The following is a 55,059-nucleotide window of genomic DNA, read 5'->3' on the forward strand; positions in this document are numbered from 1 at the left end:
GGCGCGCGGGCTGTCACCTCAGGTGGCCGGGCGCTTCGGTCAGTCGACCCCTGCGCATGCTGTCGGTGCACTCCTCGCTCGGCGGACAGGTTGCCTGGCGGCAAGCGTACCGAGCGCGGGCACGTAATGCCCGTCCAGGAACGGCCGGATCAGGCGCTGCGGGCCAGCCAGCCCACCGGCCGGTCGACGATCCGGCGGACCACCGAGCCGGCTCCGCCGACCGCTGCGGACTGCGCCCCGAGCACGGCCGGGCGTACCTCGACCGGTGCCCAGGCGGCGGTCAGCACCCGCCGGGAGATCTCCGCCACCACAGGCGGCCGCAGCCAGGGGGCGAGCGGGGCGTATCCGCCGCCGAGCACCACCGTGTCCAGGTCCAGCAGGTTCACCACGCCCGCCACGGCGACCCCGAGGGCGGCGCCGGCGTCGGCCAGGGCGGTCAGCGTGGCCGGGTCACCGGCGTCGGCCAGGTCGGCGAGCCGGGTGGCGGCGGTGTCGGCGGGCAGTTCCGCGCCGGGCAGCCCGGCGGCGGCCAGGATCGCCTCCTGGCCCGCGTACCGCTCCAGACAGCCCTGGCCGCCGCAGCGGCACGGCCGCCCCTGCGGCTGGACCGGGAAGTGACCGATCTCTCCGCTCCAGCCGCGCGCGCCCCGGTAGAGCGAGCCGTCCAGCACGATCCCGGCGCCGATGCCGATCTCGCCGGTGATGTGCAGGAAGCTGCGGGGGCCGGCCGGTCGCGCGTACAGCTCGCCGAGCGCCGCCAGGTTGGCCTCGTTGTCGACCACGAGCGGTGGCACCCCGTCGACCGGCTCGGCCAGCGAATGCCCGGCCAGCAGCGCCGGCACGTCCACGTCCCGCCAGCCGAGGTTCGGCGCGAGCCGGACCAGGCCGCCGTCGCCGACCAGGCCGGGCACGGCGAGCGCCGCGCCGGCCAGGGTCAGTCCGTCGCGTACGGCGGCGGCGCGCGCCTCGGCGGCCAGCGCGGCGAGCCGGGCGAGCGCGTCGGCGGGGGAGACCGGGCGCAGGTCGGCGCGGCGGACCAGGTGGTGCCGGACCGTGCCGGTCAGGTCGACGACGCAGGCCGCCAGGTAGTCGACGTTCACCTCCAGGCCGAGCCCGGCCGGGCGTCGGAGGCGAGCACCAGCCCCCGGGCCGGCCGGCCCGCACCGGTACGCGGCTCCGGCTCCGCCTCGGCGACCAGCCGGCCGGCGATCAGGTCGTCGACCACGGCGGAGACGGTGGCCCGGGTCAGGCCGGTGTCGGCGGCGATCCCGGCCCGCGAGGGTGGCCGGTCGGCGGCGGCGATCCGCCGGAGCACCACTGCGAGGTTCAACTCGCGCAGGCTGCCCTGCCGGACCGCCCCGGCCGTGCTGGCGCTTGTCACCTCTTGACACTGCCACATCGCCGCCATTTAATTCAACCGCTGAACAAATCGCGGACGACACCACCACTGGAGGTCTGCCATGGCACCCCGTCCCACCCCCGCGGACAAGTTCTCCTTCGGCCTCTGGACGGTGGGCTGGCCGGCCCGTGACCCGTTCGGCGACGCGACCCGTCCCGAGCTGGACGCCGTCGAGGCCGTGCACCGGCTCGCCGAGCTGGGCGCGTACGGCATCACCTTCCACGACGACGACCTGGTCCCGTTCGGCGCGGACGCCGCCACCCGCGACGCCCGGCTCAGCCGCTTCCGCAAGGCGCTCGACGAGACCGGCCTGGTCGTGCCGATGGTCACCACCAACCTGTTCAACCACCCGGTGTTCAAGGACGGCGGCTTCACCAGCAACGACCGCGACGTGCGGCGGTACGCGCTGCGCAAGGTGCTGCGCAACATCGACCTGGCCGCCGAGATGGGCGCGAAGACGTTCGTCATGTGGGGCGGCCGGGAGGGCGCCGAGTACGACGTCGCGAAGGACGTCCAGGCCGCGCTGGACCGCTACCGCGAAGCGGTCGACCTGCTCTGCGAGTACGTCGTCGACAACGGCTACGACCTGCGCTTCGCGCTGGAGCCGAAGCCGAACGAGCCCCGGGGCGACATCCTGCTGCCCACCGTCGGCCACGCGCTCGGCTTCATCTCCACCCTGGCCCGCCCGGAGATGGTCGGGCTGAACCCGGAGGTCGGGCACGAGCAGATGGCCGGGCTGAACTTCGCCCACGGCATCGCCCAGGCGCTCTGGCAGGGCAAGCTGTTCCACATCGACCTCAACGGCCAGCGCGGCATCAAGTACGACCAGGACCTGGTCTTCGGCCACGGCGACCTGCTCAACGCGTTCGCCCTGGTCGACCTGCTGGAGCACGGCGGCCCGAACGGCGGCCCGGCCTATGACGGCCCGCGCCACTTCGACTACAAGCCGTCCCGCACCGAGGACATCGCCGGCGTGTGGGCCTCCGCCGAGGCGAACATGCGCACGTACCTGCTGCTCAAGGAGCGGGCCGCGGCGTTCCGCGCCGACCCGGAGGTGGTCGAGGCGCTCGCCGCCGCCCGCGTGGCCGAGCTGGCCACGCCGACGCTGAACCCGGGTGAGGGCTACCGCGAGCTGCTCGCCGACCGCACCGCGTTCGAGGAGTTCGACCCGGAGGCCGCCGGGGCGAAGGGCTTCGGCTTCGTCCGGCTCAACCAGCTCGCCGTCGAGCACGTGCTCGGCGCGCGCTGAGGCGGGCCGCCATGCCGCTCGTCGCGGGGGTCGACTCGTCGACCCAGTCTGCAAGGTGGTGGTCCGGGACGCGGAGACCGGCGCGCTGGTCCGGCAGGGCCGCGCGCCGCACCCGCCCGGCACCGAGGTCGACCCGTACGCCTGGTGGGAGGCCCTGCGGCGGCGGTGGTCGAGGCCGGCGGCCTGGCCGACGTGGCAGCCGTCTCGGTCGGCGGCCAGCAGCACGGCATGGTCTGCCTGGACGCCTCCGGTGAGGTGGTCCGGCCGGCGCTGCTGTGGAACGACACCCGGTCCGCCGATGCGGCCCGGGACCTGGTCGAGGAGGCCGGCGGCGGGGAGACCGGCCGCCGGTTCTGGGCCGACGCGACCGGCGCGGTGCCGGTGGCCAGCTTCACCGCCACGAAGCTGCGGTGGCTGGCCCGGCACGAGCCGGACAACGCCGACCGGGTGGCCGCCGTGTGCCTGCCGCACGACTGGCTCACCTGGCGGCTCGCCGGCGCGCCCGGCCTGGACGCGCTGCGCACCGACCGGGGCGACGCCAGCGGCACCGGCTACTGGTCGCCGCGCACCGGCGAATACCGGCTGGACCTGCTGGAGCGGGCCTTCGGGCGGCGCGTGACGGTGCCGGTCGTGCTCGGCCCGGCCGAGGCGGCCGGGCACCTCGACCCGGCGGTGCTCGACGGCGACCCGGGCGCGGCGGGGCGGATCCTCCTCGGGCCGGGCACCGGGGACAACGCCGCCGCGGCGCTCGGTGTCGGCGCCGGTCCGGGCGACGTGGTCGTCTCGATCGGCACCTCCGGCACCGTCTTCGCGGTCGCGGACAACCCGGCCGCCGACCCGAGCGGCGCGGTGGCCGGGTTCGCCGACGCCACCGGCCGGTTCCTGCCGCTGGTGTGCACGCTCAACGCGGCCCGGGTGCTCGACGCCACCGCGACCCTGCTCGGCGTCGACCTCGACACGCTCGGTGAGCTGGCCCTGTCCGCGCCGCCCGGCGCCGACGGGCTGGTCCTGGTGCCGTACCTGGAGGGGGAGCGGACACCGGATCGACCGCACGCCACCGGCGAGCTGAAGGGCCTGACACTGCGCACCTCGACCCCGGCGCACCTGGCCCGGGCCGCGGTCGAGGGGATGCTCTGCGGGCTGGCCGACGGTCTCGACGCGCTGCTCGCCCAGGGCGCCCGCGCCGACCGGATCATCCTGGTCGGGGGCGGCGCCCGGTCCGCCGCGGTACGGCGGATCGCGCCGCAGGTCTTCGGCCGCCCGGTGGTGGTGCCGCCGCCCGGCGAGTACGTGGCCGACGGCGCGGCCCGGCAGGCCGCCTGGGTCGCGCTGGGTGGCGACACCCCGCCCACCTGGTCGGTCGGCGACACCGAGGAGTACACCGGCGAGGCGGTCCCCGCCATCCGCGAGCGCTACGCCCACGCCCGGGGGTAAGGAAGGGCCCCTTCTTAACGCCTGCGGTAGAGGAGGGGCCCCTTCTTAACACGCGCGTCGGCCGGGGGCGGTGTCCCGGAACCCGCCCGCACCTGATTGGCTGCCCTGCATGACGGGCACGAAGGTCTCCCGGCGCGGGAACGCGGCACACCGGTTCTACAGCGTCGTCGTCTTCGTGGTGCTCGCCTCGCTGGACAACGTGGCGATCGGCCTGGTGCCTCCGCTGTACGGGCCGATCTCCACCGCCCTCGACGTACCCCAGCGGATGCTCGGCCTGGTCACCGCCGTCAGCTTCCTGGTCAGCGCGGTGGCGGCGGTGGGCTGGGCGTACGTCGGGGACCGCACCAACCGCAAGCCGCTGCTCATGGTCGGCACGCTGCTCTGGGCCGCCGGCACCGCCGGCAGCGCGCTCGCCGGGGGGTACGCGACGTTCCTGGCCGCGCAGTTCGTCGGCGCGGTCGGGCTCGGCGCGGTGGGCTCGGTCGGCTTCTCCGTGGTCACCGACCTGATCTCGCCGCGCCGCCGCGGCCTGGTGATGAGCTTCTGGGGGCTGTCCCAGGGCGTCGGCACGCTGGCCGGGACGCTGCTCGGCGGCGTGCTCGGGGCGACCGACTGGCGGCGGCCGTTCCTGCTGCTCACCGGCGTGGGTCTGGCCGCCACGGTGGCGTACCTGTTCACCTACGACATCCGGCGCGGGCAGAGCGAACCGGAGCTGGCCGGGGCGATCGACGCCGGGAACGAGTACGACTACCGGATCAGCCGCGCCGACCTGCCCCGGATCCTGGCCCGCCGGACCAACCGCTGGCTGATCCTGCAGGGGCTGACCGCCCAGGCCGCGTTCGGCTCGCTGGTCTGGCTGCCGGTGCTGTTCAGCCAGCGGGCCGAGGCGCAGGGCTACTCGCCGGCGACGGCCGTGGTGGTGGGCAGCGTCTTCGCCACCCTGTTCCAGCTCGGCGGGGTGTTCTCGATCGTGGGCGGCCTGGTCGGCGACGCGCTGCAACGGCGTACGCCCAGCGGCCGGGCCACCGTCGCGGCCGTCGGCATCCTCGCGGCGCTGCCGTTCTACCTGGTCCTGTTCTTCGTGCCGATCCGCATCGACGTGCCCGACGGCGCCGGGGCGGGCGCGGTGGTGACGGCGGTGCTGTCCAGCGTGCTGACCGAGCCGACGGTGGGGCTGAGCCTGCTCACCGCCGTGGTGGCGCTGGCGCTGACGTCGGCGAACTCGCCGAACTGGTTCGCGCTGATCGCCGACGTCAACCCGCCCGAGCACCGGGGCACCGTCTACAGCCTGGGCAACCTCGTCAACGGCGTCGGGCGGGCGGCCGGCAACGGGCTGGTCGGGGTGGTGTTCGCCGCGCTGCGTACGGCCTTCCCGCCGCCGTTGAACTACGCGGTCGGGCTGGCCGCGTTCCAGCTCTTCTTCATCCCGACCGGGATCATGTACTGGCTGGCCGCGCGTACGTCGCCGCGGGACATAGCGCAGGTGCACGACCTGCTGCACGCCCGCGCCGACCGCCTGGAAGGAAGGGCCCCTTCTTAACGGTGAGTGTTAATAAGGGGCCCTTCCTATACCGGAGGTGTTAACAAGGGGCCCTTCCTTACACCACCCGGAACCAGACGGTGACGTCCGTCGGGACCGTGGCGTCGTCCAGCGGCGCGCTCGACACCAGCACCTGCGCGCCGGCCGGCAGCGGCGCCGGGTCGGCGCCGAAGTTCGTCAGCACGGTGAGGTCGCCGTTGGTGAACGTGAGCACCTCGTCGCCGGAGGACAGGAACCGCAGCGGGCCCCGGGCCAGCGCGTGCTCGCGGCGCAGCCGCAGCGCGGTCCGGTACAGCTCGTACGTCGACCCGGGCACGCCGCGCTGCCGGTCCAGCGCGTACTCGGCCCAGGTCGACGGCTGGGGCAGCCAGCTCGCGTCGGTCGGCCCGAAGCCGTACGACGGGGCGTCGGCCTCCCACGGGATCGGCACCCGGCAGCCGTCCCGGCCGCGCTCGGTGTGCCCGCTGCGCGCCCAGGTCGGGTCCTGGCGGGCCTCGTCGGGCAGCGTGGTGTGCTCCGGCAGCCCCAGTTCCTCGCCCTGGTAGAGGTAGGCGGAGCCGGGCAGCGCGAGCATCAGCAGGCTGGCTGCCCGGGCCCGGCGCAGACCCAGCGCGGCGTCCGGCTGCGGGTCGTCCACGCCGACGCCGTTGGCCCGGCCACCGGCGGTGCCCAGCCCCAGCCGGGAGGCGTGCCGGACCACGTCGTGGTTGGACAGGACCCAGGTGGTGGGCGCGCCGACGGAGTCGGTGGCCTCCAGCGAGCGGGTGATCACCGCGTACTGGGCCGGCGCGGTCCAGGCGGCCAGCAGGTACTCGAAGTTGAACGCCTGGTGCATCTCGTCCGGGCGCACGTACCGGGCCAGCCGCTCGGCCGGCTCCACCCACGCCTCGGCGACCAGGATCCGCTCACCGGGGTACGAGTCGAGGACCCGCCGCCACTCCCGGTAGATCTCGTGCACGCCGTCCTGGTCCCACATCGGCGGGCGCGGCTTGTCCACCTCGCTGCCGGAGAGGATCTCCTGCGGCTCCTGCCAATCGGCCAGGTCGGCCTGCTTGATCAGGCCGTGCGCCACGTCCACCCGGAAGCCGTCCACGCCCCGGTCCAGCCAGAAACGCAGCACGTCGAGGAACTCCGCGCGCACCTCCGGGTTGTCCCAGTTGAGGTCGGGCTGACCGGAGTCGAACAGGTGCAGGTACCACTGTCCGTCCGGCAGCCGCGTCCAGGCGGGGCCGCCGAAGACGCTCACCCAGTCGTTCGGCGGCTCGGCGCCGTCCGGGCCCTTGCCGTCGCGGAAGACGTAACGCTGCCGCTCCGGGCTGCCCGGGGCGGCCGCCACCGCCTCGGTGAACCAGCGGTGCGCGGACGAGGTGTGGTTGGGCACCAGGTCGACGATCACCCGTAGCCCGCGCGCCTTCGCCTCGGCGATCAGCTTGTCGGCGTCGGCGAGCGTGCCGAACAGCGGGTCGACGTCGCGGTAATCGGCCACGTCGTACCCGGCGTCGGCCTGCGGGGACGGATAGAACGGGGACAGCCAGAGCGCGTCGACTCCCAGCTCGGCGAGGTGGTCGAGCCGGGAGGTGATGCCCGGCAGGTCGCCGATGCCGTCGCCGTCGGAGTCGGCGAACGAGCGCGGGTAGACCTGGTAGATCACCGCCTCGGTCCACCAGCCGGTGCCCGGGGCCTGCTGCGTCGCGTCGGTGTTCAGCGCCTTACTCCTGTCTGGGTGGTGCGGGGACGAGCAAGTTGGTTCAGTGTGCCCGCGGCGGCGCTGTCGATTCGCGCACCACCAGGCGAGTGGGCAGGATCACCGGGGGTGGCGTCCCGTCGTCGGTGCCGGCGCCGCGCGGCGCGGGCACCAGGCCGGGGTACGGCTCGGTGGCCCGTACGCCGAGCGGGTCGAGCAGGATGCGGGCGGCGAGCAGTCCCTGGTCGGCGGCGGGCTGGGCGATCGTGGAGAGCCCGAGCACACCGGCGAGGTCGTGGTCGTCGATGCCGATCACGCTCACGTCCTGCGGCACCCGTAGCCCGGCGTCGCGCAGCGCGGTGACCGCGCCCATCGCCATCTCGTCGCAGGCGGCGAAGATGGCCGTCGGCGGTTCGCCCCGGGCCAGCAGTTCGGCGGTGGCCCGGGTACCCCCGTCGATGGTGAATCGCGACTCGACGTCGAGGCTCGGGTCGGGCCGCAGTCCGGCGGCCCGCAACGCCTCCTGGTAGCCGCGCCGCCGGTCCAGGTGCGTGGTGAAGGCCAGTTCGTCGTCCGGGTCGCCGGAGATGTGCGCGATCCGGGTGTGGCCGAGGTCGAGCAGGTGGCGGGTGGCGGTCCGGGCGGCGGCCACGTCGTCGATCCGGACGCAGGGCCACCCGGGCACCTCGCTGCCGGAGCTGATCGTCACGCCGGGCAGGTCCAGGTTCGTCAGCGCGTGCACGTCCGCCGCGCGCAGCGGGGTGGCGACCAGGATGATCGCGTCCACGCGCTTGTGCAGGCTCGCCGTGCGCAGCACCCGCTGGCGGGTCTGCTCCCGGCCGCCGAGGTTGTAGAGCAGCAGGTCGTAGCCGCTGTCCTGGAGGAACTCCTCGACCGCCTCGACCACCGTGCCGAAGAACCACCTGGTGATCCGGGGCACCACCACCGCGACCGTGCCGGTCCGGCCGCCGGCCAGCCGGCTGGCGCTCGGGGACACCGCGTACTGGAGCTGCTCGGCGGCGGCGAGCACCCGGCGCCGGGTCGCGGCCGAGACCGTCGGCAGGCCCCGCAGCGCCCGGGAGACGGTGGCCGTGGAGACCCCGGCCAGCCGGGCGACGTCGTCAATTCTGGTCATCGTGTGGGCTCCCCGCCGTGACCCGGGCCCCGCCGCCGGCCGTGCCGGCGGCGGGGCGCGGATCAACCCTTGACGCTGCCGGCGAGCAGGCCTCGCACGAAGAAGCGCTGGAGGGACAGGAACACGATCAGCGGTACGACGATCGACACGAACGCGCCGGCCGTCAGCCGCTGCCACTCGTTGCCCCGGGTGCCGGCCAGTTCCGCGAGCCGGACCGTCAGCGGGGCGGTCTCGTCGCCGCCACCGGCGAAGATCAGCGCGACCAGCAGGTCGTTCCAGACCCAGAGGAATTGGAAGATGCCGAACGCCGCCAGCGCGGGCATGATCAGCGGCAGCACGATGGTGCGGAAGATCTTCGGGTGGGTGGCCCCGTCGACCCGGGCCGCCTCCATCAGGTCGCCGGGAAGCTGCGAGATGAAGTTGTGCAGCAGGAACACGGCGAACGGAAGCGCGAAACAGGTGTGCGCGAACCACACCTGGGCGAACTTCTGCTCGTCGACCAGGTCCCACGCGGGCAGGATCTGCACCCCGGCGATCGTGACGCCGGTGGAGAAGAACCGCAGTAGCGGCACCAGGGCCATCTGCAGCGGCACGATCTGCAGTGCGAAGATGCCGATGTAGACCCAGTCCCGCCCCTTGAAGTTCATCCATGCCAGCGCGTACGCCGCGAGCGACGCGAACGCGAGCGGGAAGAGCACCGAGGGGATGGTGATCGCCAGCGAGTTGATGAAGTAGCTGGCCAGCTGCCCGGACGAGCCGGAGCTGAACAGCACCTCCTGGTAGTTCTCCAGCGTGATCTGCGGGTCGCTGAAGAACGTCCACCACCCGGTGGTCTTGATCTCGTTCTCCGGCCGGAGCGAGGAGATGAACAGGCCGAAGGTCGGGATCGTCCAGAGCATCGCGATCACGACCGACACGAGCGTGGCGGTACGGCTGTTCAGACGCTTGCGCACCCGGGCGCCCCGGGTGGCCGGTTCGGTGGCCTGGGCGCCGACTCCGACGGTGGGCGTGGTGGTGGTCATCTCAGCCCTCCCGCTGCTTGCGCAGGTTGCGGATCTGGTAGATCACGATCGGGATCACCAGGACGAACAGGAACACCGCCAGCGCCGAGCCCTGCCCGTTCTCCTGGTAGCGGAACGCCTGGTTGTACATCTCGGTGGCGATCACGTTCGTGTCGTAGTTGCCGTTGGTGGCGGTGCGGACGATGTCGAAGACCTTGAGCGTGGCGATGGAGATCGTCACCACCACGACGATCAGCGCCGGCCGGATGCTCGGAATGGTGATCCGCCAGAACATCTGCCACGCGGTGGTGCCGTCGAGCCGGGCCGCCTCGACGATGTCGGCCGGGATGGCCTTGATCGCGGCGGAGAGCACCACCATGGCGAAACCGGCCTGGATCCACACCATGATCACGATGAGCAGGAACGTGTTCAGCGGCGAGTCCAGCAGCCACTGCTTCGGTTCTCCGCCGAGGCTCACCACGATCTGGTTGAGCAGGCCGATCTGGTCGCCCTCGCCCCGGTAGGCGTAGACGAAGCGCCAGATGATGGAGGCGCCGACGAACGAGATCGCCATCGGCAGGAAGATCAGGGACTTGGCGACCGCCTCGAACCGTGCCTTGTCCACCAGGACCGCGTAGATCAGGCCGAACGCGGTGGCCACCAGCGGCACCAGCAGCACCCAGATCAGCGTGTTGACCAGGACCCGGACGATCGAGTCCTCGGCGAACATCCAGCGGTAGTTGTCCAGTCCCACCCAGTTGCTGCTGCTGGAGTCCATGAAGGAGAGCAGCGTGGTGCGGATGGCCGGCACCACCAGTCCGACGGCGAGCAGCAGCAGCGTCGGCAACAGGAAGAAGAACGCGAACGCGCCCTCGCGCTGCTTGGGCCGGCGGGGCAGCGGCGTGCCGCTCACCGAGGCGGCGACCAGTTGCGCCTCCCGGCGCCGGGCGAAGTACGACGGCACCACGTCGAGGAGCAGGAGCAGTCCCCCCACCACCGCGACGAAGGCGATCAGCCCGTACATCAGCATGAGGAACTTCGGCTGCTCCGCCGCGAAGTCGAACTCCATCGACCCTCCTTCAAGGGTTCGGCTAGCAGAGGTGGCCCGGTCCGGGGGAACCGGACCGGGCCACCTGCTAGATCACTTCCAGCTGCCCTCGATGTCGTTCAGGACGGAGTTGGTGTCCTTGCCGTTGATCCAGGCCACCATGCCCTTCCAGAAGGTGCCGGCGCCGACCGCGGCCGGCATCAGGTCCGAGCCGTCGAAGCGGAAGACCGTCTTCTCGTCCTGGAGGATGCCCACGGAGAGCTTGTCCACCGGGTTCGGCACGTTGTTGATGTCCAGCTTCTTGTTCGCGGACACCCAGTCACCGATCTTGGCGCGGCTGTTGGCGTACTCGCCGGAGGCCAGGTAGGTCTGCACCGCCTGGACCTCGGGACGGTCGGCGAACGCGCCGACGAACTCGCCGCCGCCCAGCACCGGCTTGCCCTTGGCCGGGTCGATGGCCGGGAAGTAGAACGCGAAGACGTCGCCGTCCTCGGCCACCTTGGTGCCCTCGGGCCACTGGTTGGCGTAGAAGGACGCCTGGCGGTGCATCGCGCACTTGCCGGTGGTGATCGGCGTGCCGCCCTCCTGGAAGGCGGTGGTGGAGATGCTCTTGACGCCGCCGAAGCCGCCGTTCATGTACTTCTCGTTCTTCAGGATGGTGCCGGCCCGGTTGAGCGCGTCAGCCACCTGCGGGTCGTTGAACGGGATCTGGTGGGTGGTCCACTTGTCGTAGACCTCCGGGCCACCGGTACGCAGCAGCACGTCCTCGATCCAGTCGGTGGCCGGCCAGCCGGTGGCGTCACCGGACTCGATGCCGGCGCACCACGGCTTGGTGCCGCTGGCCGCGATCTGGTCGGAGAGCTTGATCAGGTCGTCCCACGTGGTGGGGACGGTCCAGCCCTTGTCCTTGAAGGTCTTCGGCGAGTACCACACGAAGGACTTCACGTTCGAGCCGAGCGGGGCGCCGTAGAGCTGGCCGTTGACGGTGCTGTACTTCAGCCAGTCGGGGGAGTAGTTCTGCTCGGCCATCGCCTTGGTGTCGGCGCCGACCGGCTTGAGCTTGCCCGAGTCGACGAAGCGCTTCAGCAGGCCCGGCTGCGGGATGAAGGCGAGGTCGGGGGCGTTGCCGCCGTCGACCCGGACCGGGAGCTGCGCCTCGAACTCGGCGTTGCCCTCGTGGTCGATCTCGATGCCGGTGCAGTCCTCGAACTGCTTCCAGGACTCGTTGAGGCGGTCGGCCTCGATCTCCCGGATGGAGGAGTAGATGGTCACCTTCTTGCCGTCGTGACCTTCGTACTTCTCGTATGCGGCGCATTCGGCCGATCCGGCCTTGTCGCTCTTCTTGTCATCGCCGGTGCCGCAGGCGGCGACACCGAGCGCCAGCCCCAGGACGCCGGCGACCGCGAGCGTCTGGCGCGATCTGGCAAACGCCATGCCGATCTCCTTCCTTGCCGGCGCGTGGGGGGATCGAACCCGCGCCGGTCCGATGGTCGTCCTCACATGTAAGCGCTTGCATCGTGTCGGGTCCACCCCTGGCCGGACACGGCCCGGTAACAATCCCGAAACCCTGGCCAGGGGCTTGGGTGCGCTCCCACGAATCTTCCCGGGAACGGAACTTTCTGTCAGGATGTCCGCATCACATTGAAGACTTTCAACATTGGAGGCAGTGGATGCGTAAGCGATGGCTCGCCCTCGGGGCGAGCGCGACGGTCCTGGCGGCGACCCTCGTGCCGGCCGCGCCGGCGATGGCCGCGCCGACGTTCAAGGTCCCGTTCCCCTGCAACCAGTCCTGGTCCGGTCAGACCCGGACCAACCACAGCCCGGCGAACGCCATCGACTTCAACCGCACCGACGACGCCGGCGACCCGGTCGTCGCCAGCGCGCCTGGCACCGTCGACGTGGTCACCAACCTCGGCGACACCAGCTACGGCAAGTACGTCCGGATCAACCACGGCGGCGGCCACACCACCTACTACGCCCACCTGAGCGCCTTCAACGTCTCCGTCGGGCAGACCGTCGGCTACGGCCGGGTGATCGGGTACGTCGGCACGACCGGCGGCTCCACCGGCCCGCACCTGCACTACGAGCAGCGCATCGACGGCAGCTCGGTGAAGATCAAGTTCAACGGCGTCCAGGCGCTCTACTGGGGCACCAAGACCTACACCAGCGACAACGGCTGCGGCGGGACGAACACCGGCCAGGGCACCGTGAACACGGCCGGCTCCCCGCTGACGGTCCGCTCCGGCCCCGGCACCGGCTACAGCTCGGTCGGCACGGTCGCCGACGGGGCGAAGGTGACCATCCAGTGCCAGACCAGCGGCACCAGCGTCAGCGGCACCTACGGCACCAGCTCGATCTGGGACCGGATCGGCTCCGGCCGGTTCATCTCCGACGCCTACGTCTACACCGGCTACGACGGCTACATCCCCGGCGTACCCCGCTGCTGAGCCCGGCGGGCGCGGGGGCGACCGGCCCTCGCGCCCGTACCGGTCAGGAGTTCAGCCGCCACACCGCGAAGTTCAGCGCGGACGCGAACGTCACCCACGCCCAGTACGGCAGCATCAGCAGCGTGGCCGGCCGGGAGACGCGCCGGAACAGGACCACGGTCACGCCGATCGCCAGCCACATCAGCACGATCTCGGCGAACGCCAGCCCGTACGCCCCGGCGCCGAAGAACAGCGGGGTCCAGATCGCGTTCAGCACGAGCTGCACCACCCAGGCCCAGAGCGCGGGGCCGAACCCGGCCCGGCGCCAGACCAGCCAGCCGGCGATCGCGATCAGCGCGTAGAGGACCGTCCAGACCGGGCCGAACAGCCACGACGGCGGCGCCCACGCGGGTTGCTCCAGGCTCTGGTACTCGGCGGAGGTGCCCTGCACACCCAGCCCGCCGATCGCGGCCGCGGCGAAGGTGGCGGCGCCGAAACCGAGCAGCGCCCACCACTTCCGGGCGCCGGTGGTGCGCCGGGTGACACTCTGCGACGTCTCCATGGTCGAGATGTTTCCGCTCGACCGGCCCGGCAAACGCCGGCCCGGACGCGGAAAAGCCGGAGTCACCCGGCCCGGGTGTTCCGGTCCGGCAGGACGGAACACCCGGGCCCGGCGACCCCGGCGGGTACGAGAACCGCTGTTACGTGTTGAAGATGCTGACGCCACCCGGGCCGACCAGGAGGCCGACGACGATGAGGACGATGCCCCAGAGGATCTGCCGGCGGAACAGGGCGAGAATTCCGGCGACCACCAGTACGACTGCGAGAATCCAGAGAATCAGCTCCATGTCGGCTGAATACCCGTGCGCCCGATCCCGGAAACCTCCCGGTCAGTCGAGCTGGTCACCGCCCAGGTGGAAGACGCTGTACGCCTGCTTGATCACCGGGTGCGCCACGTTGCGCACCCGCACCCCGCCCGGCGTGGTGCCGCGCTCGGTGCCGTGGTGGGCGTGCCCGTGCAGCGCCAGCGCGGTGGGCGCGGCGTCGATCGCCTGCCCGAGCTGGTAGCAGCCGAGGAACGGGTAGATCTCCAGCGGCTCGCCGGCGAGCGTGTCCGGCACGGGGGAGTAGTGGGTGAGCGCGACGAGCGCGTCGCAGTCCAGCGAGAGCAGCGCGTCGGCGAGTGCGTCGGCGCTCTCCCGGGTGGTCCGTACGAACGCCTTCATCTCCGGCTCGCCGAAGTCGCTGGCGCAGCGCCCGGCGAACCCGCCGCCGAACCCCTTGACGCCGGCCACCCCGAGCCGCCCGCCCGGCGTGTCCACCACGACGCCGGTGCCCTCCAGCACCGTGATCCCGGCGTCCTCCAGCACCTTCACCACCTGCGGCACCTGGTCGCACTGGTGGTCGTGGTTGCCGAGCACGGTGATCACCGGTACGCCGAGGTCGCCGAACTCCCGGGCCACGCAGCGCGCCTCGGCCTCGGTGCCGTGCCGGGTCAGGTCACCGGCGAGCAGCAGCGCGTCGGCGGAGCCGGGCAGCTCCTCCAGCGCCGGACGGAACCGGCCCACCACGTCCTCGTCCAGATGCACGTCGCCGACGGCGGCGATCCGGATCACCATCGAACCTCCCTCACGGCAGCTCCTCGATCTGGGTGGGCGCCTGCGTGCGGATCACCCCGATGTCGCTCGTCACGTGGGTGTCCGGGAAGCGCTCGGCCACCCGGCGCAGGATCTCCTCCCGCCGGTGCGGGCTCTCCACCTCGCCGTAGAGCACCAGCCCGTTCTCCCGCCGCACCACGGTGATGCCCTGCTCGGCCACCGTCGGGTCCTCGGCCAGCATGCTCTGGATCTCCGCCTCGACGTACTCGTCGGGGGGAACGTCGCCGGACAGTCCGGTCACAGGGTCTCCCTTCCGCCGGGCGCGCCGCCGGGCAGCACGTCCAGCCGGTCGAGCAGCACCAGGAACGCCTCCGCGTACGGCGAGTGCTGCGTCTCCTTCCGTACCCGTTCCCAGTCGATCTGTTCCCGCAGCGAGCGGGCCAGCGGCAGGGCGCGGGCGAAGTCGCAGTAGTGCTGCGAGAAGCTCAACAGCTTGTGCACCATGAGCTGGCTGGCCGAGAGCACCGGCATGTGGATGGCGTCGACCGGGCGCACGATCGTGTCGGCGAACGTCTCCTCGGTCACCGGCGTCTCCACCGGCCGGTGGATCAGGTCCACCATCCGGTCCTCGTCGTAGACCTTGACCAGCCAGTCCTCCGGCGGGCGCTCGGCGGTGAAGCCGGCCTCGACGAGCGCCTCCAGCGCCCGGTCGACGTCCGCCTCGCGGAGCAGGAAGTCCACGTCGTGGTCGCTGGAGTGGCCGCCGTGCGCGTACACCGCGAAGCTGCCACCCAGCGCGAACGGGATCTCGGACTGTTTGAGCACGGCGGCGACCTTCTTCAGCGTGTGCACCAGGGTCTCGTCCCCGCGCTCGGCCATCTGCGGCTCCCTCGTCGTCATGGGCGGTGGGATCACGATGCGTACCCGGCGGACGCTCCGGTCACACCTGTTGCGGCGCGATCGGCCCGCCAGGGCAGGAAAGCGACATACAGGCCGGTGTGGGCGTCGGTCGGATAACCTCGGGAGGGTGGCCAGCTCACTGCGGACGCGGCGGGGCAGGGCCCGACTGCGTGCCGTCGCCCTGATCGGCATCGACGGCTCAGGCAAGACCACCCAGGCGCACCGGCTCGCCCAGGCCCTCACCGCCGCCGGCCACCCCGCGACGTACCACCGCAACGCCGGTGGCCGCCGCTGGCTCGGCCGCGTCGCCCAACGGATCGGCCGTCCGGACGCGCAGCGGCTCGTCGGGCGTGACGGCCTGCTCGTGGTCGAGTCGGCGCTGCGCTGGCTGGCCATCGCGCTCGCGCTGCTGAGCTGCCTGGTCACCGGCCGCACCGCGGTGATGGACCGCTGGTCGTACTGCCAGTACGCGAGCATCCGGGCGCACGGCGGGCAGCGGTGGGAGCGGCTGGTCCGGGCCGGCTACCGGGTCTTCCCGGCGCCCGCTGTCACGTTCCTGCTCACCGTCGACCCGGCCGAGGCGTACCGCCGGATCGAGCGGCGCGGCACCGACCACGAGAGCATGGCCTGGCTGACCGACGCGGACACCGCCTACCGGAGGCTGCCGGAGTACGGCGGCTTCGTGGTGGTGGACGGCAACGGCCCACCGGAGGAGGTGGCCCGCCGGATCCGGGCGCACCTGAGCGAGTGGCTGCCCGACGATCCGTCCGCCGGTCCCGGCCCGGCTCCGGGCGGCCCTCCACGTCCGGCCGGCGGGGCGGGCCGCGACGGCCCGGTGCCGGTTCAGGCCCGGCCGTAGACCGGGATGCCGGCGCCGCTCGTGGGCGCCGACTCGGGGGAGGCCAGGAACCGGATCACGCCGGCGATCTGCGCCGGAGGCACCCAGCGCCGGTGGTCGGCGTCGGGCTGGGCGGCCCGGTTGGCCGGGGTGTCGATGACGCTCGGCAGCACCGTGTTGCACCGCACCCCGCGCTGGCGGTACTCGACCGCGACCGCGTCGGCGAACGCCCGCACCGCGGCCTTGGCGGTGACGTAGCCCGAGGCGCCCGGGAACGGCGACACCGCCGCCCGCGCGGAGACGCAGACCACGGCGCCGTCACCGGTCGCCACGAGGTGCGGCAGTGCCGCCCGGGTCACCAGGTAGGTCGGGCGCAGGTTGAGCCGCAGCATCCGCTCGAACTCCTCGACCGGGGTCTCGTGCACCAGGCCGCCCGCGGCGTACCCGCCGACCAGGTTGACCACCGCGCGCAGTGGCGCGGCCGGCTCGGCGGTCGCGACCTCGACCGCCCGCGCGGCCCCCTCGGGGGTCAGCAGGTCGGCCACGACCCGGACCGGGCCGTCGTCCGTCCCGGCCTCCCGCTGGGGTACGACCACCCGCCAGCCTGCGTCGAGGAAGGCGGCGGTGACCGCGCCGCCCAGCCCACCCGTGCCTCCGGTGACCAGCACCGTGCGTTCCGTCATGGACACACACGCTAGTCAACCGTCGTGCCGACCGACCGGTGACCCGCACGGGCCGTCCGGACCGTCCGGCCGAGGCCGACCAGGCAGGCCCTGCCGCGCGACGGCGGACCGGCACGTCGGGCGGCAGGAGTGACTCGACCGGACCGGTTGAGGCGGTGGGGCTGCGACAATGGGATCCTTGGCCCGGGGGCGGGCACGGAAGACGGTAAATTTCCCGATACGCGGTGTCATGGTTGACGCTCACGCGCTCTGAAAGTAAGTTTCATCCGTGGCGAAGAGTCCGAAGATTTCTGCGAGTCACGAGCCCGGTGGACTGATCGTCCACATCAGCGGCCTGCTGCCCTCGCTGTCCCCGGCCGAACAGCGGGTGGCCCGGCTGGTCGTCGCCGATCCGGCGGACGCGGCCCGGCGCACGATCACCGACCTCGCCACCGCCGCCGAGACGTCCGAGGCGACAGTGATCCGCTTCTGCCGCTCGGTCGGCATGGACGGCTACCCCCAGTTGCGCATCCGCCTCGCCGCCGAGGCCGCCCGCCGGGTCGAGCCGCCGGACGCGCGGGTGGTCGGTGGCGACATCCCGCCGGGCGCGGACCTGGCCCAGATCATCGCCACCATCGCCTTCAACGACGCCCGAGCCGTCGAGGAGACCGCCGAGCAGCTCGACCCGGCCGTCTGCGAACAGGTGGTCGAGGCGATCGGCGCGGCCGGCCGGATCGACGTCTACGGCGCGGGCGCCAGCGGCTTCGTCGCCTCCGACTTCCAGCAGAAGCTGCACCGCATCGGCCGCATCGCGTTCTACTTCCCGGACGTGCACACCGCGCTCACCTCCGCCGCCCTGCTCGGGCGCGGCGACGTCGCGGTCGGCATCTCGCACACCGGCACCACGTCCGACGTCATCGAGGTGCTGGAGCAGGCGCGGGCCCGGGGAGCCACCACCGTGGCGCTCACCAACTTCCCGCGCTCGCCGATCACCGAGGTCGCCGACCACGTGCTCACCACAGCCGCCCGGGAGACGACCTACCGCTCCGGCGCGACGGCCAGCCGGCTGGCCCAGCTCACAGTCGTCGACTGCCTCTTCGTCGGGGTGGCCGCGCGCAGCCGGGCCCGGACCAAGAAGGCGCTCGAAGCCACGGCCGAGGCGGTCCAGTCGCACCGGGTCGGTCCCGGGCGGAGGCGGGGATGACGGCGGGCCGGGCGGAGCGCGACGGCGTGGCGGCGATCCGGCCGGTGGTGCGTGTCGGCGCGCCGACCGAGCGGCGCAACCCGCACAGCTTCGACCTCGACCTGATGTCCACCCGGGACGTGCTCACCGTGATCAACGAGGCGGACCGGCGGGTGCCGGCCGCCGTCGCCGCGGTGCTGGACGAGATCGCCGAGACCGTCGACCTCGCGGTGGCCGCGCTGCGCGACGGACACCGCGTGCACTACTTCGGCGCCGGCACCTCCGGCCGCCTGGGCGTGCTGGACGCGGCCGAGCTGGCCCCCACGTTCAACTCGCCCCGGCACTGGTTCTGCTCGCACCTCGCCGGTGGCCCGGACGCCATGTGGCGTGCGGTCGAGGACGCCGAGGACGACGAGCGCGGCGGCGCCGCCGAGGCCGCCGAGTGCGTGCGCCCGGGCGACCTGGTGGTCGGCCTGGCGGCCAGCGGACGCACCCCGTACGTCCTCGGGGCGCTCGCCGCGTCCCGGGAGCGGGGGGCCGCTACGGTGCTGCTCTGCGCGAATCCGGAGGCCCCGGCCGCCGCGTCGGTGGACGTCTTCATCGGCGTGGACACCGGGCCGGAGGTGGTCACCGGGTCGACCCGGATGAAGGCCGGCACCGCGCAGAAGCTGGTGCTCAACACGTTCTCCACGGCTGTCATGGTGCGTCTGGGCCGTGTCTACTCGAACCTGATGATCGACATGGTGGCCACCAACGCCAAACTGCGCGGTCGCATGATCTCGATCCTCGTGGAGGCCACCGGTTGCGCCGAGGAGGTCTGCCGGGTCGCGCTGCGGGAGGCCGACGGCGACCTCAAGACCGCGCTCGTCGCGCTGGTCTCCGGCGCGGAGGTGCCGGCCGCCCGGGCCGCGCTGGCCCGCTCCGCCCACCAGGTACGCGGCGCGCTCGCCCTGCTCGCCTCCTGACCGCCCCCGCTCACCCCTTCTCCCGGCGATCCACCCGCCCGGCGCATCCGTCCGGCGGGTGCGACACGTATCACGTGCGGGAGGGGGACGTTCCCGCCCGTACGGATTGTTCAACGAGGCGGAGGGTAATCCTGAGCGTGGCTGAACCGACCGGTCCACGAGCGCGTATCTCGCAGTGACCAGGATCGCAACGACCCGGTGACGCGGCTCGCTGTGTTCATGGAACAGGCAATGGTGCCATTCCATGGGCGAATAGCGATTCAGCAGCTCCGGCGGGCTCCAAAAGCCGTGTCCGGAAGCCGTCCGAACCGGGCCGGTAACAGGAAACATGGACCGGGCTCTCAGCTAGTACTCAGGCATTCGTGACAGTTTCGACTCACGACATGGAATCCCCGAAGCGTCACATCTGTTGTGTAGGTGTCAGCACCTACGGGCACAGCGGAGGTTACGGGGAGGGCTGATGAACGTGGGGATGGCAAGGAACCGGGCAACCGGCGCGAGCGAGGGGACCGTGGCAATCGTGGACAAGAACATCGGCATGCGTACCGACGAGGTCGCCGAGGAGCGGGACCTGGTCGGCGTCTACCTGCACGAGATCTCCCGGACGCCGCTGCTCGACGCCGCCCGGGAGGTCGACCTCTCCAAGGCGATCGAGGCGGGCCTCTACGCCGAGCACCTGCTCGACGAAGACCGGATCCCCGAGGGCGTCGACCGGGAGGACCTGGAGCGGCTGGTCGTCGAGGGTGAGCGCGCGAAGGACCTGTTCATCCGCGCGAACCTGCGACTGGTCGTGTCCATCGCCCGGCGCTACGTGCGCTCCGGGATGCCCATGCTGGACCTGATCCAGGAGGGCAACACCGGCCTGGTCCGGGCGGTCGAGAAGTTCGACTACGAGCGGGGTTTCAAGTTCTCCACCTACGCGACCTGGTGGATCCGCCAGGCCATCAGCCGGGCGATCGCCCAGCAGGAGCGGACCGTACGGCTGCCCGTGCACCTGGTGGAGGACGTCAACCGGATGCGCAACGTGGCCCGGCAGCTCACCCGTGAGCTGGGCAGCGACCCGGAGCCGGAGCAGATCGCGACCGCCCTCGGCGTGACCGTCGAGCGGGTCAACGAGCTGGTCCGCTGGTCGCAGGACACCGTCTCGCTGGACACCCCGGTGGGCGACGACGGCGACACCAACCTCGGTGACCTGGTCGCCGACAGCGACGCGCCGTCGCCCGAGGAGATCGTGCTCACCGGCCTGGAGCGGCAGCGGATCGAGGGTCTGCTCAACCACCTCGACGACCGGTCCGCCGGCATCATGCGGGCCCGGTACGGCCTGGAGGACGGTCGCGAGCACTCGCTGACCGAGGTCGCGTCGCGGTTCTCGCTCTCCCGGGAGCGGATCCGCCAGCTGGAGATCCAGGCCCTCGGCCGGCTGCGTGAGCTGGCTCGCGCGGAGGGGCTGCAGGCGGCCTGACCTGGTAGTAATTGAGACAACGAACGGCCGGCGTCCGACAGGGGGACGCCGGCCGTTCGCCGTCCGCGTCGATCAGACCCGGCCGTAGCCGGCGATCGACATGATGTTCATACCGCGTTTGCTGACGTTGCGTCCGGCGCTGGGCGCGTCGATGATCTGGCCGTTGCCGACGTAGAGCGCGACGTGCCCGAGCCCGGAGTAGAACACCAGGTCACCCGGTTGCAGCTGGCTGCGGCTGATCCGCGTGGTGGCGTTCCACTGCCGTGCCGCGCTGTGCGGCAGCGACTTTCCGGCGGCCCGCCACGCGGCGAGCGTCAGACCGGAGCAGTCGTAGCTGCCCGGGCCGTCCTGGGCATAGCCGTAGGGCTTGCCGACCGCGCCGTAGGCGTACCGCACGGCCTTGCCGGCGTCGCCGGAGACGGCCGGGGGCTTGCCCGCCGAGCCGGCGTTGCCGGGCGCCTCGGTGGCCCGCCCGTACGCCCTGCGCCGCATCTCGTAGAGGTCGGCCAGGTCTCCCTCGATCCGCGTCTTCGCGGACTTGAGCTGCTTGGCCTGCGCCGCCTCCCGGGCGAGCGTGGCGTCCAGCCGGGTCTTCTGGTCGATGAGCCGCTGCTGGTCGGCGGTGAAGCTGGAGAGGGTGCGCTGGCGCTGGCGGGTGAGCTGGTCCAGTGTGCCCAGCCGCTCCGGCAGCGTGGCCTGGCCACCCGGGTCCAGCAGGGCCGCCGCGGTACGCATGCCGCCGGTCTTGTACGCCGTCGCCGCCAGCACGCCCACCTCGGCGCGGCTGCGCTCGGCCTGTTCCTGCAGCGGCCCGATCCGGGCCTCCAACGTGGCCGCCGTGGCCTTGTTGGCCTTGATGTCCTCGTTGAGCTTGTTGTAGGACTCGACGATTCGCTCCAGCTCAGTCGAGGACTTCTCGATCTGCTTCGTCAGCTCTGCGGGTGTGGGCTCGGCCCGGGCCACCTGCGCCGGGGCGAGCAGCGCGGCCGAGAGGCCGGCCACCGCGAGCGAGCGGAGCAGCATCCGTAAGGACGACAAGAGCGGAAAGCTCCTCTCCCACCGGCCGCCGGGCGCGTTCGCGACCCGGCGACACCGGCCCGGGGCCATCCGGGTGGATGGCTGTCGACCGGGCCGACCTGCACAACCTAACCCGTGATCGGAGTGGTCGGGAGTTCAAGCAGGGGCGAAAGTTGGCAAAGTGGCGGAAAGTGACGATGGTGCAGCATGGTGTGGCTCGCCCGATTGGTCGTTCTGGGCGGATGTCGTCAGCCACCGCCACGCAAAGTCATGACAAAGACTGAAATCGCTTCCTCTTTCCGGCGGGCCACCCGGGGCAGAACCGGCGGCCGATCGCCGAAAACCCGAGGTCAGGTGGCGGGCCCGCAACACAATGAAGCCCGGAACCGGGATTCCCGCACGGGATCCGCGTCCCCGGGAGGCCGCCGTGCAGACCGAACGCTCCGCCACCCAGCCGCCCCGACCCACCTCGCCCAAACTGCTCTACGCCCGGCCCGGCATCGTCGTCACCGCCGAGCGCTTCACCGTCGGCCGCAACAGCTGGCCGGTGGCCGAGATCACCCAGGTGCGGACCGATCGCGGCCCGCACGACCGGCTCGCGATCCGCGCCGTCGCCGTGTCCGCCGCGATGATCGCCGCGGTCGGGCTGCTGCTCGGCTTCACCGGCGGCCTGCACCGGCTCACCGCCGAGGCGTACCTCCTGCTCGGCGCGGTCGGGCTGGTGCCGCTGCTGCTCGTGCTGATCGGCGACCGCTGGCGGCCCCCGGCGCACGAGCTGTGGGGCCGGGTGCGGGGCACCGAGGTGCTGCTGTTCAGCAGCGACGACGAACGACAGTTCGGTCAGGTCAGCCGGGCGCTGCGCCGCGCCCGCGAGGCGGCGCGCATGGGCGGCTGGGCCGACCCGCCGGCGGCCGAGCCGTGGCGACCGGCGCGGTGAGCGGCGCTCAGCCCGCGACCGGCTCCGGGGTACGCGGCTGCTGCTCGGCAGCCACCCACTGGCTCACCCGCCGCTCGGCGTAGAACGAGACGAACGGCACGGTCCCGGCGAGCATCACCAGCAGCATCCGCTTCAGCGGCCAGTTCGCCCGGCGGGACAGGTCGAACGTGAGCGCCAGATAGAGCATGTACAGCCAGCCGTGCGCCACGCCGACCACGCCCACCACGCTCGGGTTGTCGAAGCCGTACTTCAGCGGCATGCCGATCAGGACCAGCACCACGAGCGCCACGCCCACGATCCAGGCGATCACGCGGTACCGGGTAAGGGCTCCGCCCACCGTCGTCCGTCCTTCCGCACCGGCCTCAGCCGGGATAGTCGCCGGGCCGGGCGCCCGGATTGGCGTTCAACCAGGATAGATAGCGGTTGTACGCGGCCAGCTCGGCGTCGTCCGCCCCGTCGGCCGGGGCGGACGGCGTCCGCACGACGCGCACCGGGCGGCGTACCGCCGGGGTGGTGACGACCGGCTCGGCGCCGGCAGCCGCCGACGGCGCCGGATCGGCCGTCGGCTGCGCGTCGCCCGGCGGCGTCGCCCGCAGCGTCTGGCGGACCTCCCGCCACCAGACGAAGATCACGAAACCGGCGAACACCGGCCACTCGATCGCGTAACCGAAGCTGATCGCGTTGCCCCCGGCGGCGCGGGTGACCTGCCACCAGCCCATCCCGAGGCAACCCGCCACCAGCACGACCATGGCCACGTGGCGGACGATCCACGCCGGTGTCCAGAGCCGTTCCATGCCCACGAGAGTACCGGGACTCCCCGGGCGTCTCCGACACGGCGTCGTAGTCCGGGCGGTGGTTTGGTGGCACGCCCGCTGGGCATCCGAACAGGTGCCAACCCGAACGAGACGAGGGGGCGACGATGACCGAATCGGTACGCCGGGACGCGAGCCCGGAACAGCGGGTCGCGGAGTGGGACGGCGATCACGCCCGCACCGTCGACGGCGAGCAGCTCGGGGTGGACCCGGTGGAGCTGGGCGACGAGGACCTGGTCCGGGAGATGCAGAGCCTGCACCGCACCCGGCTGGACACGCTGCGCCACGCCACCGACTCGGCGCTCGCCAACCACCTGCGGCGCACCGCCGAACTGGAGACGGAGTACCTGGCCCGGCACCCCGGCCGGGAGGTCGACCCGAGCCGCTTGCGGGACGCCTGATGGGCAGCCACGCCGAGCGCGGCATGTCCGCGCCCCCGGAGGTGGTGTTCAACACCGCCACTGATCCGGACCGCTCCTCGGCCTGGCTGCCCGAGCGGCTGCGCAACTCCGGCACCTGCCAGGTCGAGGTCGTCGACGCCGACGACATGCGCGCCCGGTGGAGCGCCGCGGACTGGTCCGCCGAGATCGACGTGGAACCGGCCGACGCGGGCGGCGCCCGGGTCCGGCTCGACCTGGCCGGCCCGGACCACGACCTGGCCGACGAGATCCTGGCCAACCTCGACCGCGAGGTGGCCGACAACCTGACCGCCGGCTGAGCCCGGCCGCACGACGAGCACGAGGAGGCCGGCTTGACCGGGAGTGGCCTGAAGCAGAAGGTGGCGCGCCTGCGCCAGGCGTACGCGCCGCACGAGCACCGGCCGCTGGAGGGCTACCTGAAGGCGATGGGCACGTACGCGGGCGTGACCGCCGCGCTCGTCGGCCTGGTCCGGGCGACCGGACGGCCGGTGCCCGAGCGGCCCACGCCGGCGGACGTGGTGCTGCTCTCGATCGCCACGCACAAGCTCAGCCGGCTGCTGTCCAAGGACGCGATCACCAGCCCGCTGCGGGCGCCGTTCACCCGCTACGACCACCCGATCGGCAGCGGCGAGGTGATGGAGCAGGTCCGCGACGAGGGCAGCCCCACCCGGCACGCGCTCGGCGAGCTGGTCAGCTGCCCGTTCTGCCTGGCGGTCTGGGTCGCCACCGGGCTCACCGGCGGGCTGGTGCTGGCGCCCCGGCTGACCCGGCTGGTCGCCACCGCGCTGACCGCGGTGGCCGCCTCCGACTTCCTCCAGATGGGGTACGCGGTCGCCCAGCAGGCGGCCGAGGGCGGTCACCACGAGGCGTGAGGGATGCGGACACGAAAAGGGGGCCGGCGCACGCCGGCCCCCTTTTCGCGCGTCTCCCACGGTCAGGTGGGGGTGGTGCCGTGGTCCTCGCCGGCCCAGCCGCGCGACGCCTCCGGCTCCCGCTCCTCCTCGTCCTCCCCGGTGACGATGTCCCGGTCCACAGCGGTGCGCTCGTGCTCGTTGGCGAAGTCCGGCTCCGGCAGCGTGTCGACGCCCTCCGGGGGCTGGCCGAGCGCCGCCAGGTGCTCGTGCTCGGGGTTGCGGTCGGTCATGTCGCGTCCTCTCGTCTTCCGGGGGCTCAGGCGACCGTGCCGCCCAGCAGATCGGCCGCCTCGTCCGCCGCGTACTCGCCCTGGGGGAGCGCGGCGATCCGGGTGAGCAGCTCCGCGGGGAGTTCGGCGGCCACCGCCCGGCGGTAGATGTCCGCCTGGGTGATCCGCTCCTGGCCGTGGTAGATGTCGTCGAGCAGGTCGTCGAGCGGCCGCGTGTCGGGCTGCTCGGTCACGGGCGCGTCATCGGTCACGCCGACCACCTACCCGGCGCCGAACCGGTCAAACTCGCCCCAACCCCGCTCAGGCCGGGGCCGGCAGCGTGGCCCGGCGGGCCCGGACGGCCTGGGCCAGGTGCTCCAGGACCTCGGCCGTGGTGTCCCACCCGATGCAGGCGTCGGTGACCGACTGGCCGTACGCCAGCTCCCGGGTCGGGTCCAGGTCCTGCCGACCGGGCACCAGGAAGCTCTCCAGCATGATGCCGACGATCCCGCGCTGACCGGCGGCGAGCTGGGCGGCCACGTCGGCGGCGACCAGCGGCTGGTTGCGGTGGTCCTTGCCGCTGTTGGCGTGGCTGGCGTCGACCACCACCCGCTCCGGCAGGCCCGCGGCGCGCAGCAGCTCCAGCGCCCCGGCCACCGACTCCGCGTCGTAGTTCGGCCGGCCGCCCCCGCCGCGCAGCACCAGGTGCCCGTCCGCGTTGCCCCGGGTGTGCATGATCGCCGGGGTGCCGGAGACGTCGATGCCGGGGAAGACGTGCGGCACCCCGGCCGCCCGGATCGCGTCCACGGCGGTGGCGATGCTGCCGTCGGGGCGGTTCTTCATGCCGATCGGCATGGACAGCCCGGAGGCGAGCTGCCGGTGCACCTGGCTCTCCACCGTCCGCGCGCCGATCGCGCCCCAGGCCACCGTGTCCGCGATGTACTGCGGGGTGATCGGGTCGAGGAACTCGCAGCCCACCGGCAGGCCCAGCCGCAGCACGTCGAGCAGGAGCGCCCGCGCGGTACGCAGACCGGTGTTCACGTCGCCGGACCCGTCCAGCGCCGGGTCGTTGATCAGGCCCTTCCAGCCCACCGTCGAGCGCGGCTTCTCGAAGTAGACGCGCATCACCACGAGCAGGTCGTCGGCGACCCGGGCGGCGGCCTCGCGCAGTCGGCCCGCGTACTCCAGGGCGGCGGCCGGGTCGTGCACGGAGCAGGGGCCGACGACGACGAGCAGCCGGTCGTCGTCGCGGTCCAGCACCCGGCCGACGGCACGGCGGCCCGCCACGACGGCCTCGGCCAGCGGCGTCTCGAGCGGCAGGTGGTGGTGCAGCAGGGCCGGGGTGGTCAGCGGCACCACACGGTCGATGCGCTGGTCGATGACCCGATGGGCGTCCTGGGACGTGGTCACGGTGGGGATTCCTTCCGCCGACCGTGCCCCCGTGCCGGGTCCGGGGGATCGAGCCGGCTGCTCGCATACGAAAGGGCAGGGAAAAGAATCCCTGCCCGGCCGGCTCGAAGAGGTAAGTGACGTCAGCTCATGGTCGAGTCACCGGCTCCTCCAGCCGGCTGCCTAAACCATCGATACGACCGCGTCACATCGGCCAGCGTACCCGACGCGCGCCGGAAAGCCCGCTGTCGTTCCGAAGTGCGGAACACGGGGTATGTGATCGCCATGACCACCAGCCATGACCCCAGTGACCAGGAACGGATCGAGTCCCGGGCGCATCTGCTGCCGGAGGAGGCGGCGGCGGGCAGCGACGACGCGGAGGCGCAGGCCGACGCGATCCTCACCGAGTCCGACATCCGCGAGGCGGACCAGAACGCCGCCCCCGACACGGTGCTGGAGCACCGCACCTCCGAGCAGACCGTCACCCCCGTCGAGCCGCCCGACTGAGCGTCGCGCCCCGGGCCCGGCGGGAACCCCGGTAACTGTCGTCCCGCAACCGGGCCAGCGGGCCGGCCAGGCGCAACCCCGGCGGCACGTTGCCGGTCGGATCGAAGGCGAGCGCGGCGTCCTCGGCGGCGCCGCGCTCGCCTTCGAGGCGTACCTCGCCGAACGGCCGCCACCGGCCTGCCGCCGAGGCCACCGCCAGCACCAGCCGGGGCTCGTCGGCGGCCACCGCCGCGCCCGCCTCGGCCAGGCCGCGACCCAGGTCGGGTGACTCCGGGTCGGCCAGCACGGCCAGGAACAGCCGTCGCCCGCCGGCCCGGAACGGCATGATCGACGTGTACGTCCCGGTGAAGCGCCGCCGGGGCAGCGGCAGGTTCCGCAGCACCGGCGCTGCGCCGCTGGAACTGAACAGCAGGTCCACCGGCGGCTCCGGGTCGCGGCGCAGCCGTACCGCCACACCCAGCACGTCCGGCCAGGCGCCCGGCGTCGGCACGCCCTTGGAGAGGCGGATCGTGGCCGGCCACCGGCCCGGCAGGTCGAGCAGCGGCACCCCGGTCGGCGGTCCCGGCGTACCCCAGATCCGGACCTCGCCGCCGAACGTGCGCCCCGCCGGGTGCAGCAGGCGGGCGTGCCGGAGCCGGGCCAGCGCGGCGGCGGCGCGCTCGACGGCGGACGGTGAGGTGGTGGCCATGCCCGCACGGGTACCCCGGCGCGCACCGACGATGCTCCGGCGCGCGTGTCACCTTTCCGCCTCCGGGATCGGATAGCGTCGTCTCATGCCCGACAGCGGTTTCCCCTGGCCGATCGAGACGACCCGACTGGACAACGGCCTGCGTGTGGTGGTGAGCGAGGACCGCACCGCCCCGGCCGTGGCGGTCAACCTCTGGTACGACGTGGGCTCCCGCCACGAGCCGGCCGGACAGACCGGCTTCGCGCACCTCTTCGAGCACCTCATGTTCGAGGGTTCGGTGAACGTGGCGAAGACCGAGCACATGAAGCTGATCCAGGGCGCGGGCGGCTCGCTCAACGCGACCACCAACCCGGACCGCACCAACTACTTCGAGACGGTCCCGGCCGAGCACCTGGAGCTGGCGCTCTGGCTGGAGGCCGACCGGATGGGCGGGCTGGTGCCGGCGCTGACCCAGGAGACGCTGGACAACCAGCGCGACGTGGTGAAGAACGAACGGCGGCAGCGCTACGAGAACGTGCCGTACGGCGACGCCTGGCTGCGCCTGCTGCCGCTGCTCTACCCGCCGGGGCACCCGTACCACCACGCGACGATCGGGTCGATGGCCGACCTGAACGCCGCCGACCTGGCCACCTTCCAGGAGTTCCACAGCACCTACTACGCGCCGAACAACGCCGTCCTCACCGTGGTCGGCGACACCACCGCCGCCGAGGTGTTCGGGCTCGCCGACAAGTACTTCGGCGGGCTCGCCGCGCGCGCCGACATCCCGGCCGCGCCGGACGGCCGTACCGTGCCGGCCACCGGCCGCCCGGCGGTGGAGACGGTCACCGCCGACGTGCCCGCCCCCCGCGTCTACGTCGCGCACCGCACCCACCCGTTCGGCACCCCGGGGTACGACGTGACCACGGTGCTGGCCACCGTGCTCGGCAGCGGCCGGGGCAGCCGCCTCTACCAGCGCCTGGCCGACGGCGAGCGGATCGCCCAGCCGGACCTCGTCGGCGCGTACGGGGTGGACCTGGCGCACGCGCCCGCCCCGCTGATCGCCACCGCCACGGCCCGCCCCGGGGTGAGCGCCGAGCGGCTGCGCGACGGGCTGGCCGAGGTGGTCGACGAGCTGGCCACGGTGCCGGTGACCGCCGCCGAGCTGGACCGCGCCAAGGCGCTGCTGAGCACCATGTGGTGGCGGCAGATGTCCACTGTCGACGGGCGGGCCGACACGCTCGGCCGGTACGCCACCCAGTTCGGCGACCCGGCCCGCGCGGCCGACCGGCTGCCGGCCTGGCTCGCGGTGACCGCCGAGCAGATCGCCGAGCAGGCCGCCGAGCTGCTCGGCGCCGCCGACCGGGTGATCCTGACCTACCTGCCCGAGGAGAAGTGATGTCGCTGATCGCCACCCGTCCCGGCCCCGGCGCCGCCCGCGCCTACCGGTTCCCGCAGGTGGTCCGGCGGACAGCGGCCGGCGGCCAGGTGGTCGCCGCGCACCTGCCCGGGCAGAACCTCGCCGTCGCGTTGCTGCTTCTCGACGGCGGCGCGGGCCGGGAGCCGGTCGGCAAGGAAGGGCTCGGCGCGGTGCTGGCCAAGGCGCTGGAGGAGGGCACCGCGCAGCGGGACGCCACCGCGTACGCGCTGGCCATCGAGGCGCTCGGCACCGAGCTGTCGACCGGGCTGGACTGGGACTCGTTCCAGGTGAGCGTGCAGGTGCCGGTGGACCGGCTGACCGCCGCCGTGGAGCTGCTCGCCGAGGCGGTCCGTACGCCCCGGCTCGACCCGGCCGACGTGCGCCGGGTCCGCGACGACGAGGCGACGGCGCTGCGGATGGACTGGGCCAACCCGGGCCCGCGCGCCGACGCGGTGCTGCGGGCCGAGCTGTTCGGCGCGCAGCACCGGTGGGGCCGCCCGCTCTACGGCGACCCGGACAGCGTGGCCGCGCTGGAGGTGGACGACGTCACCGTCTTCCACTCCGAGTGGTTCATCCGCCCCGGCACCCTGATCGTCGCCGGTGACCTGGAGCGGATCGACCTGGACGCGCTCGCCGCGACGGCGTTCGCCGGCGCCGGCGGCGGCCCGATGGAACGCGGCGGCCCGATCGACGTGCCGCTGACCGGGCAGCGCCGGATCATTCTGGTGGACCGGCCCGGCTCGGTGCAGTCCACGCTGCGGCTGGGCCACCCGTCCCCGCACCGCGCCCACCCGGACCACGTGCCGATGACGCTCGCCGGCACCGTGCTCGGCGGCGCGTTCACGTCCCGGCTCAACCACCTGATCCGCGAGGTGCGCGGCTACACGTACGGGATCCGGGGCGACTTCGCCTCGTCCCGGCGGTTCGGGCGGTTCGCGGTCAGCTCCGGCGTGCAGACCGCGGTGACCGCCCCGGCGCTCGTCGAGTCGGTGGGCGAGATCTCGCGTACCCAGCTGACCGGGGTCACCGAGGACGAGCTGGAGGTGGCGCGCTCCTGGCGGGCCGGCCAGCTCTCGGTCGAGCTGCAGAGCCCGCGCGCGATCGCCGCGGCCCTGACCACGCTGGTCGTGCACGACCTGCCGGACGACTACCACGCGCGGCTGCGGGAGCAACTGCTCGCGGCGACCGTCGAGGACGTTTCCGCCGCCGCGGCGACCTACCTGCACCCCGAGTCGCTGACCATGGTGATCGAGGGGGACGCGGCGGTCATCCGGGACGAGCTGGTCGCCAGCGGTCTCGGCGAGGTGCTCGACCACACGTGACCGGACGGGGCGGCGGGCCTGTGATTCCCGTCGCCCCGCATCCGCGCGGTGGGAAACGTTTCCCACCCGCACCGCCCGGCTGGGTAGCCTCGCGGACATGAGGATCGGCATTGTGGGAGCCACCGGTCAGGTCGGTGGCGTCATGCGGCAGGTGCTGGCGGAGCGCGAGTTCCCGGCGGAGCAGGTGCGCCTGTTCGCCTCGGCCCGGTCGGCCGGGCGCACGCTGCCCTGGCGCGACGGCGAGGTCACCGTCGAGGACGCGGCCACCGCGGACTACCGCGGCCTGGACACCGTGCTCTTCTCGGCGGGCAAGGCCACCGCGAAGGAGCTGGCTCCCCGGGTCGCCGAGGCCGGCGCCGTGGTGATCGACAACTCCTCGGCGTTCCGGATGGACCCGCAGGTGCCGCTGGTGGTCGCCGAGGTCAACCCGCACGCGATCGCCGACCGCCCGAAGGGCATCGTGGCGAACCCCAACTGCACCACGATGGCCGCCATGCCGGTGCTGCGTCCACTGCACGACGAGGCCGGGCTGGTCAGCCTCGTCGTCGCCACCTACCAGGCGGTCTCCGGCGCCGGCCTGGCCGGCGTGGCGGAACTGGACGAGCAGGTCCGCAAGGTGGCCGGGGACGCCGCCGGGCTGGCCTTCGACGGCGGTGCGGTGGAGTTCCCGGCGCCGCGCTCGTTCGCCCGCCCGATCGCCTTCAACGTGCTCCCGCTCGCCGGCTCGATCGTCGACGACGGCTCGTTCGAGACCGACGAGGAGCAGAAGCTGCGCAACGAGAGCCGCAAGATCCTGGAGATCCCCGGGCTGAAGGTCTCCGGCACGTGTGTGCGCGTCCCGGTCTTCACCGGCCACTCGTTGCAGATCAACGCCCGGTTCGCCCGCCCGATCGACCCGGCCCGGGCCCGTGAGCTGCTCGACGGCGCGCCCGGCGTGGCGCTGCGCGACGTGCCCACGCCGCTGGAGGCGGCCGGCCAGGACCCGACGTACGTCGGCCGGATCCGGGCCGACGAGACCGTCGAGCACGGGCTCGCGCTGTTCTGCGCCAACGACAACCTGCGCAAGGGCGCGGCGCTGAACGCCGTGCAGCTCGCCGAACTGGTCGCCGCCGAGCGCTGACCCTGCGGGCGTCCGTGCCGGGCCACCCGGCACGGACATCCGCTCAGCGGGTATGCCCGCCGGGTCGCCGGCCGCCCCGCGCGCCGGCAGGGCGGAGGTGCCGATGACGGCCGAAGGGGACACCGAGGCCGCCGGGATGCGTTCGGACACGGGCCGGGCGATCGGGTTCAGCGACGCGGTCTTCGCCATCGTCATCACGCTGCTGGTCCTCGACCTGCGGGTGCCCGAGACGGCGCCGGGCGGAATGCTGCGCGCGCTGCTCGACCAGTGGCCGGTCTACCTCGCCTACGTCACGTCCTACCTGTACGTGGCGGTCAACTGGCTGAACCACAAGGGGACGTTCCACCGGGTCCGCTGCGCCGACCGGGGACTGCACTGGGCCAACCTCGGCGTGCTGTTCAGCGTGGCGCTGCTGCCGTTCGTCACCGCGCTCGTCTCCCGCGCCGTGGAGGAGGGCGACGTCTTCGACGAGCGGGTCGCGGTGTCCGCGTACGGGCTGGTCGGCGTGATCCTGTCGATCACGTGGCTGTGGCTCTACCACTACCTGAGCCGGCACCCGGAACTGCTGGAGCCGCACGTCCCCGCCCGTTTCTTCGAGGCCGAACGCGTCCGGGCGCTGCTCGGCGTCCTCGCGTACGCGATCGCCGGTCTGGTGGCCGTGTTCCTGAGCGTGCCGGTGGCGCTCGTGGTGCTCCTGCTGCTGCCGATCTTCTACGGGCTGTCCAGCAACGGCTTCTACGACCTGCGCCGGCGCCTGCGCCACCGGCGGTGACGCCCCGCGTTACCCCGCCTCGGGCGGCGGGTAGACCGCCGTGCCGACACCGAGAGGGGAGCACCATGACAACGGTCGGAGAGTTCATGACGACCCGGTTGGTGACGATGGACGGCAACGACACGCTCACCGCCGCGGCGCAGGAGATGCGCGACAGCGCCATCGGCGACGTGGTGGTGACCGACGGCGACAACGTGGTCGGTATCGTCACGGACCGGGATATCACGGTGCGGGGCGTGGCCGAGGACATGGATCCCACCTCCACCCGGCTCAACCAGATCACCAGCAAGGACGTGGTGACGGTGAGCCAGTACGACGACGCGGTGGCCGCCGCCGACCTGATGCGCACGTACGCGGTCCGCCGGCTCCCGGTGGTCGAGGACGGCCGGCTGATCGGCCTCATCTCCATGGGTGACCTGGCGGTCGAGCGGGAACCCCAGTCGGTGCTCGCGGACATCAGCGCCGACGACCCCAACAACTGACCTGACCGACGCGGTGACGCCGGCTCCCGGTTCGGGGGCCGGCGTTCCGCGTCACGCAGGCGACGCGGCGGTCACCCGGATCGGGCGAGGTTGACCGCGGAACGGGTGGGGACACCGCATCCCGGACGGAAGACCGCGGAACGCGGGAGGAGTCGCCCGGATGGTGGACATGGCCACAAGATTCTTCGAGGACCTGGACCGGCGGGGGTTCGAGCCCCTGTTGGTCAAGACATCCGGAACGCTGCGCTTCGACCTGCACGAGGGCCCGCACACCACGCACTGGCTGCTGGAGATAGAACGGGGCAACCTGCGGGTCCGGCAGGAGGACGGCGAGGCGGACACCGTGGTCGGCACCGAGCCGCGCCTCTTCGCCGAGCTGGTCGGCGGTGAGGAGAACGCCATCGCGGCGCTGCTGCGGGGCGACATGACTGTCGTCGGCGACCTCCGGCTGGTGTTGCAGGTCGAGCGGGTCTTCCCCGGTCCGCCGGACTCCCGGGGACCACGTCACACGTTCGGTGGGAGGGGCGCCTGATGCCCGGGCAGAACACCGTCCGCATCCTGGACGGCAACACGTTCGTGGTCAGCGAGGACAGCGGCGACATCGAGGCCACCCCGAACGAGCCGACGGGTCTTTTCTCGCTCGACACGCGCTACCTGTCGAAGTGGGTGCTCACCGTCAACGGCGAGCGGCTCAACGTCCTGTCCTACGACGACCTGCAGTACTACGAGGCCCGGTTCTTCCTGGTGCCCGGCATGGCCACGCACTACATCGACGCGAAGCTGTCGGTGATCCGGGAACGGGCGGTGGGCGGCAGCTTCCGGGAGACGCTGACCATCCTCAACCACGACGAGAAGGCGGTCGACCTGGAGGTCCGGATGGACGCCGGGTCCGACTTCGCCGACCTCTTCCAGATCAAGGACGAGATCCTGAACAAGAAGGGCGAGCTGTACGCCGAGGCCGAGTCGGACCGGCTGCGCCTGGGCTACCGGCGGGGCAACTTCCGGCGCGAGACCGTCGTCTCCGCCAACCAGCCGGCCCGCTACGACCAGCGCGGCTTCGCCTGGAGCCTGCGGCTGGAACCCAACGAGCAGTGGGACGCCGTCATCGACGTGCAGACGTTCGCCATCGGTCCCGGCGGCCGGGACCTGCGGATCGGGCTGCGCGCCCACGGCGTCGAGCGGCTCGCGCTCCAGCACGACCTGGAGGAGTGGATCAGCCGGGCCCCGAAACTGAACAGCGAGCACGAAGATCTCGCCGCGACCTACCGGCGGAGCCTGGTCGACCTCGCTGCGCTGCGCTTCTCGCCGCTGTCGCTCGGCGGGCAGACGCTGCCCGCGGCCGGCCTGCCCTGGTTCATGACCATGTTCGGCCGGGACAGCATCCTCACCTGCCTGCAGGTGCTGCCGTTCGCGCCGGAGATGTCGAAGACCACGCTGCGGATCCTCGCCGCGCTGCAGGGCACCCGGTTCGACGACTTCCGGGACGAGGACCCGGGCCGGATCCTGCACGAGATGCGCTACGGCGAGACCGCCGCGTTCGAGGAGCAGCCGCACTCGCCGTACTACGGCTCGGTGGACGCCACCCCGCTGTTCGTGGTGCTGCTCGACGAGTACGAGCGGTGGACCGGCGACGGGGCGCTGGTCAAGGAGCTGGAACTGGAGTGCCGGGCCGCGCTGAGGTGGATCGACAAGTACGCCGACCTGATCGGCAACGGCTACATCTGGTACGAGCGGCGCAACACCGACACCGGCCTGGAGAACCAGTGCTGGAAGGACTCGTGGGACTCCATCTCGTACGCCGACGGCACGCTGCCGCCGTTTCCCCGGGCCACCTGTGAGGTGCAGGGCTACGCGTACGACGCGAAGATGCGCGCGGCCCGGCTGGCCCGGGTGTTCTGGGGCGACCACACGTACGCCGACCAGCTCGAACGCGAGGCCGCGGAGCTGAAGCGGCGCTTCAACCAGGACTGGTGGGTCGCCGACCGCGGCTTCTACGCGCTCGCGCTGGACCCGGACGGGCGCCAGTGCGACGTGCTCAGCTCCAACATCGGCCACCTGCTGTGGAGCGGGATCGTGGACGAGGAACGGGCGTCGAGTGTCGCCGAGCACCTGGTGGGGCCCCGGCTCTGGTCCGGCTGGGGGGTGCGGACGCTGGCCGAGGGCGAGGTCCGTTACAACCCGATCGGCTACCACAACGGCACGATCTGGCCGTTCGACAACTCGTTCGTCGCCTGGGGCCTGCGCCGGTACGGCTTCAACGAGGAGGCGGCCACCGTGGCCAACGGCATCCTCGACGCGGCCGCCTACTTCGACGGCCGACTGCCCGAGGCATTCGGCGGCTACCAGCGGGAGCTGACGAAGTTCCCGGTGGAGTACCCGACCGCGTGCAGTCCGCAGGCGTGGTCCACCGGCGCGCCGCTGCTGCTGATCCGCACCATGCTGGGCCTGGAGCCGCACGAGGGGCACCTGGCGGTGGACCCGCGCCTGCCGATGGGCATGGGACGCATCGAGGTGCTGGACATCCCGGGCCGCTGGGGCCGGGTGGACGCGTTCGCCCGGGGCCGGCTCGACCTCGACGAACTGGCCGAATGAGTCAGTGCCCGGGCGGACGCGCGGTGTGCGCCTCGTCCGGCGGCAGCAGGCAGAACTCGTTGCCCTCCGGGTCGGCCAGCACGGTCCAGCGCGGCAGCTCGCGTACCACTGTCGCGCCCGCCTCCAGCACGGCGGCCCGCTCCTCGGCGTCGCCGACCAGGTCGAGGTGGATCCGGCCGGGCGCGGGCAGCTCGGCGGCGGGGCTGATCCACAGGTCCGGCCGCCGGCCGTGCGGGTCGCGCAGCAGCACCGCCTCGGCCGGGGCGAGCGTGCCCTCGGCGAGCTTCACCCGGTCCTCCTCGACCACCGGCAGCCCGGTGACCGCGCTCCAGAACGGCGCGAGCAGGTACGGGTCGCGGCAGTGGATGACGATCGCGGCGAGGTCGGGCATGCCTCGAACCTAGTCGCCCGCGACGGCGGGCAGGACGTTGTCCAGGAACGCGGCGGCGGTCGCGAGCAGGTCGGGCCGGGCCAGGTCGAGCGCGTGACCCCCGCCTGTGAGCCACAGATGCACCGGGTGACCGGCGGCGAGCAGCCGAGCGGTCAGCTCGACCGGCTGGGCGGCCGGCACCGCCTCGTCGTCGCGGCCCTGGACCAGCAGCACCGGCACGCCGGAGCCCAGGTGGGTGGCCACTGTCGCGTCGGCGGTGGCCGGGTCGCCCGCGGCCGGCGGGTGGCCCAGCAGGTCGGTCCACGGGTCGTCGCCGGGGGCACGCCGTCGCCGCTGCTCCGGGTCGAGCGGGTCGACCGGCGCCCAGTACGCGAGCACGCCCGCCACATCGCCGGGCCGGTCCACCCCGCGCAGGGCGAGCTGGAGGGCCAGCATCCCGCCCGCTGAGTCGCCGCCCACCAGCAGCGGCAGGCCGTCCGCCCCGCTCCACGCGGCGCGCGCGGCTTCGCGTACGTCATCGAGCTGGGCCGGCCAGCGGGCCTGGTGGGAGAACCGGTAGGTGGCCTCGACCACGCGCAGCCCGAGGGACGCGAGCGCTCTGCCGTCCTCCTCGGCGCGGGCACGCCAGCCTCCGCCGTGGATCCAGAGCAGCACCGCGCGTTCGGTCACGGCACCATCGTCGCCGCACCCGCCCCCGGTGCGCGAGCCCGGTCTGCCGAGGGCAGATCGCCCCTACGGTCGCGTAACCTACTCGGGGTAAAGTAGCGGGATGTCGGAACTCGTGTACCCGCCCGTGATCACCGCCGCGAAGACGATGTTCCGGCTCCTCGACCTGCGCCTCGACGTGTCCGGCAGCGAGCACGTGCCGCCCACCGGCGGCGCCGTGCTCGCGTCCAACCACGTGAGCTACCTCGACTTCATCTTCTGCGGCTACGGCGCGCACCCGGCCAAGCGGCTGGTCCGCTTCATGGCCAAGGACAGCGTCTTCCGGCACCGCGTCTCCGGGCCGCTCATGCGCGGCATGAAGCACATCCCGGTCAACCGCGCCGCCGGCGCCGGCTCGTACGCCGCCGCGGTGAGCGCGCTGCGCCGCGGCGAGGTGGTCGGCGTCTTCCCGGAGGCGACGATCAGCCGCTCCTTCGTCGTCAAGGACCTGAAGAACGGCGCGGCCCGGATGTCGCAGGAGGCCGGCGTGCCGCTGCTGCCGGTCGCGCTCTGGGGCACCCAGCGCCTGTGGACCAAGGGCCGCCCGCGTACGCTCACCCGCCGGCACACGCCGATCACCATCATCGTCGGCGATCCGATGGACCCGGCCGCCTACCCGGACGCCACAGTCATGACCGCCGACCTGCGTACCCGGCTGTCGGCGCTCGTCGACCGGGCCCAGCGGGAGTACCCGGACCAGCCGTCCGGCCCGGACGACACCTGGTGGCAGCCGGCCCACCTGGGCGGCAGCGCGCCCACCCCGGAGGAGGCCGTCGAGCTGGACCGCTCCGAGCGCCGCACCCGCAGCGCCTCCTGACCCCCGCGGTCCGCAGCTCGGCTCGGCTCGGCTCGGCTCGGCTCGGCTCGGTAGATCTTGGTACGAAAAGGCCCCCATGAGGGCCCTTTCGTACCAAGATCTACACAGATCTCATGACGTAGTACGTTCGTCTCATCTGGTGGTGTGCCCTCCAGGAGTGCGGTGCGCGCCCGGCCGAACTGAGCGAGTGGAGTCTCACGCAACGCCCCTCCGTTGCCGAGATCTTCGGCCGCCCACCACGCACATACGAGGAAAGGGCCGCCGAGAACGCTCACCTGTTCCGCCGACTGAGGACAGCCGCACCGCGCAAGGATGCACCTCCATGCCGCAGAGGATGCGCGCTCGGGGGAGGGTCAGCAGGCGGAACCGGGCTGGTCGCGGGCCGGGACGTCGGACAGCGCCCACGGCGACGCCTCGGCCACCGGCGGACGGTAGTAGTCGTCGCGGGACAGGAACTCCACCGGCAGCGAGCCCGGCAGCGTCACCGTGCCGAGCATCGGGCCGGGGGAGGCGGCAACCCGGGTGGCGAGCACGTCCCGCTCCGGCGGTGAGAGGTCGACCAGATCGGGGTTGGCCAGGCGGTATCCGGCCACCGCGCGGCGGACCTGCCGGGCCAGCCCGGCGACCGGCCCGACCGGGCCGGTCAGTGCCAGCGCCGGCTGCCGGATGGTGCGCAGCGCGTCGCAGACCACGCGCAGCTCGGCTGTGCCGTCGCCGTGATCGACCAGTTCCAGCCGGGACGGCCACTGCCAGCGGATCTGACCGCTGACCAGGCGGGACAGCCGGACCGGGCGCCGGTGCCGGGCACCCGTCCGGCTGTCCCGCCCGGGGACCACTGACAACTCGGAACCGCTGCAGACGTACGCCAGCCGGCGGTCGGTCACGGTGATCGTCGCCGGCGCGGGCAGCGCCCAGCAGCGGACGTCCTCGGTGGGGCCCAGCAGGTGACCGGCGACCCGCAGCAACTGATGCCCGAGTATGCGCTCACCCGGCTCGGGCACCAGCGCGTAACGCCGGTCCAGCACGGGACGGGTGGGGTCGGCGTCGGCGTCGAACCGATGCGGTCCGACGAAGAAGGGTGCGGCGTCCTCCGGCACGGTACGACCTCCCGGTGACGGTTGGCGGTATCAGGGAGCCTGCCGGATTCGTAGGGTGATTGTCATGACACCTGTTAGGGGGTCGGCCGGTCGGCCGACGCCTGCGACCGGTAGATGCCGATATCTTCCGGTCGGACGAGTCCGTCCTCGATCGCGCGGGCGAGCAGGGCCGCCTTCGTGGCAGCCGGACGCCCCGCTCGGGTGTACTTGATCCGCGCTCGGTCGACGTACTGCTTCACTGTGTGCTCGCTGATCTGCATCCGGCGCGCCACCGACGCCTTCGACATCGACTGGAACCACAACAGCAGCGCCTCGCGCTCCTTGTCCGACAGGGCCGGACGATCCGGCCGGGCGTCGCCGACCATCGCGCCGGCCAGCGCGGGCGGCACGTACGGCCGGTCCTGCGCCGCCGCCAGCACGGTGCCCACACAGTGCTCGCGTCCCTCGTGCTTGGCCAGGAACGCCACCGCGCCCGCGTCCAGAGCGGCCAGCATGGTCGGCGGGTCGCTGTGCTCGGAGTAGACCACCACCCGGCGCCCGGCCGCGCTCAGCTCGGCCAGCTTGTCCAGCACCATCCGGCCGTGCAGGCGCAGGTCGAGCAGCACCACCTCGGCGTCGGGCGCAGCCCGTAGCACCTCGTCCGGGTCGTCGCCGGTGGCCACCACCCGCAACCGCGGCTCGCCGGCCAGCCAGGCCCGCACCCCGTCGATCACCACCGGATGGTCGTCCACGATCGCCACCCCGATCGGCCACCCGGCGTTCACGTCCGCCGCCAGCGGGTCTGCGTCCATCTGATCTCCCCGTCCCGCTCGTGCAGGTGTTCCACCGGTCCGCCCCCACCGGTCGTCGTCTCGTCCGGGCCGTCGTGGTCCGGTGTCACCAGGCTGACCACCACCTCGTCCGGTCCCGCGACCACTGTCAGCCGCGCCCAGCCCTCGGCCGCGGCGAGCCCTGCCGTGAGCGGGTCGGCCAGCCCGCGCCGGATCTCCACCGGCAGCTCCGGCGGCGTGCCGACCGCCACCAGGTCGATCGGCAGCCCGTTGCGTTCGGCCAGGTCGGCCGCCGCGCGCAGCTCGTGCAGCAGCGCGTCGGGCACGTCGTCGGACTCGGCGATGAGCCGGCGCAGCCGGGCCGCGGCCAGCACCGCCCGCCGCCGCACCGCCGGGTCGGCCGGGTCGGCGTCGCCCGCCGCCAGCTCGGCCAGCACCTCCTCGGCGGTGCCGCTGACCAGAGCGAGCCGTTCCTGGCGCTCGGTGCGGGCCCGCTCGGCCGCCTCCCGCTCCGCCGCCACGGCCAGCGCCGCCGCCGCGGTGGCGGCCCGGGCCCGGGCCTGCGCGGTGAGCGCCGCCGCGCCGACGAAGACCGCCACCGGCAGGGTGGAGGTGCCGTAAACGTACATCGTGGCCCGGCTCAGATCGGCCGACGCGGTCGCGCCGTACAGCACCACCGCGGTCACCGCGATCGCGCCGTGCGCGGCGAGCATGACCAGCAGCCAGCGCACCGGCCGCCGCCAGAGCGCCAGCAGGAAGAACCACGCCAGGCCGCCCCACACCCAGTTGGCGGTGCTGAACAGGAAGCGCTCGCCGGCGCCCGCGACGACCGCCGCGTCGACCACCAGCAGCGCCGCGGCCAGGCTCCGGGCCGGGGGCAGTTCGCCGCGCAGCAGTAGTACGCCGGCCCAGATCCCGATCAGCGCGGTCACCAGCCAGCCCACCGCCACCACGGCGGGGAAGGCCATTCCCGGTCCCGCCCGCAACACGGCCGGCAGCGCGATCGCCAGGTGCCAGGCCGCCGCGATGACGATGGCGGCGATCCGCGCGCCCCCGTCGGAGGCGTCGGCCACCGCGTGCGCCTCCGGCGGTGCGGTGGCCGGTCCGGGGCGCGTCGCCACCCGCGGCCGGGGAAGGGGACGCAGCACGGAGTCGGCGGTCACCGCCGCACCCGACTCAGTCGGCATCGGACCACTCCAGCCGAATCCGGGTGCCCGCGCCAGGGGCGGAGGTCACCAGCGCGCGTCCACCCACAGTGGTCATCCGCCCGTGGATCGACTCGCGCAGCCCGTACCGGTGGGCCGGGACCGTGGCGGGGTCGAAGCCCGGACCGTCGTCGACCACCTCGACCACGACGGCGCCGCCCTCGCGGGCCAGACGCAGCGACGCGGTCGCGCCGGGTGCGTGCCGCGCCACGTTCGCGAGCGCGGGGCGGCGTTGTCGGCGAGCGCCGTGCGACCTCCGCCGGCAGCCGGCAGGGCGCGAGCGTCGCGGTCACCGCCGGCCCGGGCGTTCCGGCGAGCCCTGGCGCAGCCGTTCGTCCAGGTCGGCCTCGCCGGCCGCGGTCGCGGACCGCGCCCCGCCAGGGCGGTCAGGGTACGCAGATCGTGCGCGCACCGCTCGCGCAACGTCGCCGAGTCGGGTACCGCGCCGAGGCCGACCATGGTGAGCGTGCCCAGCACGGTGTCGTGCAGGTCGCGGTTCTGCCGCCGTTCGTCCTCGCGGGCGGCGCGCGCGACCACCGCCTCGTGGGACAGCCGCTGGTAGTCGGCGAACGCGGCGTCGGCGCGGGCGATCCGGCGGCGCATCACCGCTGTCATCACCGCCGCGCTTCCGGTCTGCACCAGCAGCGTCCCGGCGTGCGCCCGCGCCTCGACCGGGTTGCCGGCCAGCGTGGTGCCGGTGACGTACGCGGCGGTGACCAGCAGCCCGGCCGGCACCGACCAGCGGGCCGGCGCGGTGGCCTGCGTGTTGATCACCGTCGAGCTGGCCAGCACCGCGATCCAGCTCGCCTCGCCCGGCAGCACCTCCGGCGCGACCAGCCACGGGACGGCGAGCGCGGCGGCGGTGGTGAGCGCGACGTCGCCGGCCACCAGTGGCCCGTCGATGCCGTGCCGGAACGCCCGCCAGGCGTACCAGACCGACCAGACGGTGAGGACGACGACAGCGGGGATCAGCAGCGCCACCCGCACCGGCGGTGTCCGCACCGACAGCGCGACCACCGCGCCGACCAGACCGCAGGTGAGTCGCAGAAGCGCGGGAAGCGTCGTGAAGATCAGCGTGAACGCCTCAGCCGCCGGCCGGGCCTGGGTGGACCCGGGCAGAGACGTGGCGGCAGCGACCGGCATCGGGGGGATGTCCTTCCGGCAGCGACCCGGCCGGGTCCGCGCGGCATAGATTGACGCCGGAGAATAACACGGTTTGTGGGTACTGGTCACCCTTGGTGCTTGACGAGTTTCGCTCCGGCGTAAAGCAGCTGAGGCTCAGCGCCCCGCCGAGAAGCGGAGCCGCGGCCTCCGGTTTACGGTTGCCGGCGTCTCCTACCCTGCGGGGTATGGCATACCAGCCGGCCATGGTGCCGCCGAAGAAGTCCAAGCGAACCCTGTTCATCGTGCTCGGCGTGGTGCTGGCGATCTGTTGCTCCGGCGGTGTGCTCGGCGGCTTCTTCCTCTTCCGGGTCGTGCAGGAAGCCACCGGCCCGGCGCGCTCCACAGCGCAGACCTACGCCGAGGCGATCGTCGACCGCGACTACCCCGCCGCGTACCGGCAGCTCTGCACCCGCGTACGCGACCGGGTCAGCGAGGCGGACTTCACCCGGCAGCAGTCCTCCCAGCCGGAGTTCACCGGCTACGAGATCACCGGGCTCAACGTGTCGAACAACAACGGCCGGGTGAGCGGGTCGACGACCATCCGGTTCACCCCGGCGGTCGGGACCAACGTGACGCAGTCGTTCCCCATGGTCAAGGAGGACGGGGAGTGGCGGATCTGCGAGTGAGCCGGTCGCGTGCCGCCGCGTGACACCTGATCCACTTGTCGCATGGCCCCATCTCCCGCCGCACCGATTCCGCCGGCCGTCGAGGACCGGCTCGCCCGTGAACGCAACGTCTGGCTCTGCACGCTGCGCCGGGACGGCTCACCGCACATGACGCCGGTGTGGTTCGTGTACGCCGACGGCGTCTGGTGGATCGGCTGCGAGGGCCGCAGCGTCAAGGCCCGCAACGTGGCGGCCGACCCCCGCGTCTCGCTCGCCCTGGAGGACGGCGTCCACCCGGTCGTCGCGGAGGGCGTCGCCCGCCTGCACCGTGCCGGCTTCCCGCCCGCGATCGTGGCGGCGTTCGCCGAGAAGTACGGCGGCTGGGACATCCGGCAGCCGGTCACACCGGACAGTGAACGGGTGCTGCTGGAGGTGCCCGTCCGGCGGTGGCTGCTCGCCGGCCGGGCACGCTAGTCCCCGGAGAATCCCCAGAAGTAGATCTCGCTCGGGACGCCCGCCTCGTCGTGCAGCACGGCGTACCGGCCGAACCAGCGCTGCTCGGCCAGCGGCGCGAGCGCCTCGACGTGCGCGCGGGTCGGCCTGGCGACGCCCACACGTGCGAGCGCCTCGGCCTCGGTCACCCGCTGGAACGTCCCGAAGCCGGGCTCCTCGCCGTCGGTCAGCACCCGCGACATGTCCAGGATGGAGTGGGTGCCGGACTCCTGTACCCGCTCGTCCGCCCACAGCTCCTCCTCGCTGCGGGGACGGTCCGGGAAGTCGGCGGCGGACGCACCGAACTCGCCCGGCGCCGCCCACCAGTAGTCGCCGGTCTCGAAGACCTGCCGGCGCAGTTCGTCAAGCGCGGCCTGGGCATCCGGCTGGTACGCCACGAAGTAGGTCCATCCCGATGCGCCCACGCTGCCTCCCGGTGATCCCGCTCGTCGACCGCCGTCGTGCGGCGGCGCACGCGATCATGCCCGACACCACCGACGAAACCGGCGGGTCGACGCGACCAGGATTCCTGTGCCACTCTCCGCCATGCGTCTGTCGTCGGGCCTGCGCGGGCGATCGCGCCTACGGGTGCGAATCGGTGATCGCGATGACCTCGTCGAGGCGGTCCAGGGCCGCCCGGAGATCGTCGACCTTGGCCTGGATGCGCTCGCGCTCGGCGCGCAGCATGGCCCGCTGCCCGGGGTCGGTGTGCCCGGAGTCCCAGCACGGCAGGAGTTCGGCGATCCGGCTGCTGGTCAGGCCCGCCGCGTACATCTGCTGGATGAACCGGACCAGCGTGACCGTGTCCGGCCGGTAGAGGCGCTGGCCGGACGGGCTGCGCCTGGGGACGAGAAGGCCCTGCTCCTCGTAGTAGCGCACGGCCCGCACCGAGACACCGGCGCCGCGCGCCACCTCACCGATGCGGATCAGCGGCTCGGTCACGGTGACCCCTCTCACCCCGGTCTCGGCGATCAACACTTGCCTCTGACGTCAACGTCAGGTTTTAGCGTACCGGGCATGGACATCAACGACTCGGTAGCCCTCGTCACCGGCGCCAACCGCGGCCTGGGCCGCGCCTTCGCCCAGCGCCTGCTCGAACGCGGCGCCCGCAAGGTCTACGCGACCGCCCGCCGGCCGGAGACCGTCGACCTGCCCGGCGTCGAGGCGCTGCCGCTCGACATCACCAGCCCCGCATCCGTACGGGCCGTCGCCGCTGCCGCCCCGGACGTCACGCTGCTCGTCAACAACGCCGGCATCCAGACCGGAACCGACCTGGTGACCGGTTCGCTGGAGGCGGTACGGCACGAGGTGGAGACCAACGTGCTCGGCCACCTGACGATGATCCGCGCGTTCGCGCCGGCCCTCGCCCGCAACGGCGGAGGCGCGATCGTGAACGTGCTCTCCGCCATGTCGTGGTTCGGGACCAGGGGCGCCGGCGCGTACCACCTGACCAAGGCCGCCGCCTGGGCCATGACCAACGGCGTACGCCTGGAACTCGCCGAGCAGGGCACGCTCGTGACGGCGGTGCACCTCGGCCTGGCCGACACCGACATGTCAGCAGGCTGGCCCGTCGACAAGATCGCGCCGTCCGATCTGGCCGACGCGGCGCTCGACGGCGTCGAGGCGGGCGCCGCCGAGGTTCTCGCCGACCAGTGGAGCCGGGACGTCAAGTCCCGGCTGACGCTGACGCCGGAGGAGTTCAACGCCGCGATGGACCGCGCCCTGGCGGCGCTGGCGGCCTGACCGGGCCTGGCGGTACGTGCCGGTCGTGGCCGCGTTCGCTGAGGCGCCACATCGCCGACCGGTTGCAGCGCGTTGACGGTGACCCGGAGGGTGGCGTGGCGCTTCCGATCACCCTGATGCAGGATGCAGCGGGTGACCTCGATCTATCGAACCGCTGCGGGCCGCGACAGGATCCGCCGGTGGTGCGAGGAACAGTTGACTGCATGGTGGTCGCCGCCGACCTTCCAGGCCAGCCAGGGCTGAGCTCCGACGAAGCGGGCACCGCCGGTGGCCGGCTCACGTGGTACGGCTCGTGGCTGGGAGAGGTCATCGAGAAGACCACCGCCGGGCCGGTCGTGGTGCTCGGGCATTCGTTCGGCGGCGCTGTCACGCTCGCCGCGGATCATCCGCGGATTCGGGGAAAGGTCGCCGTGTCTCCAGGCGGGTTGTGCCGGCTCCGGATCACACCCCGTGTCCTGCTGGCGTTCCTGGCCTGGCTGGTGCGGCCACGAGCTGATTCGAGCCGTCGACTGCTACGTGTCCTGTCTGCTCCCGGCCGAGAGCCCCGCGCCGAACTGGTGGAATGGATGACGCTGGTCGCCCGGCACGCCCGTCCGGTGAGTTCCGACGACCTCGTACCGGCGGCCGCTCACACGATGCCGGTCGTGGTCGCGAGCGGACACCACGACGTGTTCCTGCCCCCGGAACGACTGCGCGCAGGAGCACGACAGCGGATCCATGTGGACGCCGACATCGTTCCCGGCGCCGGCCATCTCGTCACCGACGAGCGCCCCGACCTGATCGCCGCGCTGGTTGCCCGGCTGGAGGATCAGTGGCGCTGAACAAGCGGGGCAGTCGGCCCATCGTCGTCGACGGCAACCGCTACTGCTGGCTCGTCCGCCGGAAGCCGACGTACAGCCAGGGTCTGACCTGGTCACCGTTGAGCTTCGCCGTTGAGCGCGCGGATCTGGCTGGGTGCGCCACTCTCGTCGTCCGACTCGCGTCACCGCGACCGGACAACTGGATGAGCGCCGTGGCCTCTCCGGTGCTCCACTTCGCTGGTCGCGAGTGCCATCCGGCAGGGGCTTGAGCGGGGCTGGCAGCCCGAGCGCCCCGGCTCCCCGTTCATGCTGGACCTCGGCGCTGACGAGCAGGGCTAGGGCCGGCTCGACGCTGGCGTCGCACCGTGCGAAGGCCGGAAACGCGGTTCTCCGATTGGCGTTTCGCTCCGTAGGATCTCCGGCGATCAAGGGGGATGAACGGTGGGCGATTTCCAGCAGTTCGTGGCGGATGTGACTTCACGTCTGTCCACCATGTCCAAAGGTGAGTTGTACGTCGTCGGCGACGGCCTCGACCGGGACTCACTCTGGCTCACCTTCCTCGAATCCTTCCCCGCCGGCACCAATCCGCGGTTCCGTGAGCGATCCGAGTACGACTGCTCGACCTGCCGCGGCTTCATCAAGCACTTCGGCAACGTCGTCGAGATCCACGACGGGCGGGTCCGTACCGTCTGGTCCGGGGTTTCGGCACTCGACCCGGTCTTCTCCGTGGTCGCCGCCGCTCTGGACGAGTTCGTGCTTTCGCTGCCGTTGTCCACCGTCTTCCGGTCTACTCAGGCGCAGTACGGCACGAAGACCACCCGATCGCTGCGCGACGGCCAGGTCGAGGTGTGGCACCACCTGCACGGCCGGGTGGAGAAGCGGCATCGTGTCGAAGACGTCGGCGCGGCACAGAGCGACTTCGACGCCGCGGTGCAGGTCTTCCAGCGGGGCCTGGCCGAGCTGACCCCGCACGCTCTGGACACCGTCGTCGACCTCATCGACGACAACGCCCTCTACCGCGGCACGGAGCATCGTCGGGCGGTGACCGAGTTCCGGTCGCTGCAGAACCGGTGGACGAAGGCGACCGACGGACGGGCCTTCGTCTTCGCCAACGCCATGAACCCGGCGGCACGCTTGCGCAACACGGTGATCGGCACCCTCGTCCAGGCTCTCTCCGCGGGCGTCGACCTGGAGCAGGCGGTCCGGTCGTTCGAGACGAAGGTGGCGCCGCAGAACTACCAGCGCCCCACGGCGCTGATCACCCCGGCCATGGTCAAGGCTGCCATGAAGACCATCGACGAGTTGGGCATCGAGGAGTCGTTGCAGCGACGGTTCGCCCGGCTGTCCGACGTGTCGGTCAACAACGTGCTGTGGGTCGACAACGACACCCAGCCGCAGATGAAGGACGGCATCGAAGGGCTGCTCATGCAGGCGGCCACCACGACGTCGACAGGTGCGCGCCTTCGTGACGCGAAGCCGGAGGAGGTCCCCGTGGTCTCCTTCATGAAGGACATCCTGCCCGGAGCCAGCTCCATCGACCTGTGGGTCGCCAACACCCACGAGCCGCACTTCGTCAGTCTCACGACCGGCCGGCACCCGGCTGCTCCGCGGTTGTTCAGGTGGGACAACGACTTCGGCTGGTCGTACGGCGGCAACGTCGCCGACTCGATCCGGGAGAAGGTCAAGCGGGCCGGCGGCAACGTCACCGGCAAGCTGCGGGTGAGCCTGTCCTGGTTCAACCACGACGACCTCGACCTGCACGTGTTCGAACCAAACGGCGACCACATCTGGTACCAGGAGAAGCGCGACAAGCTGGACGTCGACATGAACGCCAGCGGGCCGCTCTCCCGCGAGCCGGTGGAGAACGTCACCTGGACCGACCACGTCCCCGACGGTGAGTACCGGATCGAGGTGAACCAGTACCGCAAGCGGGACAGCGCCCAGTTCGGCTTCGTGATCGAGACCGAGAGCAACGGGAAGATCGAGCATTACCGCCACGAGCGCGCGGTCGGCCACAAGGAGACCGTCGAGGTGGGGCGGATGACGGTTGCCGGCGGCGTGATCACCGCCTTCCGGCCGGGTAAGGACGTGCAGCGGGGCAGTGCGGGCAAGGAGTTGTGGGGGATCACCACAGAACAGTTCGTACCGGTGTCCACCGTCATGTACTCGCCGAACTACTTCGACGACAACGAGGTCGGCAACCGGCACTACTTCTTCATCCTGAAGGGGTGCGTGAACGACCAGCCGACGCGCGGGATCTACAACGAGTTCCTCCGCGCCGACCTGCAACCGCACCGCAAGGTGTTCGAGGTTCTCGGCGACCGCACCAAGTGCGAACCGTCTCCGGATCAGCTTTCCGGCCTCGGCTTCAGCTCCACGGTCCGCAACTCCGTGGTCGCCAAGGTGACCATGACCGGCGGCCGGCGCCGCCTCGTCAGCATCCAGTTCTGATTCCCTGCCCAGAAATCGGAGAGAGGTCACCGTGACCATTTTTGAGAAGGCCACCCGGGAGAAGTTCCGCTATCCGTCGGCGAAGGGACTGCTGACCACGGAGCAGCTGTGGGAGCTTCCGCTGACCGCCAAGTCCGGCTTCAGCCTCGACGACGTGGCCAAGGCGGTCAACGCTGAACTGAAGGCCGTCGACACCGAGTCGTTCGTGGCCACCGAGGCCAATCCGGCCAAGGCGACCCTGGAGACCAAGTTGGAGGTCGTCAAGCACGTCATCGCCGTTCGCCTCGCCGAGGACCAGGCGGCGAAGGCGGCGGCGGCCAAGAAGCTGGAGAAGGAGAAGCTGCTGGCGGTCCTGGGCCGCAAGCAGGACGCGGTCCTGGAGAACCTGACCGAGGCGGAGCTGCTGGCCCGGATCAACAACCTGTAGACCGCTGACGATCTGGCCTGCGGTGGGGATGGTGCGCCCGGCAGGATTCGAACCTGCGGCCTTGGGATTAGAAGTGGCCTCTATGGGTGCGACTGAGGTATCTACAGAGCGCTTTGGCTGCATCTGATGCGGCTTTGGTCGACTGAATGAACTCTGGTTGCCTGCATTTCGCACCACGCGCAGCCCCACGCTCAGTCCCACTAGGTTGCGTCAGGCGGCCTCCGGATGACTACCCGCTGTAGCGCCGAGCGCCCGACTTCGGGAGCTGGTACCGGTAGCGCGTTGGCTTCAAGGAGGCCTCGGCGGGCGTCCACGACTCCCACACCCGCACGCGGCCACCGGATGTCTCGACGGTGCCGTCCGGCAACCGTCGCCAGTCGATGAGGTCTACGACGACGAGATGGGTATCGGCCGCTGCGGCATGCTCAACTTCGTTGAATGTGAGCTCTACGGCGTCAGCATCGCCGGACGATCCCTTGACCTCGACGTGAAGCTCGCGCTGCCCAGCAGTGGCATGCACGTCGTACGACTTGGTGCCACCAACATCCTTCACGTCGTAGCCCTGGGCGCTGTAGTGCCTCAGCACCCAGTCGACGGCGTGGCGCTCGATGGCCAATCGAACCACCTCGTCACGCAGGTACCCGGCACCCCGTCGCTCCCGGGCTGCGACGGCGAGCTCGGATGGCGCCGGGCGCTGCCTCGGGACTTGACGGCGCTCTGCCCGAGGGATCTGCCTAAGGTCCGGGACCGCCGCAACCACCGCGGCCGGCAGCTTCACCAAGTAGCCCTGTGCTGCTCGCACCGGACGCTTGTCGGAGAAGGCGAACGGGAAGTAGAGGCTTCCCCGGTGGTGTGCCTTCAGCTTCTCCTTGACCTTTCGGAGCTTACCCTCCACGCCTCGAAAGGCATCTTGAGTGACCGGACGCGCCAGCGCGGTATAGCCGGTCAGGGCGTACCGCCACGAGGGCTCGGGGCCTGCAAGTGGGCGGCCTCTGCCGTAGCTGCCTTGAGATGCCCAGACGATCTCGTCTTCCTCCGGCCCTTCGGCAGCTGTCGAATACCCGACGATTCCGGGGGCGCCGAGGAGCGACTTGTGCCAATGAAGGATCAGATCTCCCGGCTGAACAGCGGTGACCAGAGCGTAGGACCAGTACTCGCGTCCGGCGTCGTCAACCTGCGGGGCATGAAGGTCGGCACCGAGGTCACTGCGGTCAGTGATCTCCATCCAAAAGCGCTCGGCCGGATCCTCACGCCACCACTCGTTGATCCCCATAGGACGTGTCTACCGGATCAGCCACGGAGGTGCGAACCTCGACGACTCACCGACGCGAGCGGTGTGGTCGGGCTGCGTCGTAGCGAACGTTTATTCTCATCGACGGTGCTCGCACCGCCCTCGGTTGATGTGTCGATGGTCTTTCGCCAACACGGCTACAGCCATCGACACATTGAAGGAGGGAGGTGATGTGACATGGAGGATGGAGACTCGGCCGAGCGTAAAGACTCGACCGACACCCCGCCCGCCGCTGCCGGTGCCAGCCGGCAGCGAACGGTTCGGGTGACTGTCTCAATCCTGCAAGGGCTCGCTTCGGCGGCGGCGATCGTGAACTCCGCGATCGACATCGTCGGCAAGCTGACCTAACGGATCAAGCCGCACCACGCGCTGCCCCCGACCCCGGGTCTCCACTCGGACGGGGGCAGTCGTGTTTTCGGATCAGGTCTCGTCAACCTCATCCATGTTGCTACCGACGAGGTTACACCGAACCGGGAAAATGTAGGCCCATAGGTTGCGCATTTCCGGGGAGCGGGTCAACCGGCGGGTACCTCCGTTACCCCCAAGTGATCAACCATGCGCGGGCGCGGCAAGCGCGACATCTCTTAGGGCTTGGAGCGGGGGAGGCGGCTCAGGCTCAGCGGGCCGGACTACGCGGCCAGTCGCGGTGGTCGGCGTTCCTTGCGGGAGCGGCTGAACCATCTCCGCATCTCCGCATCTCCGCAAACATGGCTGTGAGCTGGGCGAATGCTTGCGGAGATGCGGAGTGCTGTTGACCGGTCATCTCCGCAATCGGGGTTCATCTCCGCAGAGAGGTTGCGGAGATGCGGAGATCGATGGCTCCTGATGGTCTGATCTCCGCAGGGTGTTTTCCCTGGTGGTGGAGGGTGGGTGCGGCGTTGCGGAGATGCGGAGATGGTTCAGCGGGTTTCAGTCCTTGTGGCGTTCGACCCAGAACATGGCCCGGTCGCCGCGCTCGTTGCGGCCTGCCCGGATGACGTGATCGCCGCGCCAGCGTCCGGCCTGTCCGGTGAGGAGTCGGCCGAGTTGCAGCGGGTTGGGTAGGCGGCCGGCGGCGGTGGTGATGAACTGGCCGTCCCACGGGTCGTGGGCGTCGCTGCCGAGGTGCAGGGGTTCGGCGTCGCGGCGGAGGTCGGCGGCGGTCATAGGTCGACCGGCGTGGCGCTCATGCCAGGTGGTGAGGAACGCGCGCCAGCGCGTCTCGTCTTCATCGATCTCCCGTACTTCGGCGGCGTTGGTGAGGAACCCGTCGATGCCATGGTGTGCGAGGAATCCGCCGAGGGCTTGCGCCCAGGGGGTGAACTGCCGCATCGACAGGCCCTTGACCTTCGGCGCTCCCTGCCGCGTCCAGTCGAGCACCAGCACCAGGAGGTGCCACAGGACGGTGAGTTGATTGGCGGGGACGGTGATCCATTGGTCGAGGTGCGGGATGCCGAATCCGGTTTGGTCGCGCAGTTCGGGGCGGGGCATGTCCGGGTCGAGGTGCACGCGCACGGTGCGGCTCGCCATGTCGCCGCCGACTTGCAGGTTGTTGCCGGTGGCCATCCACAGCCGGTCGTTGACGGTGGCGATGTTGCGCGACGCGCCCAACTGTCGGTCGGACCACACGCCGTTGGTGACGAGTTGGGCGAGCACGGCGGAGTCGATGACGGTGCCCTCGGCGAGGTTGTCCCAGATGACCACGCCGACCTGCTCGGCGAACACGGCAGTGATGGACTTGCGCAGTTCCTCGTCGGCGTAGGCCCAGTTCATGACCCGCTGCCCGTAGAGCATCCCCGGCCCGGCGGTGAGGATCGTCTTGCCGGATGAGGGCATGGTCGCGTCGATCAGCGCGAACGGGGTCAGGGAGCGGGTGAAGTGCCGCAGGATCGGCGTGGCCAGCAGCGCCACGTAGACAACGCCGGGCCGCAGGATCGTGGTCCGCTCAGCCCCGAACGCGACGGCTGCCGCAGCCTCGCAGCCGGCCTTCTGGTAGGCGTAGCGGGTCGGCCCGTCCTCCATGTCGGTGCCGTAGTCCGGTCCGGCGTCCGGCGGGCAGTAGAGCAGCTCGGATTGCTCGCTCAGCGGCTTGACCGGCCAGCCCTGGTACACGCTGAGCGTCGACATGAAGACGTAGCGGCCAACGACAGGCGCAAGCATGCGGGCGACGTCGAGGGTGTTCCTCGGCACGTAGCCCGACGTGTCAACCACCGCGTCCCAGTTGCCGAAAGCGGCGAGAGCGGCGATATCCCGCGGGCGGGTTCGATCCCCCTGGATTGGCCGGACAGCCTCCAAGGGGGTGCTCGATGTCCCCCGGTTGAAGGTGGTCACCTCCCATCCAGCATCGAGGGCGGCCCTTACGATCGCGTGGCCTACGAACCAGGTTCCGCCGAGCACCAGTAAGCGCATGCACCAATCATGCCGAGCAGGGACAGCTGGGCGACCGGAGGGTGGTGCCCCGGTCCCTCTGGTTCAGGGGCTAGACCTTGACACGCTGGCCTGCGGGAATGGTCTTTGCCTCAGGTACAACGGTCTCCAATTCGGGAGTCACCAGAAACAGGCGTCGCTTTGACCTAGAAAGCAGCTTCTCGCGACGCTCACGCAGAGCGATGCCGAGCACCTTGTCGACGGGCGTGAGGGAAAACGCCTGCGCGATGTCAGCATGACGGTTCATGAACTCGACGAGTTCGGCGGGGCTAATCTCTGCTGCTTGGAGAATGCCCTCCACTGTGATGGCGAAGCGCCTCATGTCATCCGGCAATGAGGAGTCGGCGAAGCTCTCCCTTGCGGCCTCAATAATCCTGTTACGCGCATCGAATAGCTCGTAGTTGGGTTCGTCCCCAATGTTCGCGACTGAGCTCACATTGGCAAGCACGTCGTCTACAATTTCGAGAAGACCGCGCAGTCGGCCATCCAAGCGGTGTTCTCGCCAGGAAAAGCGCTGGCCTTTATAGATCACGTCGTGCGTGGACTCCTGCAGAGCGTGCTGCACGTACGTGGTGAACTGCACTTCAATCTTCAGTTGAGTAAGGTTAGGGTGCCTTGCCAGATAGTCGTTTGGTAGGCGGCATATCAAGTGCGGCTGCTGGTATCTGAAGTCTGTAGGCTTGCCGGCTTCGACGTTCTTCGCCTCGATCGGTGGGAAGACCCTCTCTGCTGTTGTCATGGCATTTTGAGCTTCCGCCGTGTGCAGGAATACCCCGCGAGCGGCAATAAGGTCTTCCACGTCGAAGATGCTCGCTGCTTCACCTTTCTGCAGTTTTGCGTAGAGTGATTCAGCTTCTTTTCGGCGAACCTGAATGACCACTGGCCTAAACTCTGCCAGTTCGGCATGCAGCCGCGAACGCACATATTCGACGCCCTGTTCGAGGTCCGGAATGATGGCCTCGTAGGCGGTCTTGAAGGAGCCGGGTAAAAGCATCGCGCTACTCGCCTAGGAGGATGGTCCGAAGTATGTTGGCCCGGATGTCTCTATTCGACTTCTTGTTCGACCCTTGAACGGCGGCTAGGAGGTAATGGCGCGCTCGGTCAGTAGTCTGGCCGTCGATCTCGTAGGCGAAATCCTCAAGACCTTGTTTAGCCAGACCTACGTTCACGGTGCTGCCGGACCTGACCAGGTCGCTGACCGCGACCCACAGTGAATAGAAGTCTGCAAGATTGCTAAACCGAGTAGCCTTAAGTGGGAATTGATCATCGATTTCGCGGAGTATATCCTGCGTTGCTACGAAGTTCTCGTCTGCTCGCTTCTCGTCTGCAATCTCCGAGTCGTTCGCCGCATAGTGGTAGTCAAGGTAGTCCTTGCCGTCTTGACTGCCCTTCATTGAAACGACGTATAGCTCGGAAACGTACTCGACATCGAGCATTCGGCGGATGCGTGCCGGGGTTGCGATTCCGATTTGCGCCCAGAAAGGATGTTCTGCGAGCCCTTCTACCTTTCGGAGGAACTCTCCTCCGTATCGGGCGTGGCGAAGCTCTTGCTTATTCAGCCTAGCTACATTCCGATTAAGTCGGTCAAATGCTTCATTGAGTTCCGTCGGAGATGCCTTGGAGATGTTCTCCACGGCGAATACATACTCCAGTAGTGCGATCTTTGTATCATCCGGAAGTTCCGAGAAGTATAGGCTGTCGAGTCCCAGATCCGATAAGGTATCGGGTGCTTGGAACTTGTCCTCCACGAATTCGAAGAGCGCAGTCAGGCGCTGCTTTCCGTCAATCACTCGATACAGGGTAGGTGCATCCGCTGAGACGTCCACCTGCAAAAAGATGGTGGGTGCGGGGTAGTTTCGAATAAGTGAGTCGATAAAAAACTGCTTGTACTCAATATTCCAGACGCTGCGCCGCTGGTATGGCGGGTCTAGATCAAGGCGGCGCGCCGAATTGAGGTCGAGAAACCAACTCGCCGACTGGGTGTTCGGCGAGCGGCGGAAGCCTGTCTGGTGCTTCACTGAGCAGCTACCCTTCGTAAAGCAAGTCCGGAACCACAGAGTATCGTCACTTGGGCCTCACTGGTTGCACCAGATGTGAGCGGGTTTCTTCAAGTGCTGTCGAGCGACCGAGGGCTGAGGTCGGCTGGACGAACACTGCTCGAAGCGTGCGGATTCACCACGGCGTCCCGGGTGAGAGTCGCCCTGGCCTCTATCCAGCTGCTCCTGTGACGGTTGCACGGGTGCCTCGGATAACGCTAACCAAGCCCTCTGCGGCCAGCAGGGCAACTGCGCGGTGAGCGGTGCCGACCGAGACGTTATGCATCGCGGCCATCTCGGCAACTGAGGGGAGACGGTCGTGGGGTTGCAGCCGACCAGTGGCGATCTGCTTGCGTAGCTCTGCTGCGATCACCTGGTACGGGCTGTTGGCGACGATGCGGTGTGCCGGTGCGACGGGGCGCGGCGGTATTCGAGCGGCCAGCGTTCCGGCGGCCCGCTGGTCAGACTCCGACAGCCAGGCGGCGTACACCCTGAGCGTCGTCGTGCCGCCGCCGCCGTGACCAAGGCGTCCAGCAACCGTCCGCACGTCGACACCCGCGTTAATCAGCTCGGTAGCTGAGTAGTGGCGCAGCGCGTGGATGTGGCTGTCGATACCCAGCCGACGGGCGAGCCGGCCGTACCTCTGGGTGATGGTGTCGGGCCGGTAACCACGGCTGTTGTCCGGTTCGGGGGAGAAGACGTAGTCGGCAGGATCGGCGTTCGCGTCGAGCTGCGTTAGGCGGCCGACGTATCGCCCGTGCAGCTCGCGCAGCACTTCGATCGTCTCCGGGTCGAGCGCTACCCGCCGCTGCTGGTGTGTCTTGGTGTCCTTCTCCTGTAGCTGGCCATGCTCGTCCAGGTAGGCGCTGCGCCGCAGCGTCAGCACACCGGCGTCCAGATCGAGATGGTGCCAGCGCAGCGCGGCCAGCTCGCCACGGCGGGCGCCGGTCGTCATGGCAAGCCAGACCAGCGCGCCCCAGTCTGGATCGCGCCACGCCTCGCTGATGATGCGGGCCGCGTCGGCGGGGCTTGGTGGCTGCGGGTCGGGGTGCGGCGGCGCGGGTGGCTCGGCTTGGCTGGCCGGGTTGACGGCGATCCAACGCCACCGGACGGCACGGCTGAGAGCACCACTGAGGATCCAGTGGATTTGCCGCACTGATGAAGCGCTGAGCGGCTTGCAGACGTGCGGCCGGCACTTCGCGGTGCAGGTGTGCTCGCCCTCCACGCGGTGCTTCACGTACGCCTTGCCGCCGCACCAGCCGCGGCAGCGGCGCAGGCTCGCGTAGAACGACTCCAACGTCTCGGCGTCGAGCCGGCCGACCGGCAGCTTGCCGAGCACCGGCCGTACGTGCTTGTTGAGTTTGTTGACGTAGCCCATGCGGGTGGTGGCCTCGATATCGGCCACCTCAAGCCACCGGTCTAGGAGTTGGTCGAGCGTGGCACGGGTGCGCGGGTTACGCCGCTCGTCCACTTGGGCCAGCAACCGGGTACGCGCCTTCTCGGCTTCCTTGGCGGCGGTGCGGCTGGCGGGGATGACCTCGGTGAGGTAGTGCCGCTTC

57 protein-coding genes and 3 pseudogenes (1 of these 60 cut by a window edge) are annotated in these 55,059 nt (G+C 71.2%); 28 read left to right on the forward strand and 32 right to left on the reverse strand.

The annotated features are described in order from the left end of the window. Window positions 1-149 precede the first annotated feature (149 nt). Window positions 150-1,408, reverse strand: a pseudogene (locus MCBG_RS25745) (ROK family protein). 52 nt (window positions 1,409-1,460) lie between these two features. Between MCBG_RS25745 and xylA the strand changes: the two are divergent. From xylA to MCBG_RS25760, 3 genes and pseudogenes are all read left to right on the forward strand, one after another. Further along, a complete protein-coding gene (gene xylA, locus MCBG_RS25750) occupies window positions 1,461-2,648 on the forward strand; it encodes a xylose isomerase (protein WP_043328799.1) in 1,188 nt (395 codons plus the stop codon). A gap of 11 nt (window positions 2,649-2,659) precedes the next feature. Then, window positions 2,660-4,082: pseudogene (gene xylB, locus MCBG_RS25755) on the forward strand (xylulokinase). 109 nt (window positions 4,083-4,191) lie between these two features. After that, entirely contained in the window at window positions 4,192-5,622 is a 1,431-nt protein-coding gene (locus MCBG_RS25760; protein WP_043328800.1) for an MFS transporter, read from the forward strand. A gap of 58 nt (window positions 5,623-5,680) precedes the next feature. Here MCBG_RS25760 and MCBG_RS25765 read toward each other — a convergent pair whose 3' ends face one another. The 5 genes from MCBG_RS25765 to MCBG_RS25785 form a co-directional block, all read right to left on the reverse strand. After that, a complete protein-coding gene (locus tag MCBG_RS25765; RefSeq protein WP_043328802.1) occupies window positions 5,681-7,327 on the reverse strand; it encodes a glycoside hydrolase family 13 protein in 1,647 nt (548 codons plus the stop codon). Between the two features lie 43 nt (window positions 7,328-7,370). Next, window positions 7,371-8,441, reverse strand: a complete 1,071-nt coding sequence (locus tag MCBG_RS25770; RefSeq protein ID WP_043328803.1) for a LacI family DNA-binding transcriptional regulator — start codon at window positions 8,439-8,441, stop codon at window positions 7,371-7,373. A 62-nt stretch (window positions 8,442-8,503) separates the two neighbouring features. Beyond that, window positions 8,504-9,463, reverse strand: a complete 960-nt coding sequence (locus MCBG_RS25775; protein WP_043328804.1) for a carbohydrate ABC transporter permease — start codon at window positions 9,461-9,463, stop codon at window positions 8,504-8,506. A 1-nt stretch (window position 9,464) separates the two neighbouring features. After that, window positions 9,465-10,511, reverse strand: a complete 1,047-nt coding sequence (locus tag MCBG_RS25780) for a carbohydrate ABC transporter permease (RefSeq protein ID WP_030502266.1) — start codon at window positions 10,509-10,511, stop codon at window positions 9,465-9,467. Window positions 10,512-10,583: 72 nt separating this feature from the next. Beyond that, window positions 10,584-11,924 (reverse strand): ABC transporter substrate-binding protein, encoded by a 1,341-nt coding sequence (locus tag MCBG_RS25785; protein WP_030502265.1) that lies wholly within the window; start codon window positions 11,922-11,924, stop codon window positions 10,584-10,586. Between the two features lie 236 nt (window positions 11,925-12,160). Between MCBG_RS25785 and MCBG_RS25790 the strand changes: the two genes are divergently transcribed. Then, the gene (locus MCBG_RS25790) at window positions 12,161-12,937 is read left to right on the forward strand and encodes a M23 family metallopeptidase (protein WP_043328805.1); all 777 of its coding nucleotides are present in this window, start codon (window positions 12,161-12,163) and stop codon (window positions 12,935-12,937) included. Between the two features lie 43 nt (window positions 12,938-12,980). Here MCBG_RS25790 and MCBG_RS25795 read toward each other — a convergent pair whose 3' ends face one another. The 5 genes and pseudogenes from MCBG_RS25795 to MCBG_RS25810 form a co-directional block, all read right to left on the reverse strand. After that, complete coding sequence (locus MCBG_RS25795) at window positions 12,981-13,478, reverse strand: TspO/MBR family protein (RefSeq protein ID WP_043328806.1); 498 nt, start codon at window positions 13,476-13,478, stop codon at window positions 12,981-12,983. 139 nt (window positions 13,479-13,617) lie between these two features. After that, a complete protein-coding gene (locus MCBG_RS33215; protein ID WP_013288160.1) occupies window positions 13,618-13,764 on the reverse strand; it encodes a GPGG-motif small membrane protein in 147 nt (48 codons plus the stop codon). Next, window positions 13,755-14,535: pseudogene (locus MCBG_RS25800) on the reverse strand (metallophosphoesterase). The gene MCBG_RS33215 and the pseudogene MCBG_RS25800 overlap by 10 nt, the downstream one beginning before the upstream one ends. A gap of 10 nt (window positions 14,536-14,545) precedes the next feature. Further along, window positions 14,546-14,755, reverse strand: a complete 210-nt coding sequence (locus tag MCBG_RS25805) for a hypothetical protein (protein WP_223201457.1) — start codon at window positions 14,753-14,755, stop codon at window positions 14,546-14,548. 56 nt (window positions 14,756-14,811) lie between these two features. After that, window positions 14,812-15,393 carry a nucleotidyltransferase gene (locus MCBG_RS25810; protein WP_043328811.1) on the reverse strand — a complete coding sequence of 194 codons (582 nt, stop codon included), beginning with the start codon at window positions 15,391-15,393 and terminating at the stop codon, window positions 14,812-14,814. 148 nt (window positions 15,394-15,541) lie between these two features. Here MCBG_RS25810 and MCBG_RS25815 point away from each other — a divergent pair, with 148 nt between their 5' ends. Beyond that, complete coding sequence (locus MCBG_RS25815; protein ID WP_043328813.1) at window positions 15,542-16,273, forward strand: dTMP kinase; 732 nt, start codon at window positions 15,542-15,544, stop codon at window positions 16,271-16,273. Here the strand turns inward: MCBG_RS25815 and MCBG_RS25820 are convergent. Beyond that, complete coding sequence (locus MCBG_RS25820) at window positions 16,258-16,935, reverse strand: SDR family NAD(P)-dependent oxidoreductase (RefSeq protein ID WP_043328814.1); 678 nt, start codon at window positions 16,933-16,935, stop codon at window positions 16,258-16,260. The two genes, MCBG_RS25815 and MCBG_RS25820, sit on opposite strands and share 16 nt — an antisense overlap. 268 nt (window positions 16,936-17,203) lie before the next feature. Here MCBG_RS25820 and MCBG_RS25825 point away from each other — a divergent pair, with 268 nt between their 5' ends. From MCBG_RS25825 to MCBG_RS25835, 3 genes are all read left to right on the forward strand, one after another. Then, window positions 17,204-18,118: a MurR/RpiR family transcriptional regulator gene (locus MCBG_RS25825; RefSeq protein WP_051611377.1), complete on the forward strand. Its 915-nt coding sequence runs from the start codon at window positions 17,204-17,206 to the stop codon at window positions 18,116-18,118. Further along, complete coding sequence (locus MCBG_RS25830; protein ID WP_051611378.1) at window positions 18,115-19,062, forward strand: N-acetylmuramic acid 6-phosphate etherase; 948 nt, start codon at window positions 18,115-18,117, stop codon at window positions 19,060-19,062. The genes MCBG_RS25825 and MCBG_RS25830 overlap by 4 nt, the downstream gene beginning before the upstream one ends. 472 nt (window positions 19,063-19,534) lie before the next feature. Next, entirely contained in the window at window positions 19,535-20,524 is a 990-nt protein-coding gene (locus MCBG_RS25835) for a sigma-70 family RNA polymerase sigma factor (RefSeq protein WP_043330973.1), read from the forward strand. A gap of 72 nt (window positions 20,525-20,596) precedes the next feature. Here the strand turns inward: MCBG_RS25835 and MCBG_RS25840 are convergent, their stop codons facing one another. Beyond that, window positions 20,597-21,562: a C40 family peptidase gene (locus MCBG_RS25840; RefSeq protein WP_043328816.1), complete on the reverse strand. Its 966-nt coding sequence runs from the start codon at window positions 21,560-21,562 to the stop codon at window positions 20,597-20,599. A gap of 406 nt (window positions 21,563-21,968) precedes the next feature. On the opposite strand from MCBG_RS25840, the gene MCBG_RS25845 reads away from it, so the two are divergent. After that, window positions 21,969-22,478: a DUF6232 family protein gene (locus tag MCBG_RS25845; RefSeq protein ID WP_043328818.1), complete on the forward strand. Its 510-nt coding sequence runs from the start codon at window positions 21,969-21,971 to the stop codon at window positions 22,476-22,478. A 7-nt stretch (window positions 22,479-22,485) separates the two neighbouring features. Here MCBG_RS25845 and MCBG_RS25850 read toward each other — a convergent pair whose 3' ends face one another. Then, window positions 22,486-22,815 carry a DUF3817 domain-containing protein gene (locus MCBG_RS25850; protein ID WP_043328820.1) on the reverse strand — a complete coding sequence of 110 codons (330 nt, stop codon included), beginning with the start codon at window positions 22,813-22,815 and terminating at the stop codon, window positions 22,486-22,488. A gap of 25 nt (window positions 22,816-22,840) precedes the next feature. After that, the gene (locus MCBG_RS25855) at window positions 22,841-23,272 is read right to left on the reverse strand and encodes a hypothetical protein (protein ID WP_043330974.1); all 432 of its coding nucleotides are present in this window, start codon (window positions 23,270-23,272) and stop codon (window positions 22,841-22,843) included. 125 nt (window positions 23,273-23,397) lie between these two features. Here MCBG_RS25855 and MCBG_RS25860 point away from each other — a divergent pair, with 125 nt between their 5' ends. The 3 genes from MCBG_RS25860 to MCBG_RS25870 are packed head-to-tail and all read left to right on the forward strand — an operon-like array spanning window position 23,398 to window position 24,581. Next, the gene (locus MCBG_RS25860) at window positions 23,398-23,691 is read left to right on the forward strand and encodes a DUF6158 family protein (protein ID WP_030502251.1); all 294 of its coding nucleotides are present in this window, start codon (window positions 23,398-23,400) and stop codon (window positions 23,689-23,691) included. Continuing rightward, the gene (locus MCBG_RS25865; protein ID WP_043328822.1) at window positions 23,691-24,008 is read left to right on the forward strand and encodes an SRPBCC family protein; all 318 of its coding nucleotides are present in this window, start codon (window positions 23,691-23,693) and stop codon (window positions 24,006-24,008) included. The genes MCBG_RS25860 and MCBG_RS25865 overlap by 1 nt, the downstream gene beginning before the upstream one ends. Before the next feature lie 33 nt (window positions 24,009-24,041). Continuing rightward, window positions 24,042-24,581, forward strand: a complete 540-nt coding sequence (locus tag MCBG_RS25870) for a DUF1360 domain-containing protein (RefSeq protein ID WP_030502249.1) — start codon at window positions 24,042-24,044, stop codon at window positions 24,579-24,581. 62 nt (window positions 24,582-24,643) lie between these two features. On the opposite strand, the gene MCBG_RS25875 is transcribed toward MCBG_RS25870, so the two are convergent. From MCBG_RS25875 to MCBG_RS25885, 3 genes are read right to left on the reverse strand one after another with little or no spacing between them, the layout of a single operon-like run. Continuing rightward, on the reverse strand, window positions 24,644-24,853 hold the full coding sequence (locus tag MCBG_RS25875) for a hypothetical protein (RefSeq protein ID WP_043328824.1): 210 nt from the start codon (window positions 24,851-24,853) through the stop codon (window positions 24,644-24,646). Window positions 24,854-24,879: 26 nt separating this feature from the next. Further along, entirely contained in the window at window positions 24,880-25,113 is a 234-nt protein-coding gene (locus MCBG_RS25880; protein ID WP_018786980.1) for a hypothetical protein, read from the reverse strand. Between the two features lie 40 nt (window positions 25,114-25,153). Further along, window positions 25,154-26,251: a 3-deoxy-7-phosphoheptulonate synthase gene (locus MCBG_RS25885; RefSeq protein WP_043328826.1), complete on the reverse strand. Its 1,098-nt coding sequence runs from the start codon at window positions 26,249-26,251 to the stop codon at window positions 25,154-25,156. Window positions 26,252-26,506: 255 nt separating this feature from the next. Between MCBG_RS25885 and MCBG_RS25890 the strand changes: the two genes are divergently transcribed. Then, window positions 26,507-26,728, forward strand: a complete 222-nt coding sequence (locus tag MCBG_RS25890; protein ID WP_013288141.1) for a hypothetical protein — start codon at window positions 26,507-26,509, stop codon at window positions 26,726-26,728. On the opposite strand, the gene MCBG_RS25895 is transcribed toward MCBG_RS25890, so the two are convergent. Continuing rightward, window positions 26,703-27,416 carry a hypothetical protein gene (locus MCBG_RS25895; protein WP_043328828.1) on the reverse strand — a complete coding sequence of 238 codons (714 nt, stop codon included), beginning with the start codon at window positions 27,414-27,416 and terminating at the stop codon, window positions 26,703-26,705. The two genes, MCBG_RS25890 and MCBG_RS25895, sit on opposite strands and share 26 nt — an antisense overlap. Before the next feature lie 85 nt (window positions 27,417-27,501). Here MCBG_RS25895 and MCBG_RS25900 point away from each other — a divergent pair, with 85 nt between their 5' ends. The 7 genes from MCBG_RS25900 to MCBG_RS25930 all read left to right on the forward strand — a co-directional run bounded on the left by MCBG_RS25900 (window position 27,502) and on the right by MCBG_RS25930 (window position 35,100). Further along, entirely contained in the window at window positions 27,502-28,791 is a 1,290-nt protein-coding gene (locus tag MCBG_RS25900; RefSeq protein WP_043328830.1) for a M16 family metallopeptidase, read from the forward strand. Next, on the forward strand, window positions 28,791-30,134 hold the full coding sequence (locus MCBG_RS25905; protein WP_043328832.1) for a M16 family metallopeptidase: 1,344 nt from the start codon (window positions 28,791-28,793) through the stop codon (window positions 30,132-30,134). The genes MCBG_RS25900 and MCBG_RS25905 overlap by 1 nt, the downstream gene beginning before the upstream one ends. 97 nt (window positions 30,135-30,231) lie before the next feature. Next, window positions 30,232-31,254: an aspartate-semialdehyde dehydrogenase gene (locus MCBG_RS25910; RefSeq protein WP_043328833.1), complete on the forward strand. Its 1,023-nt coding sequence runs from the start codon at window positions 30,232-30,234 to the stop codon at window positions 31,252-31,254. 103 nt (window positions 31,255-31,357) lie between these two features. Then, the gene (locus MCBG_RS25915; RefSeq protein WP_084789688.1) at window positions 31,358-32,026 is read left to right on the forward strand and encodes a TMEM175 family protein; all 669 of its coding nucleotides are present in this window, start codon (window positions 31,358-31,360) and stop codon (window positions 32,024-32,026) included. Window positions 32,027-32,091: 65 nt separating this feature from the next. Continuing rightward, window positions 32,092-32,508: a CBS domain-containing protein gene (locus MCBG_RS25920; RefSeq protein WP_043328834.1), complete on the forward strand. Its 417-nt coding sequence runs from the start codon at window positions 32,092-32,094 to the stop codon at window positions 32,506-32,508. Between the two features lie 160 nt (window positions 32,509-32,668). Then, entirely contained in the window at window positions 32,669-33,040 is a 372-nt protein-coding gene (locus tag MCBG_RS25925; protein WP_043328836.1) for an SCP2 sterol-binding domain-containing protein, read from the forward strand. Then, window positions 33,040-35,100 carry an amylo-alpha-1,6-glucosidase gene (locus MCBG_RS25930; RefSeq protein ID WP_043328837.1) on the forward strand — a complete coding sequence of 687 codons (2,061 nt, stop codon included), beginning with the start codon at window positions 33,040-33,042 and terminating at the stop codon, window positions 35,098-35,100. Before MCBG_RS25925 ends, MCBG_RS25930 begins: the two co-directional genes overlap by 1 nt. 1 nt (window position 35,101) lies before the next feature. Here MCBG_RS25930 and MCBG_RS25935 read toward each other — a convergent pair whose 3' ends face one another. Both MCBG_RS25935 and MCBG_RS25940 read right to left on the reverse strand, forming a co-directional pair. Then, window positions 35,102-35,491 carry a VOC family protein gene (locus MCBG_RS25935; RefSeq protein WP_043328838.1) on the reverse strand — a complete coding sequence of 130 codons (390 nt, stop codon included), beginning with the start codon at window positions 35,489-35,491 and terminating at the stop codon, window positions 35,102-35,104. A 9-nt stretch (window positions 35,492-35,500) separates the two neighbouring features. After that, window positions 35,501-36,160: an alpha/beta hydrolase gene (locus MCBG_RS25940; protein ID WP_043328840.1), complete on the reverse strand. Its 660-nt coding sequence runs from the start codon at window positions 36,158-36,160 to the stop codon at window positions 35,501-35,503. Between the two features lie 100 nt (window positions 36,161-36,260). Between MCBG_RS25940 and MCBG_RS25945 the strand changes: the two genes are divergently transcribed. Next, window positions 36,261-37,013 carry a lysophospholipid acyltransferase family protein gene (locus MCBG_RS25945; protein WP_030502236.1) on the forward strand — a complete coding sequence of 251 codons (753 nt, stop codon included), beginning with the start codon at window positions 36,261-36,263 and terminating at the stop codon, window positions 37,011-37,013. Window positions 37,014-37,366: 353 nt separating this feature from the next. On the opposite strand, the gene MCBG_RS25950 is transcribed toward MCBG_RS25945, so the two are convergent. From MCBG_RS25950 to MCBG_RS35345, 4 genes are all read right to left on the reverse strand, one after another. Beyond that, on the reverse strand, window positions 37,367-38,110 hold the full coding sequence (locus MCBG_RS25950) for a hypothetical protein (RefSeq protein ID WP_043328843.1): 744 nt from the start codon (window positions 38,108-38,110) through the stop codon (window positions 37,367-37,369). Window positions 38,111-38,184: 74 nt separating this feature from the next. Then, the gene (locus tag MCBG_RS25955; RefSeq protein ID WP_043328844.1) at window positions 38,185-38,901 is read right to left on the reverse strand and encodes a response regulator transcription factor; all 717 of its coding nucleotides are present in this window, start codon (window positions 38,899-38,901) and stop codon (window positions 38,185-38,187) included. Continuing rightward, window positions 38,871-40,067 carry a hypothetical protein gene (locus MCBG_RS25960; RefSeq protein WP_043328846.1) on the reverse strand — a complete coding sequence of 399 codons (1,197 nt, stop codon included), beginning with the start codon at window positions 40,065-40,067 and terminating at the stop codon, window positions 38,871-38,873. The genes MCBG_RS25955 and MCBG_RS25960 overlap by 31 nt, the downstream gene beginning before the upstream one ends. Next, on the reverse strand, window positions 40,057-40,296 hold the full coding sequence (locus MCBG_RS35345) for an ATP-binding protein (RefSeq protein ID WP_369799330.1): 240 nt from the start codon (window positions 40,294-40,296) through the stop codon (window positions 40,057-40,059). The genes MCBG_RS25960 and MCBG_RS35345 overlap by 11 nt, the downstream gene beginning before the upstream one ends. Before the next feature lie 1,138 nt (window positions 40,297-41,434). On the opposite strand from MCBG_RS35345, the gene MCBG_RS25970 reads away from it, so the two are divergent. After that, a complete protein-coding gene (locus MCBG_RS25970) occupies window positions 41,435-41,875 on the forward strand; it encodes an Rv0361 family membrane protein (protein WP_043328848.1) in 441 nt (146 codons plus the stop codon). Between the two features lie 42 nt (window positions 41,876-41,917). Further along, window positions 41,918-42,328, forward strand: a complete 411-nt coding sequence (locus MCBG_RS25975) for a TIGR03618 family F420-dependent PPOX class oxidoreductase (RefSeq protein WP_043328850.1) — start codon at window positions 41,918-41,920, stop codon at window positions 42,326-42,328. On the opposite strand, the gene MCBG_RS25980 is transcribed toward MCBG_RS25975, so the two are convergent. After that, entirely contained in the window at window positions 42,325-42,771 is a 447-nt protein-coding gene (locus MCBG_RS25980) for a hypothetical protein (protein ID WP_043328852.1), read from the reverse strand. The two genes, MCBG_RS25975 and MCBG_RS25980, sit on opposite strands and share 4 nt — an antisense overlap. Window positions 42,772-42,928: 157 nt before the next feature. Further along, the gene (locus MCBG_RS25985; protein ID WP_181373721.1) at window positions 42,929-43,288 is read right to left on the reverse strand and encodes a MerR family transcriptional regulator; all 360 of its coding nucleotides are present in this window, start codon (window positions 43,286-43,288) and stop codon (window positions 42,929-42,931) included. Window positions 43,289-43,363: 75 nt separating this feature from the next. On the opposite strand from MCBG_RS25985, the gene MCBG_RS25990 reads away from it, so the two are divergent. From MCBG_RS25990 to MCBG_RS26005, 4 genes are all read left to right on the forward strand, one after another. Beyond that, window positions 43,364-44,089: an SDR family oxidoreductase gene (locus MCBG_RS25990; protein ID WP_043328854.1), complete on the forward strand. Its 726-nt coding sequence runs from the start codon at window positions 43,364-43,366 to the stop codon at window positions 44,087-44,089. A gap of 95 nt (window positions 44,090-44,184) precedes the next feature. Further along, on the forward strand, window positions 44,185-44,910 hold the full coding sequence (locus MCBG_RS25995) for an alpha/beta fold hydrolase (protein ID WP_084789613.1): 726 nt from the start codon (window positions 44,185-44,187) through the stop codon (window positions 44,908-44,910). A gap of 420 nt (window positions 44,911-45,330) precedes the next feature. Further along, the gene (locus MCBG_RS26000) at window positions 45,331-47,340 is read left to right on the forward strand and encodes a hypothetical protein (protein WP_043328855.1); all 2,010 of its coding nucleotides are present in this window, start codon (window positions 45,331-45,333) and stop codon (window positions 47,338-47,340) included. Between the two features lie 31 nt (window positions 47,341-47,371). Further along, window positions 47,372-47,767 carry a hypothetical protein gene (locus MCBG_RS26005; RefSeq protein ID WP_043328857.1) on the forward strand — a complete coding sequence of 132 codons (396 nt, stop codon included), beginning with the start codon at window positions 47,372-47,374 and terminating at the stop codon, window positions 47,765-47,767. 229 nt (window positions 47,768-47,996) lie between these two features. Here MCBG_RS26005 and MCBG_RS31300 read toward each other — a convergent pair whose 3' ends face one another. Continuing rightward, the gene (locus MCBG_RS31300) at window positions 47,997-49,040 is read right to left on the reverse strand and encodes a protein NO VEIN domain-containing protein (protein ID WP_051611383.1); all 1,044 of its coding nucleotides are present in this window, start codon (window positions 49,038-49,040) and stop codon (window positions 47,997-47,999) included. Between the two features lie 195 nt (window positions 49,041-49,235). Here MCBG_RS31300 and MCBG_RS32665 point away from each other — a divergent pair, with 195 nt between their 5' ends. After that, complete coding sequence (locus MCBG_RS32665) at window positions 49,236-49,406, forward strand: hypothetical protein (RefSeq protein ID WP_157560794.1); 171 nt, start codon at window positions 49,236-49,238, stop codon at window positions 49,404-49,406. Between the two features lie 561 nt (window positions 49,407-49,967). Here the strand turns inward: MCBG_RS32665 and MCBG_RS26015 are convergent. From MCBG_RS26015 to MCBG_RS26035, 4 genes are all read right to left on the reverse strand, one after another. Continuing rightward, window positions 49,968-51,446 (reverse strand): NAD-dependent epimerase/dehydratase family protein, encoded by a 1,479-nt coding sequence (locus tag MCBG_RS26015; RefSeq protein WP_223201333.1) that lies wholly within the window; start codon window positions 51,444-51,446, stop codon window positions 49,968-49,970. 70 nt (window positions 51,447-51,516) lie between these two features. Continuing rightward, window positions 51,517-52,458, reverse strand: coding sequence for a nucleotidyltransferase family protein (locus MCBG_RS32060; RefSeq protein ID WP_084789614.1), 942 nt, complete (start codon window positions 52,456-52,458; stop codon window positions 51,517-51,519). 4 nt (window positions 52,459-52,462) lie between these two features. Further along, window positions 52,463-53,482: a DUF262 domain-containing protein gene (locus tag MCBG_RS32065; RefSeq protein WP_166457048.1), complete on the reverse strand. Its 1,020-nt coding sequence runs from the start codon at window positions 53,480-53,482 to the stop codon at window positions 52,463-52,465. Window positions 53,483-53,672: 190 nt separating this feature from the next. After that, window positions 53,673-55,059, reverse strand: partial view of a tyrosine-type recombinase/integrase gene (locus tag MCBG_RS26035; protein WP_223201334.1) — the 3' portion only. The gene runs 107 nt beyond the window's last position; the window shows 1,387 of its 1,494 coding nt (coding positions 108-1,494); its start codon lies beyond the right edge, outside the window; it ends in the stop codon at window positions 53,673-53,675.

The sequence above is a fragment of the Micromonospora sp. M42 genome (assembly GCF_000568915.1).
Lineage (GTDB): Bacteria > Actinomycetota > Actinomycetes > Mycobacteriales > Micromonosporaceae > Micromonospora > Micromonospora chalcea.

Excerpts from the sequence above, each read along its gene's own strand:
- xylA (WP_043328799.1), top strand. The coding sequence starts at position 1,461 with ATGGCACCCCGTCCCACCCCCGCGGACAAGTTCTCCTTCGGCCTCTGG.
- MCBG_RS25760 (WP_043328800.1), top strand. The coding sequence starts at position 4,192 with ATGACGGGCACGAAGGTCTCCCGGCGCGGGAACGCGGCACACCGGTTC.
- MCBG_RS25770 (WP_043328803.1), bottom strand. The coding sequence starts at position 8,441 with ATGACCAGAATTGACGACGTCGCCCGGCTGGCCGGGGTCTCCACGGCC.
- MCBG_RS25775 (WP_043328804.1), bottom strand. The coding sequence starts at position 9,463 with ATGACCACCACCACGCCCACCGTCGGAGTCGGCGCCCAGGCCACCGAA.
- MCBG_RS25780 (WP_030502266.1), bottom strand. The coding sequence starts at position 10,511 with ATGGAGTTCGACTTCGCGGCGGAGCAGCCGAAGTTCCTCATGCTGATG.
- MCBG_RS25785 (WP_030502265.1), bottom strand. The coding sequence starts at position 11,924 with ATGGCGTTTGCCAGATCGCGCCAGACGCTCGCGGTCGCCGGCGTCCTG.
- MCBG_RS25790 (WP_043328805.1), top strand. The coding sequence starts at position 12,161 with ATGCGTAAGCGATGGCTCGCCCTCGGGGCGAGCGCGACGGTCCTGGCG.
- MCBG_RS25795 (WP_043328806.1), bottom strand. The coding sequence starts at position 13,478 with ATGGAGACGTCGCAGAGTGTCACCCGGCGCACCACCGGCGCCCGGAAG.
- MCBG_RS33215 (WP_013288160.1), bottom strand. The coding sequence starts at position 13,764 with ATGGAGCTGATTCTCTGGATTCTCGCAGTCGTACTGGTGGTCGCCGGA.
- MCBG_RS25805 (WP_223201457.1), bottom strand. The coding sequence starts at position 14,755 with ATGCTGGCCGAGGACCCGACGGTGGCCGAGCAGGGCATCACCGTGGTG.
- MCBG_RS25810 (WP_043328811.1), bottom strand. The coding sequence starts at position 15,393 with ATGGCCGAGCGCGGGGACGAGACCCTGGTGCACACGCTGAAGAAGGTC.
- MCBG_RS25820 (WP_043328814.1), bottom strand. The coding sequence starts at position 16,935 with ATGACGGAACGCACGGTGCTGGTCACCGGAGGCACGGGTGGGCTGGGC.
- MCBG_RS25830 (WP_051611378.1), top strand. The coding sequence starts at position 18,115 with ATGACGGCGGGCCGGGCGGAGCGCGACGGCGTGGCGGCGATCCGGCCG.
- MCBG_RS25835 (WP_043330973.1), top strand. The coding sequence starts at position 19,535 with ATGGCAAGGAACCGGGCAACCGGCGCGAGCGAGGGGACCGTGGCAATC.
- MCBG_RS25855 (WP_043330974.1), bottom strand. The coding sequence starts at position 23,272 with ATGGAACGGCTCTGGACACCGGCGTGGATCGTCCGCCACGTGGCCATG.
- MCBG_RS25860 (WP_030502251.1), top strand. The coding sequence starts at position 23,398 with ATGACCGAATCGGTACGCCGGGACGCGAGCCCGGAACAGCGGGTCGCG.
- MCBG_RS25865 (WP_043328822.1), top strand. The coding sequence starts at position 23,691 with ATGGGCAGCCACGCCGAGCGCGGCATGTCCGCGCCCCCGGAGGTGGTG.
- MCBG_RS25875 (WP_043328824.1), bottom strand. The coding sequence starts at position 24,853 with ATGACCGACCGCAACCCCGAGCACGAGCACCTGGCGGCGCTCGGCCAG.
- MCBG_RS25890 (WP_013288141.1), top strand. The coding sequence starts at position 26,507 with ATGACCACCAGCCATGACCCCAGTGACCAGGAACGGATCGAGTCCCGG.
- MCBG_RS25895 (WP_043328828.1), bottom strand. The coding sequence starts at position 27,416 with ATGGCCACCACCTCACCGTCCGCCGTCGAGCGCGCCGCCGCCGCGCTG.
- MCBG_RS25900 (WP_043328830.1), top strand. The coding sequence starts at position 27,502 with ATGCCCGACAGCGGTTTCCCCTGGCCGATCGAGACGACCCGACTGGAC.
- MCBG_RS25905 (WP_043328832.1), top strand. The coding sequence starts at position 28,791 with ATGTCGCTGATCGCCACCCGTCCCGGCCCCGGCGCCGCCCGCGCCTAC.
- MCBG_RS25910 (WP_043328833.1), top strand. The coding sequence starts at position 30,232 with ATGAGGATCGGCATTGTGGGAGCCACCGGTCAGGTCGGTGGCGTCATG.
- MCBG_RS25915 (WP_084789688.1), top strand. The coding sequence starts at position 31,358 with ATGACGGCCGAAGGGGACACCGAGGCCGCCGGGATGCGTTCGGACACG.
- MCBG_RS25920 (WP_043328834.1), top strand. The coding sequence starts at position 32,092 with ATGACAACGGTCGGAGAGTTCATGACGACCCGGTTGGTGACGATGGAC.
- MCBG_RS25925 (WP_043328836.1), top strand. The coding sequence starts at position 32,669 with ATGGTGGACATGGCCACAAGATTCTTCGAGGACCTGGACCGGCGGGGG.
- MCBG_RS25930 (WP_043328837.1), top strand. The coding sequence starts at position 33,040 with ATGCCCGGGCAGAACACCGTCCGCATCCTGGACGGCAACACGTTCGTG.
- MCBG_RS25935 (WP_043328838.1), bottom strand. The coding sequence starts at position 35,491 with ATGCCCGACCTCGCCGCGATCGTCATCCACTGCCGCGACCCGTACCTG.
- MCBG_RS25945 (WP_030502236.1), top strand. The coding sequence starts at position 36,261 with ATGTCGGAACTCGTGTACCCGCCCGTGATCACCGCCGCGAAGACGATG.
- MCBG_RS25955 (WP_043328844.1), bottom strand. The coding sequence starts at position 38,901 with ATGGACGCAGACCCGCTGGCGGCGGACGTGAACGCCGGGTGGCCGATC.
- MCBG_RS25960 (WP_043328846.1), bottom strand. The coding sequence starts at position 40,067 with ATGCCGACTGAGTCGGGTGCGGCGGTGACCGCCGACTCCGTGCTGCGT.
- MCBG_RS25970 (WP_043328848.1), top strand. The coding sequence starts at position 41,435 with ATGGCATACCAGCCGGCCATGGTGCCGCCGAAGAAGTCCAAGCGAACC.
- MCBG_RS25975 (WP_043328850.1), top strand. The coding sequence starts at position 41,918 with ATGGCCCCATCTCCCGCCGCACCGATTCCGCCGGCCGTCGAGGACCGG.
- MCBG_RS25990 (WP_043328854.1), top strand. The coding sequence starts at position 43,364 with ATGGACATCAACGACTCGGTAGCCCTCGTCACCGGCGCCAACCGCGGC.
- MCBG_RS31300 (WP_051611383.1), bottom strand. The coding sequence starts at position 49,040 with ATGGGGATCAACGAGTGGTGGCGTGAGGATCCGGCCGAGCGCTTTTGG.
- MCBG_RS32665 (WP_157560794.1), top strand. The coding sequence starts at position 49,236 with ATGGAGGATGGAGACTCGGCCGAGCGTAAAGACTCGACCGACACCCCG.
- MCBG_RS26015 (WP_223201333.1), bottom strand. The coding sequence starts at position 51,446 with ATGCGCTTACTGGTGCTCGGCGGAACCTGGTTCGTAGGCCACGCGATC.
- MCBG_RS32060 (WP_084789614.1), bottom strand. The coding sequence starts at position 52,458 with ATGCTTTTACCCGGCTCCTTCAAGACCGCCTACGAGGCCATCATTCCG.